Source organism: Shinella sp. NM-101 (assembly GCF_021401195.1).
Lineage (GTDB): Bacteria > Pseudomonadota > Alphaproteobacteria > Rhizobiales > Rhizobiaceae > Shinella.
In genome coordinates this window covers 1-57050 of the sequence record NZ_JACBFT010000018.1, presented here as the reverse complement: position 1 = coordinate 57050, position 57050 = coordinate 1, and the positions used below count along the sequence as shown (strand labels likewise).

The window sequence follows — 57050 nt, the reverse complement described above, 5'->3', positions numbered from 1 at the left end:
CATTGCCACGCGCGAGATCGAGCGAAGCGTCGCGCATCCATTGCTCACGCTGGCGATAGATGGTTTCGAGTTCCGCATAGCCAATGCGATCGGCAATGGCTCGGAAAGCTGCACCCGCCTCGATCGGCTGGAGCTGCTCGGGATCGCCGACAAGCACGAGCTTGGCGCCGGCTTTGGTGACAGCTTCGACGAACAACGCCATCTGCCGCGACGATACCATGCCGGCCTCGTCAAGAACGAACACCGTCTTGTCGTCGAGCTGGCCGCGTCCTTGATTCCAGCGGAGTTCCCAGGACGACAGCGTGCGCGAGACAATACCTGCTTCCTTCTCCAGACCTTCCGCCGCCTTGCCGGCGAGGGCACCACCGACGACACGATAGCCGGCCGCCTCCCATGCCTCGCGCGCAGCCTTCATCATCGTGGTTTTGCCGGCGCCGGCGCGGCCGATCACGGCGGCGACCCGCTCAACACCGGCGACATGTTCGATGGCAGCCTTCTGCTCGTCGGACAGCTTGTCGTGGCGCGCGAACGTCGCCTCAAGCACGGGCTGCCGCACGCCATGCGAAGACCGCTGCGAGAGCCAGATCGCCCGGTTCGCCATCTCGGCCTCGAGCCGGATCAGCTCACGTGTCGTGTATTTTGCGGGCGCGCGGATCCCGGTGGCAAAGTCCAAACGTTCGCGATCGAGCCGGAGGGTTTCGGGGTTCTGCAGGATGCGCGCCATCAGGCTTTGGAAGAGACCGGCATCATCGATATAGCGATGCAGGATCTTGGCGACGTCGCGTTCGTCGAAGACACTCTTCTCCCGCGAAATCATGTCGAGCACGATCTCCGGACTACGCTGGATCCGACGGGCATTCTCAGCTCGCCGCGCTTCCTGCAGCTCCAACCGTTCGAGGGTAGCCTTTTCCTCGATCCCCTCCGCTTTCCGCTCAATCGCCTTCGTGCCGACGCCAAGATGGATGGTCGGCGTCAGCTCGATGCCCTGCTTCTCGAAGGACCGCCCATCGATCCTGATATCGAGGCCCGCAAGCGCCAGATGCCGGTTCTGGCAGGCAAACCAGCCGTCGCGAAACGCGTTGAAGTCCTCAAGCCCACCGGCCCAAAGTTCGTAGACAATCCTGCCGCTATCGTTGCGAAGCACTTTGCCGTCTGGTCCCGTGACCGCAACTTTCTTCGACCCGAACCCGCCCTCGGTCAGCGGCCGCAGCGTCGTCATCAGATGGATGTGCGGATTGCCCGGCGCATCGTGGAAAACCCAGTCAGCCACCATGCCTTGGGCCGTGATGTGTCGTGCTACGAAGTCCCTGACGAGTTCGATGTTCTGCTCGGCGGAAAGCTCGATCGGCAGTGCGATCGTGATATCCTTGGCAAGCTGCGCGTCCGATCGCTTCTCGAAATCCTCGACCTTATTCCAGAAGGCTTCCGATGCTCCCGAGACAGAGCGATCGGCAATCAATGATTGCAGCCATTCCGGTGCGTCGGCCGGAATGACAAACTCCTCATGCAGGAGCCCCTGCTTGCGCGTGTAATCGATCGTCCTGGCTTCCCGCTCATAATCCATCTTGGCGCAGTGCCGGTACGCCGCCGACAGCACGGCGCTGCGGCCGGAGCCGCGCGCAACGATGCTGACTGAGAAATGCGGGACGGCCATGAACGAAAACGCTCCTTCGATCGAACAAAATCAATGCGTTCGTGAGGAGCGAAAGACCCCACCAGGGGTCAAAAGCAAAGCGTCGCATCAGCGACGTATAATTGCGCCCTTCGGATCCGTCCTCGCGAACGGTCGGGATGATGCTCAAAAGCGTAGGCTCCGCCTACTCGCATTTCTGTTAGTAGATCGGCACGCCGATCTGAACGACTCTGGCTGCGTGAACCACAACATGCAGGCAACAGGGACAATCCAGAGATGAAGAAACCATCCTCCAAGATCCGCGAAGAAATCGCCAAGCTTCAGGAACAGCTCAAGCACGCAGAGACGAGAGAAGCCGAGCGCATCGGTCGCGTCGCACTGCGGGCAGGTCTTGGCGAGATCGAGATCGAAGAGACGGAGTTGCAGGTGGCGTTCGAGGAACTGGCGAAACGCTTTCGCGGAGGCAAGCCCGGCACGAGCGGACGGAAAGGGGCAGGGGAAAGCAGCACGGGCAGCGGGCAGTCCGAAGCGCTCGCGTCTGGCGCGGCTTCGGGCGGCACTCCTGAGGCTTGAGCGCATGAGTAAGACCATATCGTCCGATGCCAGGAAGAAAGACACGCGTGACAAGATTGAGCTTGGCGGCCTGATCGTTAAAGCCGGCCTTCGCTTTGAGAAGCGAGCGCTTCTGCTCGGCGCTTTGATCGACCTGCGAAACCGGCTGAAGTCCAACGATAGCGAGCGATCCCGACTGACAGCGATCGGGGCGGAGGCGTTCGGCAATGAAGGTGAATAGGATCATTCTCGTCATTCTGCCCTCGGTCATGATGGTAGCCACCTTGTTCGCGATGACAGGGATGGAGACGTGGCTTTCCGGGTTCGGAAAGACCGAGGCGGCAAAGCTCACCTTGGGACGGGCAGGTGTCGCGGCGCCATTCGTGACGGCCGCAGCTCTGGGCCTAACGTTTCTGTTTGCAACGGCCAGGTCGGCAAGCATTCGCTCTGCAGGCGCCGGTGCTGCAATCGGAAACGCAGCCGTCATCCTGACGGCACTGTTGCGAGAAGGCATCCGGCTTGCAGAACTATCGCCCCAGGTGCCGGCGGGAAAATCCGCGCTTTCCTATCTCGATCCTTCGACCATGATTGGCGCGGCGGCTGCGTTAATGTCCGGCTGCTTCGCATTGCGTGTGGCGATGGTCGGCAACGCCGCCTTTGCCCGGGCAACGCCGAAACGGATCATCGGCAAGCGTGCCCTGCACGGCGAGGCCGATTGGATGAAACTTGCCGAAGCGCAGAAGCTGTTCCCGGACGCGGGCGGTATCGTGATCGGCGAGCGGTATCGTGTCGACCGCGACACCGTCGCCGCCGTTTCATTTCGTGCTGATAGCAGCGAGACCTGGGGCGCCGGCGGCAAGTCCCCGTTGCTCTGCTTCGACGGATCGTTCGGTTCCTCGCATGGCATCGTCTTTGCGGGATCGGGCGGCTACAAAACGACCTCGGTGACGATCCCGACGGCGTTAAAGTGGGGCGGATCGCTCATCGTGCTCGACCCCTCCAACGAGGTCGCGCCCATGGTATCGAAACATCGTGAAGGCGCGGGACGGCGGGTCAGGATTCTCGATCCGCGCAAACCCGCGACGGGCTTCAACGCACTCGACTGGGTCGGCCAGTATGGCGGTACGAAGGAGGAGGATATCGCTTCGGTCGCCTCATGGATCATGAGCGACAGCGGTCGCGCGAGTGGCGTCCGCGATGACTTCTTCCGCGCTTCCGGACTTCAGCTCCTGACGGCGATCATCGCCGATGTCTGCCTTTCTGGACATACGCCAAAGGAAAAGCAGACGCTCCGCCAGGTCCGCGAAAACCTGTCCGAACCCGAGCCGAAACTGCGACAGCGTCTGCAGGATATCTACGACAATTCGGGATCGGACTTCGTGAAAGAGAACGTCGCCGCATTCGTCAACATGACGCCTGAAACTTTCTCCGGCGTCTATGCCAATGCCATCAAGGAGACGCACTGGCTGTCATACCAGAACTATGCGGCTCTGGTCTCGGGTTCGACCTTCCGGACCGAGGATATCGCATCGGGTAGGACCGACGTGTTCATCAACATCGACCTGAAGACGCTGGAGACCCATAGTGGGTTGGCGCGCGTCGTGATCGGCTCATTTCTGAACGCGATCTACAATCGGGATGGCGCAATGGAAGGGCGCGCCCTCTTCCTCCTCGATGAGGTCGCAAGGCTCGGCTATATGCGGATTTTGGAGACAGCGCGTGACGCCGGCCGCAAGTACGGCATCACGCTGACGATGATCTATCAGTCGATCGGCCAGCTGCGCGAAACCTATGGTGGGCGCGACGCGTCCAGCAAGTGGTTCGAGAGCGCAAGCTGGATCAGTTTTGCCGCTATCAACGATCCGGAAACCGCTGACTACATTTCGCGTCACTGCGGCATGACGACGGTCGAAATCGATCAGGTCAGCCGAAGCTTCCAGTCGCGCGGATCGTCGCGGACCCGGTCAAAGCAGTTGGCCGCCCGGCCGCTCGTCCAGCCGCATGAAGTGCTGCGGATGAGGGCGGACGAGCAGATCGTCTTCACGGCTGGCAACCCGCCACTCAGGTGCGGGCGCGCCATCTGGTTTCGGCGCCAGGACATGAAATCTTGCGTTCAGCAAAATCGGTTCAACGAACCAAAGAAAACGCCAAGCTTTGAGAAAGAACCTTCGCAGGAATAACCTGGACTTACAACGCTCTCCGCTTGCAGCTCTACAGATTGATTCGCAATATAATTGCAATTGATTCTCTAGGGCTGCGGGGACATGGCAGAAATCACCAGTGCAGAGCTCGACGCGATTTTGTCGGGTGATCCGGACGAGTTGGGTGTGCACTTACACTTGGTCGAGCGCGACATCGTGATCGATGGGCACAAGGTTACGGTATACTGCCATTGCCTCACGACCGACGGAAACGGCAAGGTCAAAATAAAGCGGTTGACGGAATTCATGCGCCACGCTGCTGCAGACTATGCCATTCCCCGGACTCGCATCGAAGAGGCCAGGCAGCGGGATGCAAAATTCCGGTCCACATCTGCCGTCGCAGCTCTCCATGAAAAAGCAAGAGCTGTGTTCACCGATCTCGCCAAGACTGGCGAGGGCGGAGAAATGCTTCTATTTCTTCTAGCGGAGCGCTTCTTGGGCATCCCACATGTTCTTTGTAAAATGGACCTTAAGACCGACAGTCGTATGCACTATCACGGTGCAGACGGCGTCTACGCATCGGTCTCCGACGACGGTAAGCTGAAACTTTTCTGGGGCGAGTCCAAAGTTTACAAGGATCCGACTGATGCGATCCGGGACTGCCTCAGCTCGCTGGCACCATTTCTAATCGAAGAGGATCATCTCGATTCATCACGGGAGCGAGATCTAGTGCTTTTGAGCGACAAGGCAGATCTTGGCGATCCGGAATTGTCAGCAGCCTTCCGCCGCTTCTTCGACACGAGCTCGCCCATGTCGAACAGGGTGGAGTATTGCGGCGTAGCGTTGGTCGGCTTCGATGCCGAGTTCTACCCTGGTGATGAGGGACAGGGTGTGTTGGACGATATGGTAGCTGCCGCGAAGAAGGGACTTGAGGGATGGTCCGCATCGGTCGGTCGAAGGCTGACCGAGGAGAAGCTGCAGCATTTTGATATCCACTTCCTCTGCCTGCCGCTTCCATCCGTCGACAAATTCAGAGAAGCGTTCCTCGACGCGATGGGCCGTTGATGTCTGAGATAGAACTCCAGGATTGGCTTTACGACACATCATTGCGGGCCGAGTTGCAGCAGCTCGGCCTGGTCACCACACTTCTGGAACTAGACAACGTGACGAGAGAGCCCGCGTTGGCGGAGGTTCAGTTTGATTGGCCTCGGTTACTCTTTGGTGCGAGCATCCTTGCACGTTCAAGGAAGCGCCTGCATCGCGAGGCAAGTCTGCGGATCGCCACCGGCGCAATGCTGCTACCGACGTCAGACCCGGTCCGCGATGCAGCCGCGGTGCTATTCGACAAGCTTTCAAATCGCCGCTCGGTGGCTCTCGCCGAGAAGCGTGGGCGATTGAAGCCCGATATGGAAGCGCGGCTGGGCGTCGCGCTTCGGATCGAGGACCAGCGTAAGCAACTCGAGAATTCCATCCTCCTGGAAGCGACAGGGGAGCGCTTGCCGGTCAACGAGTTTCAGCTCGAATTTTGGCGCGCTGCTGGTCAGGAGCGGGCCTGGCTTTCCGCTTCTGCTCCCACCGCGTCCGGCAAGACCTTCCTCGTATTGAAGTGGCTTGTCGATTGCATCGCGACAGAGAAAATTCAGCGTGCAGTCTATCTCGCACCAACACGCGCACTCGTCTCGGAGATCGAGGCGTCGCTGGCGGAGGTTGCCGCGCAGTCCGGGCTCGACATCGAGATCTCGTCGCTTCCCTCCGCACAGAAATATGCCGCTGCGGAGAAATCCGGCAAGCGATGTGTGTTTGTCTTCACTCAAGAGCGATTACACCTTCTGGCCAACCTTTTGCACGAGCGTGTCGACATCGATCTCGTCGTCGTGGATGAGGCACACAAGATTGGTGATCCGCAGCGCGGTGTCATCCTTCAGGACGCTATCGAGCGGCTTCTCCGATCAAGCCCAAGTATGCGTGTGACGTTTGTAAGCCCGGCAACGCAGAATCCTGAAGTCCTCCTCGACGACGCGCCCGAGACGACGCCGACCATACCGATCGACAGTGATGTAGCGACAGTCTTGCAAAACATCGTGGTTGCGCATCAAGTCCCGGCAAAGCCTCTCAAATGGGCGCTGAAGTTCCGTCACAATGAGGAATATCTGCCTCTCGGAACGCTGACACTCGCGAGCAAGCCGGGTTCATTGTCGAAGAGGCTTGCCTTCATCGCAGCCGCGATCGGTGAGCGGGGCGGCACCCTGGTTTACACCAATGGAGCGGCGGAGGCCGAACATGTCGCCGAGCTCATCAGTCAGCTGCTGCCAAAAGCAAAGGAGATCGACCAGGAACTGGCCGACCTTTCCGACTTGGCCCGGAAATGTGTGCATAGAAGCTATAGCCTCGGGCCGTTGGTAGAGGCTGGGGTCGCGTTCCATTACGGAAACATGCCCTCGCTGATCCGCCTGGAAGTCGAGCGCCTGTTCAAGACCGGAAAGCTGAAATTCCTTGTCTGTACGTCCACGCTCATTGAGGGCGTCAACCTCTCTTGCAGGACGATTGTGGTTCGCGGACCCCGCAAGGGAAAGAAGACGCCGATGGAGCCGCAGGATTTCTGGAATCTTGCCGGCCGAGCGGGCAGATGGGGCGATGAATTTCAGGGCAATATCATCTGCATCGACGCGTCGGACGAAAAGGCATGGCCTTCCGGTGTTCCCCAACGTACCCGGTATCCGATCCGGAGGGAAACCGACACTGCGCTTTCGAAACTCGACGAATTGACTGCCTATATTGAACGGCGCCCACTGGGCGTGGACATCGATCCTGATCAGGTCCGGGCTTTTGAGCAGGTGAGCGCCTATCTTACGACAGCTTATATCCGCGACCAGTCTCTGACGGCCGCGCCATGGGCCAAGCGGCAGTCTCCCGCGAATTTGCAACGGCTCGAGCAGGTACTCGCCAAAGCAACCGATGGCCTCGACCTCGCTGCTGATGTTGGTGCTAGAAATCCAGGAGTCAGCCTGATCGGGCTGCAAAGCCTTTTGACCTATTTTCGGGCCTATGAGGGGTCGCCGGAAGATCTCTTGGCTGCGCCTTCGGAGAGCGACGACGCGTATCAGCGTTTCTCAAACATGATGGAACGGATCAACGAGAATGTCTTGACCGTTTTCGTGCCGAAGACCTTGATCCCGCTTCATTCCCTAACGGTGCTGCAGTGGCTCAAGGGCTTCTCCTTGCCGACGATTATCCGCAGGCGTCTGGAGTATCTCCAACGGCGCGACGGCGAGGTCGACACAGCCAGTGTCATCCGCAGCACGCTTGAGATGATCGAAGGCACGGCCCGCTTTCTGGCGCCTCGCTATTTTTCGGCCTATGTCGACGTTCTGAACCAACACTTGAGGGCCATAGGTCGGGATGACCTTATAGACCAAGACCTCGATATCGGCGTTGCACTGGAATTTGGCGTCAGCACCGTCACCCTTCGCTCCTTAATGGAACTGGGCATGTCCCGCATAGGCGCGGTGGCGCTGTATGAGATTGTCGCATTGGATCAGCTGGATGAGGCAGCCTGCATTCAATGGGTCGTAGATCGACGCGACCGGCTGGATGCCCTCGGTCTTCCATCCATCGTGGTCCGCGAAATCCGCGAAAAAGTGTTGAGTAGGGCAGTGTTGGGGGAGGAATAGATGGCAAAACCGGTTGAGCTCACCAACGGGCAGGTTTTCAAGAGCAAAAAGGCTGCAGAACAGCATTTCCGGGAAATGCTGGCACGCTATAACGATGGGGACCACATATCAGACTATCAGGACCACAGCGATCTCTCTGCCTTGCTTGAGCGCTTCGATTTGCTCGTTTCCGATGGCCCGTCGAAGATCGGAGCCGGCATCGAGCGATTTGAGCGGCGCCTGAATAGGGGGGATGGATGGTCGAGCCCCGGGTTCTGGGTCATTCGAGTCGACAATACTCCCACAGACTTCAGTTATGTGCAGGCAGTTGCAGGCCGTCCAAAGAGCGATGCGGAGGAGTTCTCGGTGGCATGCCACAATGCGGTGTCACGTGACTTGCTGGCTATGAAGCAGAGGCAGTTTGACCATTTCGCGGGGCCGGACGGCTTGATCGCGTGCGACATTACAGGGAACCTTGTCGGATACACCGAAGCACAGCTCAGTCACGCACATCCGCCCTTTGGTGTGATTGTGAAGGAGTTTCGGAAGCTGAAAGGATGGGATGGAGAAGTCCCACCGGGCATCCTCTCGGCATCCGCCGATGCTCAGATCTCAACGCATTTCGCAGATGATGCGGTGGCGCGAGAGTTTCTCGACTTCCATCATGGCCTGGCTGTTCTCAGGATCATTGGTAAAGACCGTCCACCAATCAGCACGTCATCGGTCCCGATCGTGAGACGACCGCTACGATTCCGATAGCTGTATTGCGGGAGGATCGTGACCCAGATGGGCGAAGACTGCGCGCGGGCTTCGTTCGCTTCGGCGAATAGAGCCGTACGCCGAAGGCGGACCGCCCAAACTCGCTAGCGCCTCCACATCACGGAAATGAATCGATTGCGTCCGAGCGATTCAAAACTCTCGTTGGACGGCGAGTCCTGAAAACACGATCATGTCGACATGATCACCCAGCCCTACCACCTCTATGTCGAGAGGACCGACGTCACGAAAAACATGGCCCGCTTCTACGCTATGTCCATCCAGCCCAATCTGTTCGGAGAGGCTTGCCTGATGCGGCGTTGGGGACGTATCGGAACGGCGGGCCAGACGATGAGCCACCATTTCGAAACCGAACGAGAAGCCGTAACCCTGTTCCTCGAACTCCTCCGACAGAAGAAGCGTCGCGGCTACGCAGCTGTCGTTCGGCAATCATGCGCCGATATCTGATAGATGGCACCAGAATTCTAGGGAACAGGCATGAACAGCAGATTGGGTGACGTTGATTATCGGCAAACGCGCGGCATCATCAAACAGATCCTAGTCACGATGATCGCTGTGTGTCCAGCTGTGCAAACTGCGATAAGCGAAAAGGCCTATGCGAGCGAAAGCGGATCAACGGTCAACGAGCATTTTCAAATGTGCTCCCGAGGCTCGCACAAGGCATGCGTCGTCGACGGAGACACAATCTGGTTGGACGGCCAGAAGATCCGCATCGCCGATATCGACACGCCGGAGGTGGGCGAACCGAAGTGCTCGTCGGAGCTGGCACTTGGTAACCGCGCCACGGACAGGATGCTTGAGCTGATCAACGAGGGTCCCTTCGAGATCAAAGCGTGGCCCGGCCGAGATGTCGACCGGTATGGCCGCAAGCTTCGCGTCCTGATCAGAGACGGCCGCAGTCTGGGCGATATTCTCGTGTCGGAAGGCCTCGCCAGGACATGGAGCGGCCGACGAGAGCCATGGTGCTGAGGTAGGAAAACTGGCCCGGCGAGCCGGGCCAATACGGCGGTTACCGCCGTCGGTTCCAGTCGGTCTCGAAATTGACCTCGACTTCGACGAAGAACGGGATCTTGATCGCGATCTTCATACCGAGCTTGCCCTTGCGGAAGAAGTGACAGATCACCTTGGCGAGGATACGGAGCCGGCGGCCGGTAGCTTTGAGGAACTTAGCGAGCTGTTGCATGTGATTTCTCCTGTCGATCGCGTTTCGTCGCGGGGATGAAATGCGGATCGGGAAGGAGTGCCGCACCGGGCACGGCCGGAGCGCAGCGGAGGACCTGAGGACGGCTGAATTTTGAAGCGCGAGGAGCCAAAGGCGGGGAAAATTATGCCGTCAGCAGGTTGCGGCGGGACGCACGATCCGCATCATTCCCAATGTCGATGAAATGGGATCGACAGGAAAATTGCAGCGGCTCTGATCCGAAGGCGACAAGCGCGGGAAACCACCTCAGAAAGGTGGCTCAGCTTCAGCAAGGCCGTCCAGCTCGGCAGCTGAGACGATCAACTCCGCCTGGGCGATTTCGAGTTCGGCCTCGATCTGGCGGCGCTCGGCGCCATCGACAGCATTGCGCAGCTCGGCCCGCAGTTCTTCGATCTGGATTTCGAGTTCGTAGGTCATCTTCGTCTCCTTGACGCTTGTGAAAGATGACCGGCGGGTCCGAGAAGGGGATGGCGGGGTCAAGGATCGCGCCAGCGACCGGCAGAGCCGGGGAGCGGGGGAGCCGATTTGCGGAAACTGACCGTGAGGGCAGGTGGAGCAAATTGGGGGAACCGCTCATCCTTGAGGCCGGTGTCGCCGCTTGGGACAATGATGCATTCTGAGCAGTTTCCCCCCTCACCGTATGCTACCAAAAAAGCCGGGCCTGGCTCGATGCCAGATCCGGCTTTGATCTCTTGGCAGGAGAGAAGGCTCCGCCGGTGGCGGAGCCTCGTGATTACAATCAGTCCCGGTTCGGGCGGGACCAGATGAGCTGGAGGCCTTCCTCGCCTTCGACCTCGGCGAGCGTTGCGTAGATCGGGGCAGGGAAGCTCGGATCGTCGAGCTTGACCGAGAGGTAGTCACGGCCCTGCTCGGAGGTCTTCTGCCAGGCGGCGCCGAGCTCAACGCTTCCGGCATAGACGCGGAACTGCGGGCCCTTGTCGGAGGGATTTTCCACCCGGGCAATGCGGGCTTTGACGTTCAGGGCGAGCGTGCGGATGGAGCCGGTGAAGCCGTTCTTTTCGGAAGTGAAGGTGCCGATGGTTGCCATTGCTGTAGTCCTTTTCTTGTGTATCGGGCCGCGCCCATCGCGGCCTCGATGGCAGTCGCAAAGACCGGTGGCGATCGGACCGCACCTGATAAGGCCGCAATGCAATGTAGGGCGGCAAGTCGCAGATTTGTTAGTGGGCGAGGAGGGGACCGCAGGTCGCCGGGGTAAGAAATCTGTGCCTTGCCGTTGCGGGAAGACGATCGAGGCGCAGCCGGTCTCCGGTCAGACATGCCTCATCGAGCCCGCAGATGGGTTGCCGGAGACTCTGTCGTGAAGGGATGTGGCAATGGCGCTCACCGCATTTCGCCGTGGGAAGAATGGCAACCTGGCTCATGCCCCGCCTGTCCCGTCGTCGGAGCCTGCTTCAATTGGGGAACTGGTCCCGTGCGAACGTCGTCCGGCTTGCCTGCCATGCCCGGTGCGATAGCGTCGCGCTCGCGACTCGCAGCCTGGAGGACCAATGCGTCAGCAGACCAAACCTTTCATCATCGAACGCAAGCCATCCCGCATACTGAAGCCTGACACCACTAAACCGTCGATCTGGGGAAGGCTGGATGCTGACATCGCACAAGGTCTTCAGGATCAGCGCGATATGGATGAGCCGGCCGCCACCGGTGGTGACGACCGCGCCTGACCTTCAGGCCGCAGCCTTGACAGTCGCTTCCGGCTGCAGGGAATGCAGAAAACTCACCGCACGCTGAGCGTGAGCCGCCGCCTGGAAGATCGCCCGCTTGTCGTTTACGAGAACCGATAGCCAGGACTGCAAGTAGGACGCGTGATCGGGCCGTGGCTCAAGCTCCGGCGCGATGCCGAGATCGGCGCAAAGGAAGCAACTGCCTAGCTCCGCGATGAGCTCTTCACGTGCGCGCTCCGTCCTGTCCTTTGCGTATCGCGACAGGTCACGGCCAACGCGATGTTCCGCCGCCGTCCAATGCGTGGCCTCATGGCTCAGGACAGCCGCGTACCCGGCCGCATCGCGAAACGCCTCGAAGGGCGGCATCTGGATATAGTCCATGACCGGCGAGTAGTAGGCCTGGTTACCGCCATGCCGGATGACTGCGCCCGTCGCTTTGAAGAAGCGATCGGCGCTCTCGATGCGCTCGACCGGATCCCGCACGTTGGCTGGCGGGGCATAATAGGTGTCAGGCAAACCATCGATCTGCTCGATATTGAACACCGAATAGGCCTTCAGGAACGGGATTTCCCGATCCACATCGTTGCCGCTGCCGTCGGCCACCGATTTGGTGAACCGGCTGGCGAAGACCACCGTCGAGCCCGTTTCGCCCTTTCGCACGGCTCCGCCCAGTTCAAGAGCCTGTTTGAATGTCATCCACATCGAGGAGGAGAAACCCCGCGACATCTGCTCCGACCATAGGAGCAGGACGTTCATCCCCGAATAGGGCAGCCCATTGTGGCGCACCGGTCGGGTAATCCGACCATCGGTGTTGGCGGCGCTCCACGGCTTCATCCAAGGGCGGACGCCCTGTCCGAGATCCTCGACGATCCGCTCGGTAATCCGCGTATAGATGTCGACGCGATCGGTTTCCGTTTTCCTAACCATAACTTCCTTCTTCGTTTCTGCAGACCGCGCCTGTCGCCGTCCGTCACGGAGGTCCAAAGTTAGGAGCCGATGGTGCGCCCATGCACCGGAACGGCCGCAACAGCGTGGAGGACGGCAAAGCCGTTGCATGGGCGCCCGGCTCCTGCAGGACCGCCGAACGGGACGGGCCGCGACGGGCATGTCTCCAGCTTTCCCATTCGACATGGGTAAACGCCGACGCTCATGAGCGCCGGCCTCTTATCAAGTGGGAAGGGCGGGGTTGCCCCGCCGATGGTACTTATCCTAGAGCCGCCATCTGTGCTTCGGCCGCCTTGCGGTCGAGCGATGCGCCCTGGTTCTCGACCGGCCGGTCGAATGGCTTCCAGGTCTCCCCGACGACCTGTTCGTAGGCGGTCACCGCACCCTCGGCTGCCATGCGCAATGCGTGGGACTGGACACCCATGTCGGCCGCAAACTCCCGCTTGCGCTGGGCGGCGCTGTCATAGCCGACCGGACCGTCGAGATCCTCGTCGCGGAGATCATTCGATGCCTTGGCGGTAGCGTCACGCGCCTCCGTAACGGCGCGGGAGTAAAACTGTCCGGCGCCATGCGCGGATCCGACGAACGCTCCGACGATGCGCTGGAGGTGAATTTGCATCGCTTTCTCGCCCAGTCCTTCGGAAAGGCTTTCGGCGGTCTCGACGATCAGCCGCTCATGCAGGCTGCGGATGCCATCGCTGTCGACGATAGCCGTGCCGAAGCTTTCAGCGATTTTGTGCGCCTGAATGGCGTCGGGGCAGGAGAGGCGGACCATTTCGAGGGTGGTGCCGCGGCGCGATTGCGCCGATCGGGTGGTGGAGCGATTGGGGGTGGCGGGCTTGGCCATGTCTGTTCCTTCCGTAACTGCCGAAGCGGTTCCGGCCCGTGCCGGTCTGCCCTTCGATGCGGACGACCGGAACCGGCAAGGGATGGGCGGCTTCACAGGTCCGATCCGGCTGAGCCAGCAGGGCAGGTTTGCGGGCCAGCAGGTTTTAACCTGAGCAGACCGCGGGCCTGCCCTCGCGCAGAGAGGCTGGATCGGCCGCTCCGCGGCGCGATAGCGGCCTTGAAACGACCGGCCGCCGGTTCAGACCGCAGCGAACAAGAAGGGCAGATCGGCACGGGTCCGACGTCAGATGAAAGCTGGAAGGGGACATGGCCAAGCCCGCCACCTCGGCGGTCACCGGGGTCGCATGATGTTTGGAGGCCATCCAGCATTCTACCCAGCCTCAGGTCCGCCTATCTTGCAACCGGCGAAACAGGCGCATCAGTGCAATGCTCAAGCGCGTCGATGATCTGCTCATGCATGACCAACCTGCGGGTGAGCGTATCGAGTTCGCCCCACCGCTCGAAGGCTAAGCGGTCGGCAAGCTCCTGATAATAGACCCGGGGTCCGGATCGGCGACGCGCCCGGCTCCGGACCTTCACCGTGATCGCCTGCCGTCCGGCGCGGGCTGCAATCTGCCGGTTCAGACAATCGAGATGCCGTTGGATTTCATGCCGGGCGCCGATCGCCTGCTTCAGCGGTTTTGGAGCGAGGACGTCAATCATGCCCCATCCTCACGACCTCGCCAGCCGATGAAGGATGACGGCCCATGATACTCAGCATGACGGTTGTGATCGATGACAAAGCCAAACCGGCTGCGCCTGGCATATTCGTCGCTCGGGATCAGGAAGCGACGCTCGTCGTTGCCTGCTCGCCGGTTCCCGCCGATAACCGCCACGACCTCGGTCATGCCGGGGTGCTGATTGGAGAAGATTGCAGATATGACAATGTGGTCCGCGGCATGACCTTGATCGAACGCCCTGCGATCCTTGAACCAGCTTTCGCCCTCGGCCAGCTTACAGCGGTGGATCGCCCCCCAGGCATCCGGCCAGGTATTGCGAATGGTCTTCTCGGCAGTGGACCGCTCGTAACCGGTGAACAGCTCTGGAAAGCTGAAGGCCACGATCGCCCATTCGCAATCTTCCTCGTACCATGGTGTGCCCTTCCGCAGCAGCGGATGGATTTTGGCATTTCGGTCGGCAGAAAGGTGAAAACCACCGTGGCCGGCCGTGCTATGGGCGATGACGCCCTCGGCATAGATGACCGCCATCTGCGAACCGCCCCAGGGCGTGCTCGCCGACATGCGGGTCTGCACGCGATTAAGCGCAGCCAGATCACGCTTGTGCCCGGCCGTCTCGACAACACGCATCCGAAACTCGGTCTCGTCGGCCACGCGGCCATCGTGCCCGATGAAATCGGCGCGCGTCAGCTCAGCGAGTGGCCGACGAACGAACGCCGCGCTCGCGAGAAAAGCAGAGCCGCTGTACGATGTGACCATGGCGAGGACCAGGTCACCGATGCGGGCGACGGTTAGACCGTCCGCGCTGGTGGCAAACTCCACCCCCGAAATATCGGGGGTGGGTGCAGCCATGTTCGACCGGACAGCGGCGGTCATGCTGCTGCCCTCTGGTCGAAGTCCTGGTCGTATTCTTCCTCGGGTGCGACGCCAGCATGCTCCGGATCGTCATGGCCGACATCCTCGTCGACCTGCCCTGCATGCTCCTCATTTACGCAGTCGGCATCATCCTCCTCGTTGCGTGAGCGAGCGCCGATGACGTTGGTGGCGGCACCCGCCCTTATCCATTCAAGCAGCTCATCGGCCGGCGGCGCGAAGCGGCCCGATGGGTGAACAAAATGCTCGTTGGCAAAATGCTCGACCAGTGCGGCGCGGGTTTCCCGAACCTTCTGCCGCGGCTGGACCGATGCTTCGGCGCAAGATGCTTCCAGCGCCTGGCGCGACAGGCATAAGAGGAAGTCTTCCGAACCCATGTTTGGCAGGAATTCGTCAGCGCCGATCGCGTCGCCGGCGATGCGCGCGATCATGCCGCTGTTCGACATGCCGCGGCGGCAAGAGAGAACGTCGATCAGCACGGAGCGAACCGCGACCCTCAGGGTGTCTTGATCGAAGGCGAGCTTGCCATGCTCGTCAAACAGTCCGACCGCATGGCGCGAGAAGCGCTTGCCGCCGTAAAAAGTCCCATCCGCGCCGGAGTCGATGCGGACATTCTGCCCGGCGAAGGCCAGCACCATCAGCGCCATCAGCATGTCGTCCTCGATCGGCGCGCGGCCGAGCGCATCGTGCAGGGCATCGGTGCGGAAATCGCCGATCATGTCATGGCCCTTCTGGGTCACATCGGGCCGAACCTTCGGCGTGGTGGTTGCATCCGTGTCATCGCCGCCAGTAGCCGGTCCGTCGCCAGCAATCCCCTTGGGCTTCGCGGCCTCCGGCATCCGGTAATGAACCGTCTGCACCTTGCCATCACGATCGAGATACATCGCCGCGTGGTCGGACTTGGACGGCTTGCCGTAGATCTGAGAAGCCTTCTTCGGCAGTTCAGGTTGGCCCCAGCTGTTGACCTCGACGATCCCGCCCTTCTTCGGCAGATTATTTGTCATCCACTCGTGCTGGGCACCGAGGAACCCTTCGACATTCGTGGTGTAGCGGCCATCCTGGTCGGCCGGCGCGAAGAGATCCTCGACCCATTCAATGCCGTAGGCTTGAGCCAGATCATCGCCAAAGCTCGCATCCTTGGCATACATACGCTTCTTGGTCAGCGCATTGGCAACCTGCCACCAGGGCGCGGTGTCACCCTTTTTAGGTTTGTGGGCTTTCCAGACCTCCTTCTGGTCGAGCTGTCCGGCAGCCGCGATGACGCGCAACTGCTGCTCGGACGGCATATCGCCCAACGCCATCTGTTCGAGCATGGCCGGCAGGACGTTGGCGAGCAGGCGTAGCTTGCGGATCTGGCGGACGGGAAGGGCGAGAGCCACGGCGATCGCTTCCTCGGTCCAGCCGAGGGCCACGAGCCGTTCGATGCCGCGCCACTGGTCGACCGGGTTGAGGGCTTCCCGGACGCTGTTCTCGACCATCGAGCGCATTGCGCCATTGTCGTTGGCAGCGTCTGCGACGAGGATCTCGATTTCTTCGAGACCGGCAGCAATGGCGAGCCGGACGCGGCGGTGGCCGGCGTCGATGATATAACCGTTTCCGCCATCCGTTTCCGGTGCGACAACAGGTGGCTGAACGATACCGACGGCTTTGATTGTCGCCAGCATCAACGCGTCCGCCTGCGGCGACGACTTCGACTGGCGCATCCGGTCGGGGTTTTCCTTCAGAGCGCGTGGGTCAACCTTCATGATCTGCATGGGATGAGTCCTTTCAGGAGAATTCCGGACCGGCGCCTTGCCAGCCCTTCCTGTCTTCATTTTTCTCGAAGACACCCCCCGGACCGCCGAGCGGCCGGACTGACGCAACTGCGACCGAGCATCCCTACCGCGAAGGACAAGCGGGGCTTACAGCCCTGCGAAGGACGAGTGGTCGGGATCGCGCAGGTTGCGGTTGAGCGACAGCGGCGGCAGGAGGATCGATCGGCGACCGGTTCCTTTCTCCTCCCTCTCTTCCGTTTCTCTCTTGCAAAACCGGCACACGCACGCTGCGGCCACAACGGCACGTCAGAACGTTGGCTGGAAACAGAAACGCAAAAAGGGCGCTCGACCCACGAGGGGAGCGCCCTTTTGCTGATCCCGGACGACATCGAAAGCCACCCCAACTGCGGCGGCAGGACATCATCTGGACGGAAAGTGATCCTCAGATATTATCGAGGTTGAGGGATTTCAAGTATCAGCCCCTGCCATCTGGCGAAGGCGATGGCGGGGGCAGGACCAAGCCGCAATACCGGCCTGGTATTACGTTTGTCATGCGGCGATCTGGTCTGCGTCAGCAATGGCCGAAGCAGCCAGTTCTTCCTCGATCTCGCGAAGTTGCGTCCTCTTCGCGCCGAGTTCCTCTGCGAACTGGAAGGCACCGCCGAGGCGAGATTGATAGGAATTCAGCCGGCGCCCGGCCTCGTCAAATCGGCGGCGATATTGCCGCTGCTCTTCGTCAAAGCCATCAAGAGCATGCTCCAGACGCGAGATCGCGCCGAGCGGCGTGACGGTGATGGAGAGATCGACCTCATATTCGGCGCCAGTGCGCTGGAGCAGCGTCTCGAAACGATAGCCATCGCCCTTGCCAAAACGCTCCCCTTCATAGACGAGATCGAAGCCGCCGATCGTTGCCAGACGCACCTCGCCCTCCCGCTGCAGCTGCAGAAGTGTGAGGATCTCCTTCATCAGCGCGCGACCGGCCTCCTTGCGCTCGGTGTGAACCTGCCCGAGTACCGTCATGGTGAAGGCATCGCCGCTAGTCGGCCGGAGGCGTGCGATGTCCTCGCCGATTTCACCGATCCGCCGGGTCGAGACCTCGATCTCGCGCTCGGCGTCGCGCATCTGCCGGCGGACTGCATATTGGTCGTCCTCGTGGGCGGCGCGCAGGCGTTCGAGCCGGGCGATATCGGCCTCGAGTCCAGCTTTCTGCATCAAGCGCTCGTCGCCAGACGCGATGGCCTTGGCCATGGCGAACTGGTTCACGGCCCCTTCGCCAACGTCCTCCAGCCGACGGATCGACGTGTCGCCGGAGAGCGCGGCGGCGATGAAGCGGGCTTTGCGCTCGTTGTTCTGCCACATGGAGGCGTCGAGCGAGCCTTCGGTCGCGTAGGCGAAGATATCGACCTCGTCGTGCTGATTGCCTTGCCTAACGATCCGGCCTTCCCGCTGTTCGATCTGCGACGGCAGCCATGGGACATCGAGATGGTGCAGCGCCTTCAGCCGAAGCTGGGCGTTAACGCCGGTGCCCATTGTTTCCGACGATCCGATCAGGAAGCGGACCTTGCCCGCCCTGACATCGCCAAACAACCGCTGCTTGGCCTCCGTCTTTTTATAGTCCTGCATAAACGCGATCTGCGCTGCGGGCACGCCAAGCTGGATCAGTTCGTCTCGGATGAAGCGATAGGCCGAGAAGCCGCGGGATTTCTCGACATTAATAGTGCCGAGATCCGAGAAGATCATCTGGGCGGCGCCTGGCAGATCAAACTCCTTGCCGTCAGGACGACGATAGATGGCCTCGCCGGTCTCCGTCCATATCCGGTGGGCATTGCGCACGAGGAGATTGAGCTTGTTATCTGCCTCGTTCTCGGCCGCCGGCATCACTAAGCGCAGGTCGATCGCGGCATGGCGACCATCGGTGATGACCGAAAGCAGAATGTCGTCACCTGGCTTTGCCGGCCCTTCACGCTTCTCGATCGCCTTGATCCGGCCATCGAGCATTTGCTGATAGGTCTTGAACAACGCCGTCGGCTTGGCCGTTAGGATCTGTCGGCGCCCGGTCGAGATGTTGGGCACCTTCACATATTGCCGGAGATCGTCAGGCATGACGACATCGGCGAAGGAGCGGAACATGGCGATCAGTTCGGGGACGTTGACGAAGCTAGCGAAGCGGCTGACCGGCTTGTATTTGCCAGATGGCTGGATTTCGAGCTCTGTCGTCGTATCGCCGAAGCAGGATGCCCAGGCATCGAACTCATGCAGCCCGCGCTCGGCGAGAGCGGCATGGCCTAAGAGGCGCTGAATGGAGAACATCTCGCCAAGCGTATTGGTGATCGGGGTGCCGGAGGCGAGGACCAGCGCGCGGCCCGGGTTCTTCGTTTCGATATAGCGGGATTTGACATAGAGATCCCAAGCGCGTTGCGACCCATTGGGATCGATTCCCTTCAGCGTCGACATGTTTGTGGCGAAGGACAGCTTACGGAATTCCTGCGCCTCATCGACGACGATCTGGTCGACACCGATCTCCGAGATCGTCAGCAGATCGTCCTTGCGGGTGGCAAGGCCTTCGAGCCGTTCCTGCAGTCCTTCCTTCAGCCGCTCGAGGCGCTTGCGCGAGACGCGGTCCTCGCTGTCGACCTTGGTCAGAAGATCCTCGTAAAGCTGAAGCTCTTTCGTGATCATTTCCTGTTCAAAGGCCGAGGGGACTGCGATGAAGCGAAAGGCCGAATGTGTGATGATGATCGCATCCCAAGTGGCGGTCGCAGCGCGCGACAGGAACCGCGCCCGCTTGTCCTTGGTGAAATTCGTTTCGTCGGCGACGAGAATGCGGGCATTCGGATAGAGGGCCAGAAATTCGCGGGCAGCCTGCGCCAGGCAATGACCGGGCACGACCAGCATCGCCTTGGCGATCAGGCCGAGCCGGCGCTGTTCCATGATGGCGGCGGCCATGGTCATCGTCTTGCCGGCGCCAACGGCATGGGCGAGATAGGTCGAGCCATCGGCGATGATCCGCCAGATGCCGCGCTTCTGATGTGCGTATAAAGTAAAGGCGCCAGAGGCGCCGGGAAGTCTTAGGTGAGAACCATCGAAAGCCCTTGGAGCGATGTTGTTGAAACGATCATTATAATCGCGGGCCAGCCGATCGGTGCGATCGGGATCGGCCCAGACCCAGTCCTGAAACGCCTGCTTGATCCTCTGCAGCTTGTCGCGCGCCGCCTCCGTATCAACGACATTGAGCACCCGGCGCTCGCCATCGGCATCCTTGAAGACGTCGAAAATCTGCGGAACCCGACTGTTCAGCGCGTCGACAAGGAGATCACCAGCATGGCGGCGGCTCGTTCCCCATTCGGATGTGCCAGCCGCTGTGTAGCCGAGCTGGCGGGCCTCGACCGTCCACGATCCGAGTTCCGGCATATGGTGGATCCGGATATCGGCTTGCATCTTTTCTTTGACGAAGGCCACCACATCGGAAGCCGGGATCCAGGGCGCACCGAGACGAGCCGTGATGTCGGAGGGCCGAAGGTCGGCCGGCTGGACGTCAGTTAAGGCGCGAACGTTGCGCTCATACGTCGGATCGAGTTCGGCCGCGGATTGCGCGGCCGCGAGCTTGGTGCGAACGGCGCCGGAAAGATACCCGTCGGCTGTCTGCCACGATCCATCTGCCGGGTCGCGGAAGATGGCTCCGCCCAACTCGTCGATCACATCAGCTGGATCGCTATGGAGCAGCTCGGCAATATGGTCTATATCGACATGGCCGCGTTCGTTCAGCACAACGGCGAGCGCATCTGCCGGCGATGCGATGGTCGGGGCCGCCGGCGGCGCAATCACGCGTTCGGAGAAGATCGGACCGGTCTTTGCCGTGTCGGTTTCCAGATCGTAATCCTCGATGGAGGCCACCAACCAGCAATCCGGATCGTCGCGGAAGGGTGCGAGATTCGGCTGGCGGTGGGTCTCCTTGACCTCGCCGGTCTCCGCGTCTTCATGGATCGAGACGGTGGTGTGGTTGACCGGCCCGAAATCACGCACGAAGCTCGACCAGGCGATCCGCAGCCGGACCTGAAGATCGCGCCAGGGGCGATCGGTTTCCTGGGCTTTCAAGATCTCGCGCACCGCATCGCGGATCGGGATGAGTTTGCTGATGATCCGGACGTGCTTTTCCGAGATTCCATGGCCGGAGCGACCCTTGCGGACAATGACCGGCGCGGCCGCTCCGTCGAGCATCTGCATCAGACCCTTAGAGCGGTCGAGGAAAAAGCTGCCCTCGCGAACAAGTCCGCCCTTCGGCTGCAGATCAACGATCTCTGCGAGCTCGTCCTCCAGATCGATGTCGATGGGCGTAGGCTCGCCGTCATAGATGTAGGCCGGCAAAAGCTCGATGGCGGCGGCGAGGGCGGTTTCAAGATCGTCACCGCGTGGCCGGCACGTATAGGTCTCACCGAACGGCCCGGAGGTTAACGCGTGGGTGCCGAGCACGAAATCCGGGTGCCGGGCGAACCACCTGTTCACGCGGATCGCACCTTCATCGTCGGTGGCCGGTCGGACCTTGTCGACATCGAGCCACATCTGATCGCCTTCGGGCTCGCCGGCCTTCCGCTTTCGAAAGAACAGGATGTCGACTACGACATCCGTACCGGCGTCGCGGCGAAAGCTCCCCTCTGGCATGCGGATTGCTGCGATCAGGTCAGCCGATTTGGCGATATGCTCGCGCGCCTTTGTATCTGCTTTGTCCATCGTGCCGTGTGAAGTGGCGAAGGCGGCCAGTGCGCCGGGCTTCAGGAGATCGATCGACCTTGCAATGAAATAGTCGTGCAGGCGAAGGCCAAGTGCCCGATAGGCACGGTCTGAGCGGACGATACGATCGGAGAAGGGCGGATTGCCGATGGCAAGATCGTAGATCGGCGCCAGATCAGTGCGCGCGAAGTCGCCATTGATGATCCGGGCCTTTGGCTGCAGCAGACCGACGATGCGAGCCGTGACCGGATCAAGCTCGATGCCGGTGACATAGGCGGCGTCGCGATAAATCTCCGGCATCAGGGCCGGGAACAGGCCCGTGCCGATGCCCGGTTCCAGGACACGGCCGCCGCGCCAGCCGAGCCTCGCGATCCCTGCCCAGATCGCACGGATGATGAACTCGGGCGTGAAGTGCGCATACTGGGTGCAACGCGCGAGCGACGAATACTCCGCTTTGGATACGGCAGTTTCGAGTGAGGAGCCGAGATCGTCCCAACCCTGCCGGAAATCGACCTCGCCCGGCCGACGGAACATGCCGTTGGCGAGCTCACTAGCTCCGAAGCCGGTGAACTGGATCAGCTGCGCCTGCTCCTTGGGCGTTGCCGGCCGGTCCTGTTTGGCAATGCTGTCGGCGACAAGGATTGCCGCGACATTGGCTCGGGCGCGATCCTTCCAGGTGGCGCCCAGTTCGCGGTCGCCGTCAAGATAGAAGTTTGCCCGAGAGCCTGCTCGCCGAACAGGGGTGGCAATGACGGGGAGGGCAGGGGCTGATGCAGGCGGAGTCGGATCCGGGTCGTCATCATTGGCAGCATCGGGAGAGAAACCGCCAAACGCGGTCACACCAAGCCCGAGCCCGGCGGACAGGGCAGAGCTGCCGAACATGTCGATGGTAAAGGGGTCATTGCTCATGAAAAGCTCCTTGGGAAAGCGGGCGTGCGAAATCATCCGGTCGAGGATTCGACCGGCTGCAGCGCTCGGATTGTTGGGCTTGAATCTGGCTTAGGCCGCCAGGACCGTGGGGAGATGGCGCAGATGCACCGGCAGCTTGGCGGCAATTTCGTCATCGCTGAGAGTTTCGAGCAGCTTCAGGAAACTGCCATCCTGGCCGCCATAGAGCATGATCGTGCGATGCCCCTGCATCGGCTTCGGCCAGCGGGGCCCGGCATAGCCGCGATAGTCATCCGCGGTGGTGCTCCAGATATGCTCAAGCCGTTCCTCGCGGCTCATTGCCCGAACAGGCCGGGTTTCGCGGTCAACGATTGCGGTCCGCATCGCTTCCACAGAGTTCGGGTCCGAGAGGTCGCAGTAGGTGTGAAAGTAACGGACGGTGTCATCGATCCGGATCGCGTAAAACACCGAGGTCACGGAACCGGTCATGAACTCCCGCATCGCAAAGATCGGTCCGCGCATCCAGAGCGGTGGCAGAATGTCGAGCATGTAGGAGTAGGAGGTCTCGTCGATCTCGAACCATTCGCCGGCGTAGACGCCGGACTGGTCACCATCAAAGCGGTCGGGGCGCATCGCGTGCCTGTCGAACATCCGGAACATGTCGGCGCGCTTGGCCACTCCTTGAAAGATTTTGCGGGGAAGGGCTATCGAGGTCATCAGCTTGATCCTTATCGGGGGTTTTGGACCGAAGGCAGCACAAGTCGTTTCAACCTTGCCAATCTCTTCAGTCCTTCATGACCCCTCCCGCGTTGCTGCGTCCGTGTCCGGCCGGGTCAAGGGCCGGCGCATGCCGGGCGGAGCCTCCCTTGATGCGGCCGGCGCGCATGCGGCAGGCCTCGGTTTTCCTTTCCCGTTTTCCCTTTCCCTGTTTTGAAGAACCTCGTTCCAATCCTCCGCCGGCGGACGTAGCCGCTGCCAGTCGCAGCCGGACGCCTCGGCGAGCGCACGCAATCGTTCTGCGTAGACGTCGCCTTGGGGATTGGCGTCCGTGGCCGCGACCAGTATCAGTCCGGGCCGCAGAGCAAGTTCGGCAAGCGCCGCATCTGTCGCCGGAGACCACCCACCGCCAGTGCTCAGATAAAGAGTTTGCTCGCGCGAACCCTCGAGCGCAGCAAGGCTCATCGCGTCGATCGCAGCTTCTGTGACGCAAAGACGAGAGGCATCACTCGATCCGAAGCGGAAAAGAACCTTCGAGCCACCGGTGGCAAAGCCACGCCAGTCGGGACCGCGCTCTTCCCAACCGACGACGCGACCTTCGGTATCGACATGGGCTGCCCACATGCTGCCGAAAGGTCCTTCCCGCAGGATGCCCTCTCGGATGGCCTGCCGGACGATGGCAGGCGGGATTGAGCGATCCCAACATAGATAGCGCCAAGCACCGGATCCGGGCGAAGGCGTGCGCCGGCCGCACCAGCGGTCGGCAATGTCTTTCAGCGGTACGCAAGACCGCGAGGACCTCCATTCCGACCGGGAAAGTTGATAACCGACAATTGACGCGACCGCTTCCGTTGCGGACGGGAATGGAATTCCCTCGAGGAACATGGCAAGGCCGAAGACATCGCCTTTCTCATCACTAAGTGGATCGAACCAGCCGCGTCCGTCATGCGTGACAATGACGATGTTGCCGCCGCGCCGGTATTTGACGGCGCGGCGCGTGCTCTCCTTTAGATCGATTTCGTAACCGGCCTGCTCAAGTAAGGCCTCGCAGCTGACTTTGGCGCGCAGCGCCTCCAACTCTTCTCGCTTCATCTTCTCTTCGGTCGCAGCGCGACCGTCCCTGTTTTCCTTCACGCAATGTGCGGGCCACTTTCCACCCGCCGCGAAGAGCGAAGGGGGCAAGGGCGCTGCACGCAACTGACAAAAGTAGCAGCAGATTGCTGCGGCGAAGCTTCCCTTGCGGCCGACAGGTCGCCAGCGGCAGGGACATGCGGGTCTCAATGAGACCCGCGCGGGAGGTATTCGTGCACGATCTCAAGATCGTCTTCGTCATCGATTTCGTCGGACGGAAGGACGCCGAATTCGCCGCTAGATTTGAACAGGGTGATCGGGACCATCAGATTGTTGCAGAGGTGGAAGGCGTGAGACTGGGCGAGAGAAAGATCGTGTGCCATGTTCGGGTGCTCCATCGGAAGCGGGCCAATTCCCGCTGATGGCTCCTCAAGGGAACAGGGACGGTCGCGATCACCGCGAAGACGAAGGCGGAGCGGCGGCAGCTTGCTAGCCGACCCCTTGCGGGTTGATCGACGGAGATCCGGACTTGGTCCAGGACGCCATCACCAAAAGCGGGATTGGACTGATTTCGATGTTGCGATGTCTTGGCGCGAGTCTCTCGTCTCTCCGTTGCGGTTGCCGTTCTCGATAAGAGGACCAGGTAGCATAGAGGCAGTTGTGGGAATTGCTATTTTAGGGAGTAAATTCCGAAAGTTAGTATGTGGCGTAAGACAGCTTATGTAACTTTAGCGCGTCAATCGGTGCATTGCTAATCGACCCGGGAGTTCCGATATCTAGGCAAGAACTAGCGTGTTTCGACTATGTTACCGTGGCGTCGACAATTACAGGCCGGGTCAAGCGCAACAGATCAGTTCAACTCTCCGATGAGCAAGGCTAACGCCCTACATGTGAAAGCCTGTTTTTGGTGCAAGATTTCTCGCGGTTGATCTGCTGCCTAAATGCGCAGCAGATCAACCAATGCTCATATCTGTTTACCGCCGCGTCCGGATGATAAGGGGTCCGCGCTGTCCGGCATGAACGCCGGAGGCGAAAACAAGGACCCACAGCACTGCGCCGAGCAAAAGGTAAGGCCACAGAGCCTTCACCTTCATCTTGCTGAAGATGAAAAGATTGCCCCACACGAGTGCCGCACCGGCGAGCGGCATGAGGTTCATATCAGCGGTATAGAACACAGCAATAACGATGACCGCCCCGAGATCGTCGATGATCGCCAACGCCGCCAGGAATATCTTTAGCGAGGCTGGGACACGCGAGCCGAACAGGGAAAGAACACGCAATGCGAACGCGATATCGGTCGCTGTTGGGATCGCCCATCCTTGCAAGGCTTCCAGGTTGTTCCTGTTCAGGAAGACGTAGAACAGTGCTGGAAACACCATGCCACCGGCAGCCGCTGCTCCAGGCAGCACGCGACGGCTCCAGGTGGAAAGTGGCCGTCAAGCATTTCGCGCTTGATCTCAAGGCCGACCATTAGGAAAAACACGGCCATCAGCGCGTCATTGATCCAGTGCTGGAGGCTCAAGGGACCGATGTAGACATGCAGCGCGTAGAAATAAGTGTCGGCCAGTGTGGAATTGGCCGTTACGATCGCCAAAAGCGCTACGGCCATAAGTACGAGCCCGCCGGAGGCTTCATTGTCAAGAAACTTGCGAAGTGTTGAGTTGATGCGACCTGAATTTGCTGTCGAAGACACAGGTTCACGCTCCCTTGGTTGGAAGTTGATCTCAGTCTCCGTCGATTTCGGGAACTCCCGCAGCGCACGCAGCACGCGCTATCGTTGATTTTACAGTGCCAGTGTCGGTCCATTTCCAGCAAAACCGGTTGTTTTCGTCTCAGAATCGGCTCCGCGCCTAACGGGCTATGTCGCTACCTCTGTGATCGTCTCGACCAGAGTATTTTCCTCCGGCCTCCTTGGTCGCCTCACAGGCTTTGGTAGCACATACGAGAAACCCTCGCACAGCTCGCCAAGTCGAGCCGTTTTATCTGCAAGTTTGCACGAGCCAGATTTCTCGTGCAGCAGGCATTGGTTCCTGAATTCGCCGATCTGTCACTTAAGTGATGCCACCAATTGCGGAATCATGTCTCTTGCGGCTCGGCCAGCGCCGAGCAGTGTCGCAGAGGCTGCGCCAGTCCAGTTGCCATAACCCGAGAGCCAAAGGCGAGGCTCCTTGACGGATTGACCACCATCGACATCCACCTTTCCCTCTTCGTTGATCACATCCAGATCGCGAAGGTGGTCCAGCGCAGGCCTGAAACCCGTGCACCAGACAATGGCATCAAGATCGTTTCTCGTTCCGTCGCGCCAGATAACACCACGCTCATCGAAGCGGGTAAACGGTCGCACCGACCCAAGTACGCCTCTGCTCCGCGCGTCCTTGACCGGCGGGACCATGACGATGTCGCCAAGACCCCCGCGTTGCGCATCATCAGCCGTGCCGAGAACACGCGCCGTCGCTCGCTGAAACAAAACGTGGCCATCGACATCATCGGGAAGAAACACAGGCGGCTCCGGTGTTACCCAAATCGTTTCCGCTACCGTCGAAATCTCGGACAGGATCTGCGCGCCCGAATTTCCACCGCCGACGATGGCGACACGCTTCCCAGAATAGGCTTCTGCCGAAACATAGTTCGCCGAGTGAATCTGATGTCCCATAAAATCTGCACGTCCGGGGTAGTCCGGAATCAACGGATGCCGCCATGTGCCTGTGGCGCTGAGGACGGCCCGGGCTCTCCATTCGCCATTGTCACTCAGGACGCGCAGACCTTCATCGCTGCGCGAGACCGCCGTGACAAAGACCGGCCGCTCAATGCGAAACTGATACCTTTTCTCATAGCGGGCCAGATAATCGATGACATCCTCTCGCGCGGGATAGGTCGTGTCGGTCTTTGTCGGCATCATCCAGCCGGGCAATGAGCTGAAAGACGCTGGAGAGAAAAGACGCAGAGAATCCCACGCATGCCGCCACGTACCGCCTGGCCCCTCTTCGTCATCGAGGAGGATGAAATCAACGCCGGCGCGACGCAGATAATAGGCAGACGCGAGGCCCGCCTGCCCTGCACCGATAACCACGACATCATAAGTTTCTGAAGACAAATTTGCTCCTATGGGGCTTTCGAGAGCACCAAAGTCAGAATCGGCCGAGCGATATTGTTGGGTCCGACTGACAAGAGCTGGAAGATTGGATCCCAGCTCGCGCAGAACCTCGTTGCTCGAAGGCATCCATTCTTCAGTCACGGTTCGTCAGGCGCAACATTTCGTACCGGTCGCCGGGCCGCAGCATGCGCTTTCCGTCATCGGCTTTTCCACGAGCCAGCGATCCCTTGGCTTGCAGCTCGACGGGCGAGCTTCCAGAGCCACCCTCCAAGCGCCCGCCTCCAAAAGAGGAGACGATGCGCAGTAGAGTGACATCGGCTGTTTTCCGTCGCTGACTTCGAACGTCAGCTTGGCGGTCGCCTCCAGGCGCACATGGTCGGATACCTTGCGAATGATGGCGGAGAACTTGCCCGCCGGCATGTGATTCCTTTCCTCCTCATCGATATCCCAGAGCTGAATGAACATTTCCGACCAGGCCTCTGGATTCGCGCCACAGTCGAGCGCGGAGAACTGCCCCGCCTTGACCTCTGTCACATGGTAGCCTGGCTTTACGGCTTGCCCACCGTAGAAAAACACCAGCGGCGCCTCGGGGGCGAGCGCGAGAGAGTCCAGTAGATGGCCAAGGGTGATGTCGGCAGAAACTGTCTTGTCGATCGCGTTCATTTGGGTTACTCCTCAATGCAATTATTCAAGGATTATTGAATTATGGATGACCGTCAAGCCCTAACTTCTTTTGCCGCGCTATCTCAGGAAACCCGGCTCGCCATCGTGCGTGCGCTCGTGGTTGCTGGCCACGATGGCCTTGCCGCCGGCGTCATTGCGGAACGCATGGGTGTTTCGCCCACGAATGTCTCGTTCCACCTCAAGGAACTGGAACGGTCAGGCCTGATTATGCAGAGGCGGGAGTCGCGGTCGATCATCTACAGTGCGAGCTACGAAGCCCTGGCAGACCTAGTCAATTTCCTGATGGACGATTGCTGCTCCGGACATCCGGCCATTCGAGAGAATGTCGAGCGGTCCGGAGCGTGCTGTTCTACTGACACAACATCCCCCGAGGGCTCCGTCGTTGCATAAGAACCGCGTACCTGCGGGGATCGTCTCCGCTCTCGGCCTCACACAGATCATCGGTTACGGAACTCTCTACTACAGCTTCAGCATCCTCGCGCCGGGCATGGCCGCGGATCTCGGTCTTACGCTGGCTGAGGTGTTCGGAGTGTTTTCCGCGTCCCTGTTCATAGGCGGCCTTTCCGCCACCTATGTCGGTCGGCAGATGGACAGGATCGGCGCCGCAACCGTCATGACGATCGGCTCCGTGCTTGCCGCTCTGACATTGGCGCTCTGCGCATGGTCGCCATCCATCGCCATCTTTGCCGTCGCCATCATCCTGCTCGAGATATCGTCCGGAATGGTGCAGTACCAAGCTGCGTTCGCGGCACTGGTCGAGAGCGATCCGCGATCTGCATCCCGCAGCATCACCTATTTGACCCTGATCGGCGGCTTCGCGTCGACGATCTTCTGGCCCATCTCGGCGGCACTGTCCGGATACCTGTCCTGGCGCGAGATCTACCTCGTCTTTGCAGGCTTGAACCTGTTCCTCTGCATGCCGCTTCACTACTGGATCATGCGCGTAGGGAAAACGGCGGTGAACGTCGATCCGGCCGTCCGCACGCGCGAAACGGTCGTCGGCGCTGTTGCACCGCATGCGAGACGTCGGGGCATGATCCTCGTCTCATCTGCCTTCGCGTTGCTGGGCTTCACGCTGGCGGCGATTCTCGCCCACATGGTGCCGATGCTCGGATCGATCGGGCTTGGCGCAGCGGCCGTGGTGATCGGGTCACTTTTTGGTCCCGCGCAGGTGTTGAGCCGCCTGATCAACATGATCTTTGGGAAAAGCCTGTCTCCACCGGCACTTGCAGTTCTTTCCGCAGTGTTGATCGTACTGGGCGTCTTGATCCTGCTGGCGACCGGCAACTGGCTTCCAGGCGCCGTCGCGTTCGCGATCTGCCTGGGCTTGGGCTCCGGCATCAACAGCATAGCACAGGGCAGCCTGCCGCTCTATCTGTTCGGGTCGAACGGCTATGGTGAAGTCACTGGCAAGATGGCGGCAGCCCGTCTGGCCGTCGGAGCAGGCGCTCCCTTCGTCTTTGCGGCAGCCATGGAGCACATCGGCCTGAACTTTGCGCTGATAGCAAACGCTTGCCTCGGAGCGATCAGTATCGCTGCATTTGTCGCAGTGGCGGCGTCATCGAGGATGGAGCCTAAAATTGCTGCTAATAACACCTGACGTTGTGCTTGTCCTGAAATCAACGGAACTATACTAAATTAGCAATTTCCTGGATTGCATGAAGGGCGCCACGTGTCAGACACAGTAGACAGTCTCGGACGAAGGAAACTCGCTTCTGCGTTCGCGGGCGGCGGAATCATCGGTGTTCTGGGCGGCCTTATCGGACTGGGCGGCGCAGAGTTTCGTCTTCCCCTTCTGATCGGATGGTTCAACTTCGCAGCGCTCGAGGCCGTGATCTTGAACAAAGCTATGAGCCTCGTCGTCGTCGCGACCGCGCTGCCCTTCCGGGCTGCGACAGTTCCATTCAGCGCAATCGCGGATCACTGGTATATCGTTGTCAACCTGCTTGCGGGAAGCCTTGCCGGCGCGTGGGTGGGAGCCGCGTGGGCAACCCGCCTCCGGTCCGAGACGTTGTACAAGGTGATGGCGATCCTCCTGGTCGCAATCGCGATCGTCATGATGCCGTGACCGATCAACCGCTTCTCCAGGGGTGGGCGCAGGTGGTAGCAGGGATTGTCGTCGGCTTCCTGATCGGAGTTGTCGCCTCTCTCCTGGGAGTCGCAGGAGGCGAGCTTCTCATTCCGACACTCGTTCTGCTATTCGGCGCTGACATCAAGCTCGCGGGCAGCTTGTCGCTTGCGGTGAGCCTGCCGACCATGATCGCCGGCTTCTCTCGTTATAGTCGCGACAGCAGCTTTTCGGTCCTTGGACAAAACAGGACCTTCCTTCTGGTGATGGCCGCCGGATCCACGATTGGAACCTTCGTCGGGGGCCTTCTACTTGGGCTGGTCGCAAGCGCGGTGCTCCTGCCCGCGCTCGCAGTGATCCTTCTAATTTCAGCCGTTAAGGTGTGGCGGCATACGTAATCAGATCGATTTCAGCGAAACCCGCTTTTCAAGCTCCGCCGCCTGTTCCTTCCGTTCGCTGTAGCGCTCTGTCAGATAGGGCGAAGCATCCCGGGTCAGCAGCGTGAACTTGACCAGTTCCTCGCACACATCGACCACGCGGTCGTAATAGGAGGATGGTTTCATCCGGCCATCGGCGTCGAATTCTTGGTAGGCCTTGGCAACCGAGGACTGGTTGGGAATGGTGATCATTCGCATCCACCGCCCCAGAATCCGCATCTGATTGACGGCGTTGAACGACTGGCTGCCACCGGACACTTCCATGACGGCCAGGGTCTTGCCCTGTGTCGGCCGCACGGACCCGATCGACAAGGGGATCCAGTCGATCTGCGACTTCATGATCCCGGTCATGGCGCCATGGCGCTCGGGACTGACCCACACCTGGCCTTCCGACCATTCCGATAGCTCACGCAGCTCCTGTACCTTCGGATGGCTGACGGGAGCCTCGTCGGGAAGCGGTAGTCCCTTCGGATCGAAAATCCGCACTTCGCACCCCAGCCTCTCCAGCAGCCGTTGAGCTTCCAACGCAAGCAGCCGACTGTACGACACCTCGCGGAGCGATCCGTAGAGGATCAATATCCGGGGTTTGTGCGTCGAGAAGGCCGGACGAAGGGCATCGAGATCTGTTTGATGCAGATGCCGCTCCTGCAATGCGGGAAATGTATTAGACAATGCGCTTTCCTTCCTCGTCGAGGATCTGCTCGCCGTCTTCCTTGCTGAACGGACCCTTGAACGCATCCGCTGGCAATATATCGAGCACGACCTCAGATGGGCGCGACAACCTTGTCCCCATCGGTGTGATAACGAAAGGCCGGTTGATCAGGATCGGCGTTTCGATCATCGCATCGAGAAGCTGGTCGTCGCTCAGCTCCGTATTATCAAGGCCGAGCTCAGCGTAGGGTGTGCCCTTCTCGCGGATGGCGCCGCGAACAGTGAGACCCGCATCCGAGATCATTTTTGCGAGCTGCTCGCGGCTGGGTGGGGTTTTCAGATATTCGATGACAGTGGGTTCGATACCAGCATGCTGAATGAGCTCAAGCGTGTTACGCGAGGTGCCGCAAGCAGGGTTGTGATAGATTGTGACGTCCATGATCTAAGTCCTTTGAGAAATCTCGTTGCGGGAAACGGCAGGGGCCGATTCGTACCAGCCCTTCGAACGGTTCACGATCCAGACGACCGAGAGCATGACCGGCACTTCGATCAGCACGCCAACGACGGTGGCGAGCGCTGCACCCGACTGGAAGCCGAAGAGGCTGATCGCGGCAGCGACGGCAAGTTCGAAGAAGTTGCTGGCGCCGATCAGTGCGGATGGTCCGGCGACGCAGTGCCGCTCGCCCGACATGCGATTGAGGATATAGGCAAGTCCGGAGTTGAAATAGACCTGGATCAGGATCGGGACTGCCAGTAGCGCGATGATCGTTGGCTGAGCAATGATCTGCTCACCCTGAAAGCCGAAGAGCAGGACGAGGGTTGCGAGAAGTGCCACGAGTGAAAGCGGCTGCAGGGTCTCCAGCATCCGGTCGAGGCGAGCGGATGTTCCGCCTGTGGTCAGACGGCTTCGCAGAACCTGCGCGATGATGACGGGCACGACGATGTAGAGCCCGACGGAAATCGCCAGCGTATCCCAGGGGACGGTGATGGCGGACAGACCGAGCAGAAGGCCGACGATCGGCGCGAACGCAATGATCATGATGGCGTCGTTGAGCGCCACCTGGGAGAGCGTGAACAATGGCTCGCCCCGCGTCAGGTTCGACCAGACGAACACCATGGCGGTACAGGGGGCCGCAGCGAGGATGATCAATCCGGCGATATAGGAATCGATCTGGTCGGCTGGCAGATAGGGCCTGAACAGCCAGCCGATGAACAGCCAGCCAAGAAGCGCCATCGAAAACGGCTTCACCGCCCAGTTGATGAAGAGAGTGACGCCGATACCGCGCCAGTAGCTGCCAACCTGCGCCATCGAGCGGAAGTCGATCTTGATGAGCATCGGAATGATCATCAGCCAGATAAGAATGGCGACAGGAATGTTCACCTTCGCAATTTCAGCTGCACCGATGACCTGAAAAACGCCGGGGATGAAATGGCCGAGCGCAATCCCGACCACGATGCACAGTGCGACCCAAACGGTCAGATATCTTTCGAACGTCGACATCAGGCGGACTTTCCTTGCGCATTGGTGGTTCCCTCCATCGTCCCGATCTGCCGCAGCCGTGTTTCGAGGGCCAGGCGATCGATCGATGCGAGAGGGAGACTGAGGAATGCCGTGATACGGTTCTTCAAGAACCGTGCGGCCTGGGCAAATGCGCGCTGGATTTCGACTTCGGATCCCGTAACGGCGGCCGGATCCTCGACACCCCAATGGGCTGTCATCGGGTGACCGATCCATACCGGGCAGGCTTCACCGGCGGCGCTATCACACACGGTGAAGATGAAATCCATTTGCGGCGCACCCGGTTCGGCGAACACGTCCCAGCTTTTGGAAGAAAAGCCCGTCGACGGGTAACCGAGCGCAGCGAGCTCTTTGAGTGCGTGCGGATTGACTTCGCCCTTTGGCTGACTGCCAGCAGAATAAGCATTGAAGCGGCCGCCACCTTCCTTGTTGAGGATGGCTTCGGCGAGAATAGAACGAGCGGAATTGCCCGTGCACAGGAAGAGCACGTTATAGGTCTTGTCGGTCATATCTGTGATCCGTGGTTAAGTCGGCGGTCGGATAAATTTCATGATGGTCGCCGATGATGGGCAAAGAGAGGAAAGCTGCCGGGTCGCGAGCACTGCTGCCGGCAGATTTTCCCGTTGAACCTGGATAAACCCGAGGCGGGCGAAAAAAGACGATGCGTTTGTGGTCGCAAGAAAAACATCACTGCCCGCCTCGACAGTCGCCAGAACCGCCGAGACGGCCGCACTGCCCAGACCTTCTCCTCTCAGACCAGGCAGAACAACAACCGACCTGAGAAGCTGGTCACCCTCACATGCCTGGAGACCCGCAAAACCGACTGCCTTGCCGTCATCGGAAACGATCCTGAAAAAGGCGCGTCCCTCGTCTTCGGTGTCATCCGTCGGCAAATCGGCACTTAGAAGCGCTTGTCTGAGATCGAGATCGCTCCCGTCCACGCGTTCGATACTGAGCGCACTCATGCCAGACTGTCCTGTGAGGCCGGAGTACAGCAAGGCGTAAGTTCGGCAATGAGTGGAGCACACAATTCGGCCGAACCGCCGCAGCAATCCTTCAAAAGGAACAGCGTCATGTCACGAAGCTGTTCGATTTCGGCGCGATACATGATGATCCTGCTATGCCTTTGCGAAGACACGAGCCCTGCCCGCGACAGAATGTTCAAATGCGCCGACATGGTATTTTGCGGCACCACAAGCGCACGCGCTATATCGCCGGCCGGCAGTCCTTCCGGCGCGTGTTGTACGAGCAATCGAAAAGTCTCAAGACGGGTTGGTTGCGCGAGCGCCGCAAGGGCGAGAATTGCCTGTTCCTGTTCCATATATCCAGATTACTGGAAATGTGGACGAAGTCAACAGTTTTGTCGGTCTAAAACCTACCTACCGTTTCATCAAGACGGGAGCGAAGCTATGCCACACCGATTGGACCGGTCGCGCGTCGCGCATGAAGTACCTTTATTCCAAGCTCACACAATCACCTTCCGTACCGCGGCAGAAATCCATTCGGACAGGACTACTGTAGCGAGAATCATGATGAAGATCGTCGTCACTTGGGGCCACGCCAACATGTTGAGGGAGGACTGAAGCTTGAGGCCGAGCCCGCCGGCGCCAACCAGGCCAAGGATAGCTGATTCCCGAATGTTGATATCCCAACGAAACACGGTAATCCCGAGGAACGATGGCAGGACTTGAGGCACAATCGCGTAGTCGATCACCTGCATGCGGCTTGCGCCGGTTGATGATACGGCTTCAACCTGCGTCTGGTCGATTTCCTCAATGGTTTCATAAAGAAGTTTGCCGACGAAGCCTATCGACCGCAAAGCGATCGCGATGATGCCTGCGAGCAGGCCAGGCCCGAGAATCGAGACAAGAAGCAATGCCCAGATCAGCGAGTTGATGGAGCGTGAGGCGACGATTAGAAAAAGCGCGATTGGCCGAAGCACGAGCAGGCTCGGCGTCGTGTTGCGTGCAGCGAGAAACGCGATCGGAACGGCCAGCAAAGTGCCGGCCAGCGTTCCGAGCGTTGCCATATTAAGCGTGTCCCAAAGAGGAGCAATAAGCTCGCTCAAATAGAACAGACGAGGCGGAAAGGCGCGGCTGAGAATGTCGCCGCCTTGGCGGGGAGCATCGTAGATGAAGGCCCAAATCGTGTCTTTTGTCATGATCTGCCAGCAGAACACGAAAAATGCTACGAGCATCAGCCAACCGATCCACTGGATTAGCTCGCGCCTTGGTGTGAGCTTACGCCATGTGTTGTTGCCGTCGAGAGAGTGTGAAACTGGCATTATTGAACCCGCTTGCGGATAAGGCTCGAGCCGAATTCGGCGAGCATGACGATGACGATGATGAGGATCAGCACGGCACCCGCGCTATCGTATTCGTATCGATCGATCGACGTGTTGAGCGTTGCACCAATACCACCTGCCCCAACTATACCGATGACAGCGGATTCACGAAAATTGATGTCAAACCGGTAAAGCGAAAGTCCGATAAGTCTCGGCATCACTTGCGGTTGGACTGCATAATTGACGAGTTGCAGCCACGATGCCCCGGTGGCACGGATGGCCTCGACCTGCCATTCATCGATTTCTTCGATAGCATCTGCAAGCAGCTTTGCGATGAAGCCGATCGTCGCGAATGTGAGTGTCAGGAAGCCGGCAAAGGGGCCGAAGCCGAACATCGCGACCAACAGGATCGCGATGATGATTTCCTGGAAAGCGCGCGAAGTAGCAATAATCGAGCGACACGCGTAGTAGACTGGCGCTGGCGCGAGATTACGTGCGCCTCCCATGCCAATCGGAATGGAAACAAGAATCCCGGCAATTGTGGAGGTCACAGTCATCGTCAGGCTCTCTTCAAGTCCCTGTGCGATGTCGCGCCAGCGCGTGGAGAAATCCGGGACCAGAAAACCTTGGAGGAAACGCCAGCCGCGCTCGAGACCTTCGTAGGCACGGGCCCAGTTTACGTCGATGGTTGCCACGGCAGCAACGACGTAAATCAGCAAACCACCATAGACCAACCAACGCATAGCCTTGGATTTGAGGAACATTGGAGGTCGCCGCCACCTTGCCGGATAGCGCGTCGAAACGACCTCGGCCATCAGAAGGCTCCCGCCATGCGCTCTTCCGCCCGTTCGCGTTCAACCAAGGCCAGACGCTCGTCTTCGGCGTCATCCTGAGCTTGCTTTTGCATGGCAACCCAGTCCTCTTCGCCGTAGATGCGGGTGAGTGCAGCTGTGTCGAGTTGATCAGGCGTGCCGTCGAAGACCACTTCACCGGCGCGCAGGCCGACGATCCGTTGCACGAACGCCTGGGCCAGCAGAACGTCGTGTATGTTGATGACGGCCGGCAAATTGCGCTCCCGGCAAATCTCGACGATCAGCCGCATGATCTGCCGTGAGGTCTTGGGGTCAAGCGAAGCTGTCGGCTCATCGACAAGAAGCAGCTCGGGGTCTTGCTCCAACGCTCGTGCAATCCCGACGCGCTGACGCTGACCGCCTGAAAGAGCATCGGCGCGCTTGTCGGCGTGAGCCGTCAAACCAACGCGATCCAGAAGCGCAAATGCGTTCTGTACGTAGTCGGCGGGGTAGCGACGTAAAAAGCTGCGCCAGAAGGGCACATAGCCGAGCCGACCGGAGAGCACGTTTTCCATCACGGTCAGCCGCTCAACCAGAGCATATTCCTGGAAGATCATGCCAATACGACGGCGAGCGACCCTGAGATCAGACCGCGACAACGCGGTAACATCGCGTTCGCCAAGAAAGATTTTGCCGGCCGTTGGTTCGATAAGACGGTTCACGCAGCGGATGAGGCTTGACTTACCGGCGCCTGAGGGACCGATCAGCCCCACGACCTGGCCGGCAGGAATCTGCAAGTTAATCCCGTTCAGCGCCTTGTCACCTGTTTTGTAGGTTTTCGTGAGCCCCGTAATCCTGAGCATGATCGTTCCCCGCCTTCACACATGAGTAAGCGCCGGGTCGCGAATACGACCCGGCGCCTATTGGTCAAACGTGCTTATTTGCACTCGTAGGTGACGCCGTTGGCTTCATCGATCTGACGAACGACAGACCAGTTTTCCTTGAAGGAGATCGGAATGAAGCTTTCCTGCGGCGGCTCCGAGGTCTGGAACTCCTTCAAGAGCGCCGAACCTTCCCAGTCATAGGAGAAGAAGGCATCCTTGATCTTTTCCTGCAGTTCCGGGGTCAGATTGTGGGCCACGCCATAACCCGTGGTCGGAAACGTCTGCGACTTGAAGATTGAGACAATATGGTCTGCCTTGACGACATCACGGGCGATCATGCGCTTCATGACGGAATTGGCGACAGCCGCAGCCGGGTAGTCCTTGTTGGCGACGCCGAGGACCGAATTGTCGTGCTTGCCGGAGAACACCGGCTCAAAATCCTTACCTGCCTCGAGCTTGTACTCGGACTTCAACAATGCCGAGGGTGCCTTGAAACCAGAATTGGACGTCTCAGCGGTGAAGGCCAGTTTCTTGCCCTTCACGTCTTCGATCTTCTCAACCCCAGAGCCTGGATAGGTGATGATCTCCATTTCATAGCCGAAGGCGCCGTCCTTCGAAGCCATCATCGCGAACGGCCGGAACCCGGCGCAGGCGACAGCGATCGGATTCGAGCCAGTATTGAAGCCGGAAACGTGCAGGCGACCGGCGCGCATGGCTTCGATCTGAGCCGCATTTTCCTGAACCGGGAAGAACTGAACCTTCTTGCCTGTCTTTTCCGCGAGGTGATCGAGGAAGCCTTTCCAGACATCGGCGTAAACGGCCGGGTCTTCGACCGGGGTGTAGGCGAATACCAGCGTATCCGGGTCCACAAGCTGGCTGGCATCGGTCGGAATGTCGGCGACCATATCGCCGTCGGCGTCCGCGTAACGAGCGTCGAGTTTGAAATCCGCCTGGGCAGGCATTGCAAATGCTACGGATATCGCCAGTGCGGCCACGAGCTTTTTCATCAGGTTCTCCATCGATCCAAAACAGACACCCGCTTATTCGGCACTTGCGCTACAGAAATATGACAGAACTGCACATTTCCAGAAATACGGATTTATTGGCGCCCGCCAAGGGAACGCAACTTGCTCAACTGAACGAAAATCTATATATCCAGACTTATGGAAAAATCAGCTATCGTAGAGGCGTTTGCAGCCATCGCGCAAACCACCCGACTTGATGCACTGCGTCTTCTTCTGGATCATTCGCCGGAGGGATTGCCCTCAGGCGACATCGGAAGACTGCTCGACATACCTCAAAATACGATGTCGTCTCATCTTAACGTGTTGAAGCGCGCCGGACTGGTCCAAACCCAACGCGTTGGCACCACGATAATTTATCGGCCGAATACCGAACTTGTCTGGAGGCTTGTCGAGTTTTTGGCGACTGACTTCACCCCGTTGGCTGGCAGAACCTCTTTGACGAGAATCGAGCCAGACCAACAGGTCCCAAGAATATTTAATGTGCTTTTCCTATGCCGCGCAAATTCTGCCAGATCGATCATGGCGGAGGCCATTCTACGCAAGATGGCGCCAATGCGGTTTGCGGCGTTCTCTGCGGGAAATCTTCCCGCAAATGCGGTGCATCCAATGACACTCGCAACACTCCGGAAGATGGACTGTCCGGTCGAGAACCTAAAACCCAAAAGCTGGGACGAGTTCAAGGGTCTTAACCGTGTCTCTATGGATTTCGTCTTCACCGTTTGCGACACACTGACGGGGGAGCAATGCCCCTCCTGGCCCGGTCAGCCTTTTACAGCGCACTGGGCTATCGACGATCCTGCGCTTGCTGAGGGAACTGAACTGCAAAGGCTTGCCGCCTTTCGCCGGGCAGCAGACGCTATCGCCAACAGGCTCTCAGTCTTCACGGCACTTCCGATTGAGTCGATCGACAGGATGTCCCTTCAGACGCAGTTGAAGGCAATCGGAAACAGTCCACGCTGATCGCTATTACTGCAGGCCGTAGCCGCAGCCGCGCACAGTACGGATTGCGTCTCCCTTGCTTCCGATGTTCAAGGACTTCCGCAATCTTTTGATGCTGACATCAACGATGCGTTCGTCCCGGCTCGTGTCGTTCCATACCATCTCGAGAATTTCGCGCCGCGAAAAGAGCCGAGACGGTTCTGTCAGCATCGTCTGCAGGAGACGATATTCCGTCGGACCAAGGTGAATCTCCCGTCCCTTACGCGAAACCCTGTGCGTTTCGAGGTTCAGGGATATCTCGCGATGGTTCAAGATCCTGGTCGTCTTCGAGCATGAACGCTCAAGGAGCGCATTGCTGCGAGCCAGAAGTTCCTGAACGGAAAAGGGGCGCGGCAAGTAATCGTCGGCTCCGGCATCAAAAAGGGGCTTGGGCAGCGCCTCTCCGCCCAAGACAATAATCGCCAACTGCCTTCTTCGCACATGGGCTCGCATTTTCATAAACGACTGACGGAGATTGGTCGCACGGCTTACCGAATCGACGACGACCAGATCTGGTTGTCTCTCCGCGACCATACGTTCACACTGCTCGGCCAGTCCACATACCCCGGCGATATAACCTTCCTCGCGGAAGCTTGCTTCCAGGATCGAGCCAACGCCAATATCTTCCTGTACGATAACGACGCTCGGCATGAAGCCTACTCCATCGCAACAACAGTTTCGGCGCGAGGGCGATCAATCGAAACATCATCGCCCGTCACGATGTACTCGACGGTCTCAGCGAGATTGGTAGCATGATCTCCGACCCGCTCGAGGTTCTTGGCGCAGAAAAGGAGGTGAGCGCACAATGTGATCGAGCGCTGGTCTTCCATCATGTATGTCAGGAGTTCTCGAAAGAGGCCGTTATAGAGTACATCGATGTGCTCGTCCTGGAGGCGGACTTGAGATGCCGTCTTCGCGTCGTTGTTCTGGAAAGCATCGAGCGCGCCAGCCAGCTGCATTTTGGCGGCTTCGGCTAGTGTGCTGAACCCGGCAGAGACAACGCCCCTGTTAAGTGAGGCATCCATGATTGCTGCGCGCTTGGCGATGTTCTTCGCGAGATCGCCTACACGCTCCAGGTTTGATACCATGCGCATCGCGCCGACGATCCGTCTCAGGTCGTTCGCGACGGGTTGGCGCCGAGCAATGATTTGCACAGCCGCCGTTTCGGCGGTTCTCTGCATCGCATCGAGTTGAAGGTCGGCTCTTACGACCTCATCTGCCAGTGTCTTGTCATTGCCGATGAGAGCATTGACGGACTTGTCGAGGAGCGCGGCAGCAATTCGCCCCATATCGGATACTTGTCCGGTCAGGTCCTGTAGTTCTTCGTCGAAAGCTCGAATAGTGTGATCCATCGTCATGTTTCCCCCTCAACCGAAGCGTCCGGTGATGTACTGCTGCGTTTTCTCATTCTGCGGATTTGTGAAGAACTCATTCGTCGCGTTGTACTCGGTCATCTCGCCGAGGTGCATGTAGGCGGTGTATGTCGATATCCGCGCTGCCTGCTGCATGTTGTGCGTGACGATGACGATCGTGTACTGGTCTCGCAATTCAGCGATAAGCTCCTCGATTTTTGCGGTGGCGATCGGGTCAAGGGCCGATGTCGGTTCGTCGAAGAGAATGATCTCTGGGTTGGGGGCAAGCGTACGAGCGATGCACAGACGCTGCTGCTGACCGCCGGACAGACCATAAGCCGATTGATGGAGGCGGTCCTTTACTTCATTCCAGAGAGCGGCACCCTGGAGAGCCTGCTCAACCCGCTCATCAAGCAGGGCTTTCTTTGCGATACCGCGAACCCGCAGACCCGCCGCCACGTTCTCGTAAATTGACTTTGGAAAGGGGTTCGGTTTCTGGAAAACCATCCCGATGCGCAACCGGATCAGGATCGGATCGATTCCGGTCGAGACCAGATTTTGTTTTTCTGGCAGCAGTTCGATCGCACCTTCATACCGGTTGCCCGGATAAAGATCGTGCATGCGATTGAACGATCGCAGCAATGTGCTCTTGCCGCAACCGGACGGCCCGATCAAGGCGGTCACCTGCTTGTCGGCGATCGGAAGGTTAACCTTCTTTAGAGCGTGAAAGTCCCCGTACCAGAAATCCAGATCCCTCACCTCAGCGCGCAGTCGTTCTGGATGGATCAATATGTTGCGCTTGGAGCTGGATTGCAGTCCCGCTTTCGCAGGCCTCACGGCAGTGGTTGTATCGTTCATTTTTTGTCCGATCTCAGTTAAAGGCCGAGCTTGCGTCGAAGCCGGAAGCGTATCCAGATGGCGATGGCATTCATGCCAAGCGTCATGAACATGAGCACCACGCCAGTGGCCGCCGCGTTGACGTGGAACGCTGCCTGCGGCCGCGATATCCAATTGAACATCTGGATGGGCATCACGGTGAATGGCGCATTGAGCCAGTCAAAGTTGATGAAGGGAAAGCTTGCGCCGACGGGAGAAGGCGGCAGGAAGGCGATAAATGTAAGGGCGCCGATCGTTATGATCGGTGCGGTTTCCCCGATAGCGCGAGACAATCCGACGATTGCACCAGTTAGAATCCCAGGTCTTGCAGCCGGTAGAATGTAGTGCCACATCGTCTGCCATTTGTCGGCCCCGAGGCCGAAGGCACCTTCGCGGATTGTCTGCGGTATCGCCCGGATGGCTTCTCTCGTTGCAACGATGACGATCGGGAGGATCAGCAATGCCAGCACCATACCGGCGACAAGCACCGTACGGCCGAGATCCGCGAGATAGACGAAGAAGCCAAGTGCGAGCAAACCGTAGATAATCGACGGCACGCCGGCGAGATTCGTGACGTTGATCTCGATGACGTCAGTCAGCCAGTTCTTCCTGGCGTACTCTTCCAGATAGAGGCCCGCACCCACACCGAGCGGAATTGCCAGTAGCGCCGTGACGAACATGACGAGGCATGTCCCGACCCAAGCCGAAAGAATGCCTGCGCTTGCCGGGCGCCGCGACGGAAACTCCGTCAGGAAGGCGTAGTCGATGCGTCCAAGGCCATCATAAAAGAGATCGGCGATGAGCGCGATCAAAAATGCCATCACCACGAACAGGATGACTAGGCCCATGCTGGCAAAGACAAGGTCGTTTCGCCTTGCGCGACTGACAAGTAGAGCCTGCGGATCCTTGTCCTGAAGTACGATAGGGCTGTCGGCGCTGATAGTCATCAGTAAGCCTCCCGGAAGCGACGGCGAAGAAAGAAGCCGATGATGTTGAAGAACAGCGTCAGGACGAAGAGTGCGAGGCCTGCTGCGAAAATGGTTTGGTAGGCTAGCGAGCCGTGAGGCAGGTCACCGAGACTCATCTGCACGATGTATGATGTAATTGTCGCTGCACCTTCACGAGGATCGGCCGTCAGATTCGGATTCTGACCTGCAGCGATAGCAAGAACCATTGTTTCGCCAACCGCCCGTGACATGCCCAGAAGATATGCGGCAGTTATGCCGGAGAAGGCTCCTGGAATGATCACCTTGAAAGAGGTCTGCAGCCTTGTCATGCCCAAGGCATAGGCCCCTTCCCTCAGCGAAGCAGGAACCGCTCGCATGGCATCTTCGCTGATCGAGACGATGTAGGGCATGATCATGATGCCGAGCACGATCCCCGGAGCAAGGAGATTGAAACCCGTCAGCCCGGGTATGAACGTCTGGAGGAGCGGCGTGATAAACAAAAGAGCAAAGTAACCGAAGACGACAGTCGGGACGCCACCAAGCAATTCCAGCACCGGCTTTACGGTTTCGCGGACGGCCGGGCGCGCATACTCACTGAGGTAGACGGCGAGGCTAGTTCCCAAGGGGATGGCAATCAGGATCGCGATCCCCGCGGCCCAGAGTGTCGCTGTAAGAAGTGGCAAAATGCCATATCGCGGCTGCGAAAAGACCGGCGTCCATTCCGTATCCGTGAGGAAGGTCCACAAGGACACTTCAGTGAAGAAATTCCAGGACTCACTTACGAGCACGTAAATGATTGCCGCGGTCACAAACACCGAGAGTGCGGCGGACAAGAAAAGCAAGACGCGCATCGTCAGGTCGATGAAACGTCGGCGTTTCAGAAATGCTTCGCTTGGATGATAGGCGTCGAGCGTCGTTGACATCTTGTTCTCCGGAATCAGCAGCCGCGATTGCGCGCGGCTGCTGGAACGATCGGGATTAGTTCGCTGCGTCTGCGACGAGATCGGTAACGGTGACGCCAACCTTGGACCCACCTTCGAAGTGGCTGCCGGTGACGCGCTTTTCGAACTTCTTCAGAGCAAGGCCAGCTGCTTCGGCAGGCAGGGCGACGTAGCCGACCTCGCTGACCAGTTCTTCCTGGTTCTTGGCGTCGAACAGGAACTCGGCGAATGCGCGCACATGTTCCTTCTCGTCGGCCGCCTTCTTGGAAGCGTAGTAGAACAGCGGACGGGTAAGCGGCTGGTAGGTGCCATCGGTTGCTGTCTCGATCGACGGCGCTACACACGAACCGTCGGCCTGCTTGATTTCGACAGCCTTCACCTTGCCAGCATTCTCGGTCAGATAGGCGAGACCCAGGAAGCCGATCGCATTCTTGTCGCCGCCGACGCCCTGGATCGTGATGTTGTCGTCCTCTGTCGCGGTATAATCACCGCGGCTGGCATGCTCTTTGCCGTTAATGGCGAACGTGTAGTAGTCGTAGGTTCCGGAATCCGTGCCGGCGCCGAAGAGGCCGAGCTTGGCGTCAGGGAATTCGCCGCGGACCTGGTTCCAGTTCGTGACCTTCCCCTGTGCTTCGGGTTCCCAAATCTTCTTCAGTTCCTCGACGGTCATGCACGTCGCCCAGTCGTTCGCCGGGTTTACGATCGTTGCGAGAGCATCGATTGCGACAGGCAGCTCGATGAATTCCACGCCGTTCTGCTTGCACAGCTCGATCTCGTCGGACTTGATCGGACGGGAAGCGCCGGTGATGTCGGTTTCGCCGCGGCAGAACTTCTTGAAGCCACCGCCCGTGCCAGAAGACCCGACGGTCACCAGCGTCTTGCCGGCTTGAGCCTTCTGGAACTCTTCAGCCATGGCTTCGGAAATGGGGAATACGGTGCTCGAGCCGTCGATCAGCACTGTCGGCGCCTGCTGCGCAAAAGACGGGGCAACGAGGAGGCTGAGAGTAACGATCGAAGCTGCGGAAGAGGCGAAGGCGGCGCGCGCCGGGCGAAAGGTTTTCGTGTTGTGTGTCATGACGACCCTCTGTGAATTCAGAAAAGCTGAACGCGACATCCGCGAACGCAGGGCGGTCATAGTATTGTTGGATGACAGTTTTATGTCAATCAAGTATAGTATGGTATATCCGGATAGATTGATATTTGAGCTGGAAGGTTTTTACTTGATTAACACATGATTTGACGAAAGATTATCCTGAATTTAACCGTAGAGATGCGTCGCTCATGATGCACCCATGATGGCGAGAGGTTTGCAGGATATCCCGAAATCCTCACGATGACAATCATATTTCCAGATTTCTAGATATTTTGCGTTTGTCACAAAACTGAAGCGTCACTGTAATAAATCGCCTGACAGCCGCGAAACTAAGGAGCGAAGCTGATGTCCCCAAAGGTCATGATCGTCGAAGACGAGGAAGCGCTGAGTGTTCTGCTCCGCTACAACCTCGAGGCCGAAGGATACCTTGTCGAGACAATCGGCCACGGCGAAGAGGCTGACATAGTTCTTCAGGAAAGCGTGCCGGATCTGCTAATTCTGGATTGGATGCTTCCCGGTGTATCCGGAATCGAACTTTGCCGCCGTCTACGCGCCAGACCAAACACGGAGCGGCTCCCCGTCATTATGCTGACGGCACGGGGGGAGGAGACAGAGCGTGTGCGGGGATTGGCGACAGGTGCGGATGACTATCTGGTGAAGCCATTCTCGACTCCGGAACTTATGGCCAGGGTGAGAGCTCTGCTGAGGCGTTCCAAACCAGCATTGATCTCGTCCATTTTGCGCTATGCTGACATCGAGCTTGACCGGGAAAGCCATCGTGTCCATCGCGAGCGCCGTGAAGTCAGGCTCGGTCCGACCGAGTTCCGTCTCCTCGATTTTCTCATGGCGTCGCCGGGGCGCGTCTTCTCCCGAGCACAGCTCCTTGACGGCGTTTGGGGTCACGATCTCTATGTAGACGAAAGAACGGTCGACGTTCATGTCGGCCGGCTCAGAAAAGCCCTTAACTTTGCCAACAAGCCAGACCTGATCCGGACCGTCAGAGGCGCCGGTTATTCAATGGATACAGGTTTGAATTAAAATTTCACCGCTCCCGGTCTGTGTCTGCACCCGTCCCGGATAGTTGCAAAAAGGTGGTAGCGAGCGAAATCCTGAGATCCATGCAACCAGCACCTCAATCCCGGAGGAGCGGTTGGACAATCTGTCTGATGACAGTACAATTGATTTAGGCTCTGGAGGAGAGCTGAGGGAGGTCGTCGGTGTCAAATCGAGACCACACGCGCGGTCGGTACGCCGACAAGTGTCGTATCTCGCGCCGTATGGCGATAGGCGGAGCTTTGTCCGCGATATGCTTCGCCGGATCGCCTGCGGGAAGCGAGTTGCTGTCCGTGCCGCCGCGACCTGGTGTGATCCGGTTTGGGTTGACACCCGTCTTTCTATCGAATGACCTGGAAGTGCTGGACGAACTACAGGCCTACCTAGTCCGCGCTGTCGGTCAAGAAGTACAACTTGTCACACAGCGTACCTACCAGGAAGTCACTGCCCTCCTGGTCTCGGGGAATCTTGAGGCCGCCTGGATTTGCGGCTACCCGTTCATGAAGTTCCGGGAGGAGCTGGAGCTGGTTGCCACGCCATTGTGGCGTGATAAGCCGCTTTACCAATCCTACCTCATCGTTGGTCGACATCGTGACATCCAGGCCTTTGATGACTGTCGTGGGGATATTCATGCGTTCTCCGACCCCGATTCCAATTCCGGCTACCTCGTCACGAAAACCTATCTGGCCGAACGCGGCGTCTCCGAGGAAGGCTTCTTTCGCAAGTCATTTTTTACCTACGGCCACCGCAATGTGATCCGGGCAGTGGCTTCCGGCCTTGCCGATTCCGGGAGCGTTGATGGGTACGTCTGGGAAGTCATGGAACAGACCGAACCGGAACTGCTCTCGAAAACGAGGGTGCTGGTGAAGTCTGACTGGCACGGCTTCCCGCCCATCGCAGCCGCCGCACGACAGCGGGAAAGCCAGCCGGTTGCCAGAATAAGAAACGCGCTCCTGCAAATGCACAGCGACGAGCTGGGCCGAACGGTGCTTGAGCGCCTCCAGCTTGACGGGTTCACTCAGGTTCCACCCGAAAGCTACGAAAGTATCGCGGTCAACATGGAACGAGTTCGGAGGCTGGGGTGAGCCTCATCGAGCGCGTTCGCGGCATTCCCTTGACGGTTCGGGTCCCGGTAATGGTGGCATCCCTGATGATCGTCGTCAGCCTCATCATCTCTGAACGCGTATTGGCTCGCCTTCATGACATGCAGGAACAGCATCTGAACGGCGTCGTGGGAACCTATTTCGATGGCTTGTCTACCGCTCTTATCCCGGCTGTTTTGCGGCAGGACGTATGGGAAACCTATGACCTGCTCGACCGCACCCGTACGATGTTTGCGGCCGTGTCTCCGATCGAGACGGTCGTGACTGGACGTGATGGCATGGTACTGGCTTCCAGCGATCCGCACGCTATTCCGGTACTTTCCGAAGTTCCCCCGGCCTTCGCTGACCGAGGCAATGACGATGAAATCCGCATCGAATGGCAGTCGAACACCGGGTTCGGGATCAGGCAGCTCCTTTATCAGGGAAAGTCGATCGGGACCGTACACGCCTCTTTCGACATCACCCATCTTGTCGCGGAAAGGCGCCAGGTTCTCCAGACGCTTCTTGCGACGAATGCTGTGTTGGCATTCGTGTTTGCCGCAGTTGGATACGTCTTGACCAGACGTATGGTCAGGCCGGTGGCGACATTGGCACAACACATGCGCTCTGGTGCGGCCGGACAGCCCTATACCATTCCAGCTGAAGAATTTCCGTATCGCGCGGGTGAACTCGCCGATCTGTTTCATGGCTTCAACGCTTTGGTACAAGCCGAGCAGCAGCGCAGCGCACTCACGCGTCGATTGGCCGAGGAGGAGAAGCTTGCCAGTTTAGGACGGCTCGCATCCAGCATGGCCCACGAGATCAATAATCCGCTCGGAGGACTGTTCAACTCCATCGACACGTTGAAGCGACATGGGGCAAACGAAGGCGTACGGAGCACCAGTGTGTCCCTTCTGGAACGTGGTCTCGGCGGTATTCGCGATGTTGTACAGGCAGCACTGGCAACATACCGGCCGGACCGCTCCGGAAAGCCTCTCGTCCTACAGGATCTGGAAGATGTGCGCCTACTGGCTGGCCCCGTCATTTTGAGCCGTAGACAAACGATGCACTGGGTGAGCAGCCCATCCAATCTCACCCTATCTGCCCTGCCCGGCTCGACTGTGCGGCAAGCACTTTTGAACCTCGTGCTAAATGCAAGCGCCGCCGCGGGCGATGACGGCACGATTTTTGTGGAGACATGCCTCAAGGAAGACGGCTCGACGTTGATCCTCTCCGTTGCCGATACGGGGCCGGGCCTGCCGAAGGCCGCAACCAATGTCCTTACATCGCCAGATCCATGGCCCGCCGCTCAGTCAGCTGGAGGGCTTGGCCTGTGGATGGTCCGGAAGCTGGTGGATGAAGCCGGCGGACATATCCGTTTGTCGAGGACCGAAGCCGGCCTGACCGTCATTGAATTACACTTGCCGATATTGATTCCTGGGGAGGAAACTAGCCATGCAGCGTGAAACAGGGCGCATCGCCATACTCGAGGACGATCCCATCATGGGAGAGTCGCTCATCCAGCGACTTTCGCTTGAGGGCCACAAGGTGAAATGGTGGACGAAGGGAGAGCAGGCTATGCGCGAGCTCGCCAGCGGATCTGAATCGTTCGACCTCGTCGTTTGCGACATCCGCCTTCCAGACATGAATGGTGAAGAGGTTTTCCGCCAGGCCAGCCGCGATACCGCAACACCCTTTTTATTCATGTCTGGCTACGCCGATATAGATCAGGCGGTGCGTCTGATGCGCAGTGGTGCGGTCGACTTCATCACCAAACCGTTCGACATGACGGCTTTCCTCGATCGCGTCTCATCAAGCTTAAGGAGCAAGCGGCAGGATGAGCCCAATAGCTCCCTCGGCATCTCCCGCGCCATGCGCGAGGCCGAACAGATGTTGCGGCGTTATGCCTCTCATCCCCTCCCCGTTCTCATTCAGGGAGAGACCGGCACTGGCAAGGAAGTCAGCGCCAGGTTTCTGCATCAGTTATCAAAGCGTGCGCTCGCCCCTTTCATCGCCGTAAACTGCGCAGCCATTCCAGCCGAACTGCTGGAAAGCGAGCTTTTCGGCCACGAGAAAGGAGCATTTACGGGTGCTCACCAACTTCATCGCGGCTACGCGGAACGTGCCGGCGAAGGTATTCTCTTCCTCGACGAGATCGGTGATATGCCGCCTGTTCTGCAGGCGAAACTTCTTCGTCTCATCGAGGATGGTTGGTTTCATCGGGTCGGCAGCGAAACATCCATCCCGTTCAAGGCACGCATTGTCTGTGCCACCCATCAGGAGATTGGCAGCGACGGCAGTTCCTTTCGAAAGGACTTGTTCTTTCGTCTTTCCGCCCTTCCAGTCATGCTTGCACCACTGCGTGAGCGACAGGAAGACATCCTGTGGCTCGCTCAGCGCTTTCTCGAGGAGATCATGCAGATCAGGGAGACCTGCGTTCGGGGCATCAGTACGCTTGCCGAGGACGCAATGCTTGAACACTGTTGGCCCGGGAATGCCCGCGAGCTCCGCAATCGGCTGGAACGCGCCGCTGCTCTGTCGGAAAATCTGCTCGTGATGCCGGCGGATCTATTCCCCGAAGTTGCCAAAGTATCTGATACGCCGCGGATCGGAACACTCTCCGATGCGCGGGACGCCGCAGAGCGCCGACAGATCCTGCGGGCGCTAAGCGCAACCGGCGGACAGATTTCTCAGGCCGCAGGACATCTCGGCATTTCTCGTACAACTCTCTGGGAGAAAATGACGCGTTTCGGAATAGAAGCTAGTGAACGTTCGGCCAACTGAACAGCCGTGGTTACTGGCCGTTTGGAAAACCGAACCCCCACGTGGAAGATACGCGAAAAAGGCGCGCTAAATCAGCCCTCTACTTGTTGGCACAGCTATTGCAACGCTCCCTTCGACATTCAATGGAGGAGGATCGCATGTCACGCTGTCGAAACATGGTCGATATCGGTCGACGCCAGTTCCTGCGCGGAGGGGCATTGGCCGCCGCGGGCGCTAGTGTGGTCGTCACGGGCGTCGGCGCGCCACAGGCAAGAGCCGCTACCGCTGCGGCCGGCGTGGACTATCCCGCCAATCGTCTCGCCAACATCTCGGACCTCAAGCTGAACGAACCTTTCGACGTTGCCTATCCCGATGAAGATGCCTCGGGCGTTCTTCTCAAACTCGGGACGCGCGTTGAAGGCGGGGTCGGTCCCGATGGCGACATCGTCGGCTTTTCTACCATCTGTCCCCACAAGGGCTTTCCGCTGAGCTATTCCGCCGACAACAAGACATTCAACTGTCCCGGCCATTTCTCGGTGTTCGATCCTGAAAAGGGGGGCCAGCAGGTCTGGGGCCAAGCGACGCAGAACCTGCCGCAATACGTGCTCCGCATCGCCGACAATGGCGACATCTTTGCCGAAGGCGTCGATGAGCTCATCTACGGCCGTCTGTCCAACGTTCTATAAGGGAAGAAGATCATGGCCTTCAAACGTCACATTGACCGTCTGCCGATCATTCCCGCGGACGCCAAGAAGCACAATGTCACCTGCCACTTCTGCATAGTCGGCTGCGGCTATCACGCCTATACCTGGCCGATCAACAAACAGGGCGGCACGGATCCGCAGAACAACGTCTTCGGCGTCGATCTGTCCGAGCAACAGCAGGCGGAAACCGATGCCTGGTATTCGCCGTCCATGTACAATGTCGTAAAGCAGGATGGCCGCGACGTTCATGTCGTCATCAAGCCGGACCACGAATGCGTGGTGAACTCCGGCCTCGGTTCCGTTCGCGGAGCCAGAATGGCCGAAACGAGCTTTTCCGAAGCTCGCAACACCCAGCAACAGCGCCTGACGGATCCCCTCGTCTGGCGCTACGGACAAATGCAGCCGACGAGCTGGGACGATGCGCTCGATCTTGTTGCCCGCGTGACGGCGAAGATCATCAAGGAGAAGGGTGAGGACGCTCTGATCGTTTCGGCCTTCGATCATGGCGGCGCCGGAGGCGGCTACGAAAACACCTGGGGCACGGGCAAGCTCTATTTCGAGGCCATGAAGGTCAAGAACATCCGTATCCACAACCGCCCGGCCTATAACTCGGAAGTCCACGGTACCCGCGATATGGGCGTCGGCGAGTTGAACAACTGCTACGAGGATGCCGAACTGGCCGACACGATCGTCGCGGTCGGCACCAATGCACTGGAGACCCAGACAAACTATTTCCTCAATCACTGGATCCCGAACCTGCGCGGCGAAAGTCTCGAGAAGAAAAAGCAGATCATGCCGGACGAGCCGCATGAAGCGGGCCGGATTATCATTGTCGATCCGCGCCGCACGGTGACCGTCAATGCGAGCGAGGAAACGGCTGGCAAGGACAACGTCCTGCATCTCGCGATCAAATCCGGCAGCGACCTGGCTCTATTCAATGCCCTGTTTACATACATCGCCGACAAAGGCTGGGTTGACCGCGAATTCATCGACAAATCGACCTTGCGGGAAAGTGTAGCACGGCCGCCGCTTTATCCCGCGCGAGGCGGATCGGACAGCAAGCCTGGACATTTGTCCAACTTCGAGGATGCCGTCGAAGGATGCCGCATATCCATGGAGGAAGCCGCAAAAATCACGGGGCTGGACCAAGCCCAGATCATCAAAGCCGCCGAATGGATTGCCATGCCGAAGGAAGGCGGCAAGCGTCGACGCGTCATGTTCGGCTACGAGAAAGGCCTGATCTGGGGCAACGACAATTACCGCACCAACGGCGCGCTGGTGAACCTGGCACTCGCCACCGGTAATATCGGCCGTCCCGGCGGCGGCGTCGTTCGCCTCGGCGGGCACCAGGAAGGTTACGTGCGCCCCTCCGACGCCCATGTCGGTCGGCCGGCGGCCTATGTCGATCAGCTGCTGATCGGCGGTCAGGGCGGCGTCCATCACATCTGGGGCTGCGACCACTACAAGACCACGCTGAACGCGCATGAGTTCAAGCGGGTCTACAAGAAGCGCACGGACATGGTGAAGGACGCCATGAGCGCTGCGCCCTATGGCGACCGCGAGGCCATGGTGGATGCCATCGTCGGCGCCATCAACCAGGGTGGTCTGTTCGCCGTCAACGTGGATATCATTCCGACCAAGATCGGCGAAGCCTGTCATGTCATCCTGCCGGCGGCCACGTCAGGCGAGATGAACCTCACCTCGATGAACGGTGAGCGGCGTATGCGGCTGACCGAGCGCTACATGGACCCGCCCGGTCAATCCATGCCGGACTGCCTGATTGCCGCGCGGCTTGCCAACACCATGGAACGCGTACTGACCGAGATGGGTGACACCACCTATGCCGGCCAGTTCAAGGGCTTCGACTGGCGGACAGAAGAAGACGCCTTCATGGACGGCTACAACAGACACGCCCATGGCGGCGAGTTCGTCACCTATGAGCGCTTGAGCGCCATGGGCACCAACGGCTTCCAGGAGCCGGCCACCCGTTTTGCAGACGCCAAGATCGAGGGCACGCAGCGGCTCTATACCGATGGCGTGTTCTCGACCGATGACGGGAAGGCGCGCTTTATGGATGCGCCGTGGCGCGGACTGCAGGCACCGGGCAAGCAGCAGCAGAAGGACAATTACAAGTACCTGATCAACAACGGACGCGCCAATGTCGTCTGGCAATCCGCCTATCTCGACCAGGAAAACGACTTCGTCATGGATCGTTTCCCCTATCCGTTCATCGAGATGAACCCGGCCGACATGGCGGAAGCGGGGCTCAAGGAGGGCGATCTCGTCGAAATTTACAATGATGCCGGCGCGACCCAGGCCATGGCCTATCCGACACCGACAGCCCGTCGCGGAGAAACCTTTATGCTGTTCGGTTTCCCGACCGGCGTACAGGGCAATGTGACCAGTGCCGGGACGAACGAGCTGGTCATCCCGAACTACAAGCAGACCTGGGGCGATATCCGCAAGATTTCGGATGCTCCGCGGAACGTGGCTCACCTGACCTTCAAGTCGAAGGAATACCAGTCGGCTTGAGGACACCAGCGAGTGGCCCCTGCCACTCTTCCCTCCAGACGTGGGCGGCCACTAGCGCCGCCCACTCCTTCAAAACATATGGACAATTCAAATGCGGAAACTGTTTTCGATAGTCTCATTGTGTCTGATTGCAACATCCCCGGCCATGGCCGAGGGCGAAGCGGAAAAAGGCGCGGTCGTTTTCAAGAAGTGCACCGCCTGCCATGCTGTCGGCGAGGGTGCGGCCAACAAGGTCGGTCCTGAACTGAATGGCATCATCGGCCGCAAGGTCGCAGGCGTCGAGGGCTTCAACTATTCGCCCGCCTTCAAGGCGAAGGCCGAAGAAGGCTGGACCTGGGACGAGGCTCACCTAACCGAATATCTCGCCAATCCCAAGGCCTATATCAAGGGAACCAAGATGGCCTTCGCCGGCCTGAAGAAGCCTGAGGATGTGGCCGACCTCATCGCCTATCTGAAGACATTCAGCACCCAGTGAAGCTCTGGTGTCGCGACCTCGGAAAAAGAGGTCGCGATCTCCACAGCTGTGCCCGTGATCTTTGCTGGGAGGCCTCAATGAATTTTATTCTAACGGACCGCGCCGCGTTGTTCGACCGCGCTGCGCTCGACTGCGGGCAAGCCTACGCTGCTCGCCCCATGCTGTCGGTTGCCGATGCGGTGAGCCGCGCCATCAGCCTCTGTCGGCCCGTGACCGCCAGCGAAAATCTAGAACTGTTCTCTGCTGCGGGAAGAGTTGTGGCCGCCGACATCCGCTCGCCCTGTGCCTTGCCGCGCTTTGATCATTCGGCGATGGATGGGTTTGCGGTCCGCTCGGCAGATTTTTCCGGCAGTGGTCCCTGGACCTTTCTGGTCGCAGACAGAGTGGCAGCCGGAGATCAGGCCAGCAGCCGCAGTTTCGAAAGTGCTGAGGCCGTGGAAATCTTCACCGTCGCGATGATCCCGGCCGGTTTCGACGCCGTGATCATCCGTGAAAAATGCTCGCGGCACGATCGCGAGTTCACCACCGCCTACCGGCCCCGCCCAGGCGAGAACATCCGCAGGGCGGGCGAAGACGTCGACCAAAACTCTCTGCTGTTCAAGGCCGGGACGGTTCTGACAGCACACCGGATTGCGCTGCTCGCGGCCGCAGGCTTGTCTCGGATTTCCATCGTTCGAAAGATCCGACTCGGGTTCATCACAACAGGCTCTGAACTGAAAGAGCCGGGTGAGCACCTGGCAGCTGGCCAGATCTACAATTCCAACCGCTACCTTCTCGCCTCCATGCTGTCGCATCCCTGGCTTGAAGTCCGCGATCTCGGGGCGACGCCGGACACGATTGAGGCGACCACCGATATCATTCACAGCGCTGCTACGGAGCACGATATCGTCGTGACGTCAGGCGGGATGTCCAAGGGTGGCGAGGATCATGTGCGGGACGCGCTAACACGCAGCGGCGGGTCGCTCGGCGTGCTTGATGTCGCCATGCGGCCGGGTAAGCCGGTTTCCTTCGGCACGCTGGGGTCGGCGCTCTTTATCGGGCTTCCTGGGAATCCCATGGCCGCCGCCGTGACACTTGACAAGATTGCGCTGCCGGCGATCAGGGCTGTGGCCGGGATCGAGCGTTTGGATCCCGTCTGGATGCCGGCGATCTCCGACTTTGGGTTGCGCAAGAAGGAGGGCCGAACGGAATTCGTCGCCGTCCGCCTTCAGAGTCGCGACGCTTCTGGCACTCCCCTGCTTGCAATGCTGGGCCGCGGATCGTCGGGAAGCCTGTTGCCCATGGCCCATGCCGACGGTCTGGCAATCCTGCCACCGGAGCTCGTAACCCTAGAACGGGGCATGCCCTTGCGTTTCGAGCCATTTGCCATCGGGTAATCTCTTAAAAAATCTCATCACGCCACTCGAAGCGTCAGATTCGCTGCTCTTGAAGGGATCCGAACCGACGACACCTTTTTGATCGCTCGAAGACAAGGGCTTATCTAGCACGCGCGCAGGAGTTCCTCCCGTCGTGAAAACATCACTCGTTTAGACGGTCAGCCAACGCCTCATGAGATCCATTCGTTCGTGAAGAATCGCTACGATGAGAGCGGGCGCATGTTCTCGAGGCAGACAGAAGAAGTAGTGGTGCTGGCATCGCGCCATCCGCAGCGCCGGATAGAGTGCGCTCAGATCCTTGAAGGGAACTTTGCCCGCGGCAATGTCCTCCATTCCTCGCTCCAAAGCCGAGACGTAGTGACGTACCTGGGCGGCACTCCATTGTGTCCGTGTGTAACGGATTACCGAGCGAAGATCGGATTCTGCCTCTGCGGTCAGGATGTAAGCCGTCAAGCGCGACCTTCGGCGATCTCCTCGTCGAGGATCTCACCTACGGTTTTGGTCGACAGTTTTCCGGCGAGCCCCTCACTGATGCGCGTATTCATCAACGTCTTTAACTCTTCCCAGGCCAGTTCTCCCTCGACGTCGCCAGGAAACAGGCGCTCAAGTGCGTACTGCTTGATTGTCTTGCCCTGCAGAGCGGCTAGCGCTTTGAGGCTTTGATGTTGTTTGTCCGTTATGTCGATCGTCAAGCGGCTCATTTCACATACTCCCGAAGTGACGGACCCACATTAGCACATATGTGGTTTAGTTGCCACCATTGCAGCGTTATCGTAAGACCTGGGCGCAAACGTCCAACATGGGCTTGCCGGAAGCCGCTCTCATGGACTCGGCGGCCACGCAAACCCCGGTAAAGCCGACGGTCGGCCCAGATTACAATCCGGTCGTCACCCTCAACGGTTGGACCTTGCCGTTCCGAATGAACAACGGGGTGAAGGAATTCCACCTCGTTGCCGAGCCGGTGGAGCGGGAGATGGCCGAAGGCATGACCGCATATCTTTGGGGGTACAACGGCCAGTCACCGGGTCCGACCATCGAAGCAGTCGAAGGCGACCGGGTTCGCATTTTCGTGACCAACAAGCTGCCGGAGCACACGACCATTCATTGGCACGGTATGATCCTGCCGTCGGGGATGGATGGTGTTGGCGGGCTGTCGCAGCCTCACATCCCCTCTGGCAAGACCTTCGTTTACGAGTTCGATCTCGTGAAATCCGGCACCTTCATGTACCACCCGCACTCGGACGAGATGGTACAGATGGCGATGGGGATGATGGGCTTCTTCGTCATCCATCCCCGGGACCCGAAGTTCATGCCGGTGGATCGGGATTTCGTCTTCCTGCTCAGCGCCTATGACATCGATCCGGGAACATACGTGCCCCGGATCATGGAAATGACCGACTTCAACCTCTGGACGTTCAACACGCGCGTCTTTCCAGGGATCGATCCGCTCGTCGTTTCCAAGAACGACAGGGTTCGTGTTCGCGTCGGTAACCTGACGATGACGAACCATCCAATCCACATGCACGGCTACGATTTCGAGGTGACCTGCACCGATGGCGGCTGGGTCAGGCCGGAGGCGCGCTGGCCCGAGGTCAGCATCGACATCCCTGTCGGTGCGATGCGCGCCTACGAGTTCGACGCGAAGTACGTCGGCGACTGGGCGATCCATTGCCACAAGTCGCATCACACCATGAATGCCATGGGTCACGAGATCCCGACATTCATCGGGGTCGACAAGAAGGAGGTTGCAAAAAAGATCAGGCAGATCCGTCCCGAATACATGCCCATGGGGACGGCCGGCATGGCGGATATGGGCGAAATGTCGATGGAAATACCGGAGAACACCGTCCCCATGATGACCGGGTGGGGTCCCCACGGCCCGATCGAAATGGGCGGCATGTTCTCCGTGGTGAAGGTCCGCGAGGGTATCTCAGCGGACGACTACAGCGATCCGGGTTGGTACGAGAACCCTCCCGGCACGCAGGCGTGGGAATGGACCGGGAGCTTGCCCGAGCCTGTCAAAGCGAAAGATGCCAAGACACAACTTCCGTCTGGCCATTCCAATCACGGTTAACTTCCTCCCAGAAACGACAAAGGAAACGATTATGAAACGCATTCTAGTTGGTCTGCTACTCTCAACGTTTGCCACCGCTGCTTTTGCATCCGGTTCGCATGAGGGCGGTCATGGCGAAATGGCCGTTGGCGAACCCGGTGAAAAGGCCAAGGCGTCCCAGACCATCCGTGTCACGATGAAGGAAACGGATGACGGCAAGATGATCTTCACACCAAGCACCTTCAAGGTCCGCCAGGGCCAGACCGTTCGCTTCGCGATCAAGAATGCGGGCGAGGTCGATCATGAATTCGTGCTCGACCAGGAAGACAAGATCATGGAGCACAAAGCCGTGATGGAGAAATTCCCGGAAATGGAACACGAGGATCCGAACGCCATTCGCCTCGCGCCCGGAAAATCCGGCGAGATCGTCTGGAAGTTCACCAACGACGGCGTGTTCAAGATCGCCTGCCTCGTTCCCGGTCACTACGATCCGGCATGCACGGCGACGTCACGGTCGCGAAGAAATAAGGAGCAACAGAAATGACGATGAAAGCTATCACAAGAATCACACTCGCCGGCGCCGTCGCCTTCGCCTTCGGCACCGCCGCCTTCGCGCAGGAATTCACCAGCGGCACGGTCAAGAAGCTGGACGATAAGGCGAAGAAGGTCACGCTCATCCATGAAGAGCTGAAGAACCTCGAGATGCCGGCCATGACGATGGTATTCCAGGTCGCTGATGACGCGATGCTGGAAAAGCTCAAGGTCGGCGCAAAGGTCCAGTTCGTTGCCGAGCGCGTCAACGGAAAGCTGACTGTCACCCAGGTCAAGTGAAGCACAGGGCCGCGCTGGATGCAGCGCGGCCCCGTTCCTCATGAGACCGGCAGGAGGCAGAAGGTGCGCCAGAGATCCTGCTTCCAATCCCCCGGCTCGGGCGAATCCGACAGCATAAACTCTGATTGGCCGATCATGACGGCCTTCGGCGCGGCGCATCGTACCTTTGCAAGGTGGGCGCTGTGGTCGATGAATCTGATCTGACCCTCGGGTCCGCGCTCCGTGAGCGCGACTTGCACATCGAAATTATATTCCGGGTCAAGAGAGGTTGCCGCGACGGTCACGGACAGGCTGATGGTCGTTTCATCCGCGAAATAAGACGTATGAAACGGCTGATCCTCTTGGGCATTTGACGCCGACACCAGCAAAGCCAGAACGAC

55 protein-coding genes and 4 pseudogenes (1 of these 59 running past the window's edge) are annotated in these 57050 nt (G+C 59.1%); 24 read left to right on the top strand and 35 right to left on the bottom strand.

Annotation, left to right across the window (positions count from 1 at the left end; translation table 11 throughout):
• Positions 1-1654: the 5' portion of a Ti-type conjugative transfer relaxase TraA gene (gene traA / locus L0976_RS24105; protein ID WP_111793729.1), read on the bottom strand. Its footprint begins 1655 nt before the window's first position; the window shows 1654 of its 3309 coding nt (coding positions 1-1654); its start codon is at positions 1652-1654; its stop codon lies beyond the left edge, outside the window.
• Between the two features lie 255 nt (positions 1655-1909).
• Here traA and traC point away from each other — a divergent pair, with 255 nt between their 5' ends.
• From traC to L0976_RS24065, 8 genes are all read left to right on the top strand, one after another.
• Positions 1910-2206, top strand: a complete 297-nt coding sequence (gene traC / locus L0976_RS24100) for a conjugal transfer protein TraC (RefSeq protein WP_234189513.1) — start codon at positions 1910-1912, stop codon at positions 2204-2206.
• Positions 2207-2210: 4 nt separating this feature from the next.
• Positions 2211-2426: a type IV conjugative transfer system coupling protein TraD gene (gene traD, locus L0976_RS24095; protein WP_234189512.1), complete on the top strand. Its 216-nt coding sequence runs from the start codon at positions 2211-2213 to the stop codon at positions 2424-2426.
• The gene (traG, locus tag L0976_RS24090) at positions 2413-4365 is read left to right on the top strand and encodes a Ti-type conjugative transfer system protein TraG (protein ID WP_234189511.1); all 1953 of its coding nucleotides are present in this window, start codon (positions 2413-2415) and stop codon (positions 4363-4365) included. Before traD ends, traG begins: the two co-directional genes overlap by 14 nt.
• An 84-nt stretch (positions 4366-4449) precedes the next feature.
• On the top strand, positions 4450-5391 hold the full coding sequence (locus tag L0976_RS24085) for a DUF1837 domain-containing protein (protein ID WP_234189510.1): 942 nt from the start codon (positions 4450-4452) through the stop codon (positions 5389-5391).
• A complete protein-coding gene (locus L0976_RS24080; protein WP_234189508.1) occupies positions 5391-7997 on the top strand; it encodes a DEAD/DEAH box helicase in 2607 nt (868 codons plus the stop codon). The genes L0976_RS24085 and L0976_RS24080 overlap by 1 nt, the downstream gene beginning before the upstream one ends.
• Entirely contained in the window at positions 7998-8735 is a 738-nt protein-coding gene (locus L0976_RS24075) for a DCL family protein (protein WP_234189506.1), read from the top strand.
• A gap of 198 nt (positions 8736-8933) precedes the next feature.
• Positions 8934-9200, top strand: a complete 267-nt coding sequence (locus L0976_RS24070; protein WP_234189505.1) for a WGR domain-containing protein — start codon at positions 8934-8936, stop codon at positions 9198-9200.
• A 30-nt stretch (positions 9201-9230) separates the two neighbouring features.
• Positions 9231-9722: a thermonuclease family protein gene (locus tag L0976_RS24065; RefSeq protein ID WP_234189503.1), complete on the top strand. Its 492-nt coding sequence runs from the start codon at positions 9231-9233 to the stop codon at positions 9720-9722.
• Positions 9723-9762: 40 nt separating this feature from the next.
• Here the strand turns inward: L0976_RS24065 and L0976_RS24060 are convergent, their stop codons facing one another.
• From L0976_RS24060 to L0976_RS24050, 3 genes are all read right to left on the bottom strand, one after another.
• Positions 9763-9936, bottom strand: coding sequence for a hypothetical protein (locus tag L0976_RS24060; protein ID WP_234189502.1), 174 nt, complete (start codon positions 9934-9936; stop codon positions 9763-9765).
• A 264-nt stretch (positions 9937-10200) separates the two neighbouring features.
• Complete coding sequence (locus L0976_RS24055) at positions 10201-10371, bottom strand: hypothetical protein (RefSeq protein WP_234189500.1); 171 nt, start codon at positions 10369-10371, stop codon at positions 10201-10203.
• 322 nt (positions 10372-10693) lie between these two features.
• A complete protein-coding gene (locus tag L0976_RS24050) occupies positions 10694-11002 on the bottom strand; it encodes a DUF736 domain-containing protein (protein WP_056320183.1) in 309 nt (102 codons plus the stop codon).
• Positions 11003-11462: 460 nt separating this feature from the next.
• Here L0976_RS24050 and L0976_RS24045 point away from each other — a divergent pair, with 460 nt between their 5' ends.
• Positions 11463-11636 carry a hypothetical protein gene (locus tag L0976_RS24045; protein ID WP_234189498.1) on the top strand — a complete coding sequence of 58 codons (174 nt, stop codon included), beginning with the start codon at positions 11463-11465 and terminating at the stop codon, positions 11634-11636.
• Positions 11637-11639: 3 nt separating this feature from the next.
• Here the strand turns inward: L0976_RS24045 and L0976_RS24040 are convergent, their stop codons facing one another.
• The 12 genes and pseudogenes from L0976_RS24040 to L0976_RS23985 form a co-directional block, all read right to left on the bottom strand.
• Entirely contained in the window at positions 11640-12563 is a 924-nt protein-coding gene (locus L0976_RS24040) for an ArdC family protein (RefSeq protein WP_234189497.1), read from the bottom strand.
• 277 nt (positions 12564-12840) lie between these two features.
• The gene (locus tag L0976_RS24035) at positions 12841-13428 is read right to left on the bottom strand and encodes a hypothetical protein (RefSeq protein ID WP_234189496.1); all 588 of its coding nucleotides are present in this window, start codon (positions 13426-13428) and stop codon (positions 12841-12843) included.
• A gap of 392 nt (positions 13429-13820) precedes the next feature.
• Positions 13821-14132: a hypothetical protein gene (locus L0976_RS24030; protein WP_234189495.1), complete on the bottom strand. Its 312-nt coding sequence runs from the start codon at positions 14130-14132 to the stop codon at positions 13821-13823.
• Positions 14129-15022, bottom strand: a complete 894-nt coding sequence (locus L0976_RS24025; protein WP_234189494.1) for a hypothetical protein — start codon at positions 15020-15022, stop codon at positions 14129-14131. Before L0976_RS24025 ends, L0976_RS24030 begins: the two co-directional genes overlap by 4 nt.
• Entirely contained in the window at positions 15019-16773 is a 1755-nt protein-coding gene (locus L0976_RS24020) for a ParB N-terminal domain-containing protein (protein WP_234189493.1), read from the bottom strand. The genes L0976_RS24025 and L0976_RS24020 overlap by 4 nt, the downstream gene beginning before the upstream one ends.
• A 549-nt stretch (positions 16774-17322) precedes the next feature.
• Positions 17323-22410: a DEAD/DEAH box helicase family protein gene (locus tag L0976_RS24015; RefSeq protein ID WP_234189492.1), complete on the bottom strand. Its 5088-nt coding sequence runs from the start codon at positions 22408-22410 to the stop codon at positions 17323-17325.
• A gap of 90 nt (positions 22411-22500) precedes the next feature.
• Positions 22501-23106: a DUF1419 domain-containing protein gene (locus L0976_RS24010; protein ID WP_234189491.1), complete on the bottom strand. Its 606-nt coding sequence runs from the start codon at positions 23104-23106 to the stop codon at positions 22501-22503.
• A gap of 75 nt (positions 23107-23181) precedes the next feature.
• Positions 23182-24240: a DUF3991 and toprim domain-containing protein gene (locus tag L0976_RS24005; RefSeq protein ID WP_370643791.1), complete on the bottom strand. Its 1059-nt coding sequence runs from the start codon at positions 24238-24240 to the stop codon at positions 23182-23184.
• Between the two features lie 143 nt (positions 24241-24383).
• Positions 24384-24560 (bottom strand): hypothetical protein, encoded by a 177-nt coding sequence (locus L0976_RS24000; RefSeq protein WP_234189488.1) that lies wholly within the window; start codon positions 24558-24560, stop codon positions 24384-24386.
• Between the two features lie 600 nt (positions 24561-25160).
• Positions 25161-25870: pseudogene (locus L0976_RS23995) on the bottom strand (Na+/H+ antiporter NhaA); the annotation flags it as partial.
• Between the two features lie 354 nt (positions 25871-26224).
• Positions 26225-27271 carry an ArsO family NAD(P)H-dependent flavin-containing monooxygenase gene (locus tag L0976_RS23990; protein WP_370643796.1) on the bottom strand — a complete coding sequence of 349 codons (1047 nt, stop codon included), beginning with the start codon at positions 27269-27271 and terminating at the stop codon, positions 26225-26227.
• Positions 27272-27418: 147 nt separating this feature from the next.
• On the bottom strand, positions 27419-27934 hold the full coding sequence (locus L0976_RS23985; protein WP_234189484.1) for a DUF6428 family protein: 516 nt from the start codon (positions 27932-27934) through the stop codon (positions 27419-27421).
• Positions 27935-27976: 42 nt separating this feature from the next.
• Between L0976_RS23985 and L0976_RS23980 the strand changes: the two genes are divergently transcribed.
• The 3 genes and pseudogenes from L0976_RS23980 (at position 27977) to L0976_RS23970 (ending at position 30421) form a co-directional block, all read left to right on the top strand.
• Complete coding sequence (locus L0976_RS23980; protein WP_234189483.1) at positions 27977-28345, top strand: helix-turn-helix transcriptional regulator; 369 nt, start codon at positions 27977-27979, stop codon at positions 28343-28345.
• Positions 28338-29555: an arsenite efflux MFS transporter ArsK gene (arsK, locus tag L0976_RS23975; RefSeq protein WP_234189482.1), complete on the top strand. Its 1218-nt coding sequence runs from the start codon at positions 28338-28340 to the stop codon at positions 29553-29555. The genes L0976_RS23980 and arsK overlap by 8 nt, the downstream gene beginning before the upstream one ends.
• Positions 29556-29627: 72 nt before the next feature.
• Positions 29628-30421: pseudogene (locus L0976_RS23970) on the top strand (TSUP family transporter).
• On the opposite strand, the gene arsH reads toward L0976_RS23970, so the two are convergent.
• From arsH to phnD, 10 genes are all read right to left on the bottom strand, one after another.
• Complete coding sequence (gene arsH / locus L0976_RS23965) at positions 30422-31198, bottom strand: arsenical resistance protein ArsH (RefSeq protein WP_234189481.1); 777 nt, start codon at positions 31196-31198, stop codon at positions 30422-30424.
• A complete protein-coding gene (arsC, locus tag L0976_RS23960) occupies positions 31125-31550 on the bottom strand; it encodes an arsenate reductase (glutaredoxin) (protein WP_234189480.1) in 426 nt (141 codons plus the stop codon). The genes arsH and arsC overlap by 74 nt, the downstream gene beginning before the upstream one ends.
• 3 nt (positions 31551-31553) lie before the next feature.
• Positions 31554-32612: an ACR3 family arsenite efflux transporter gene (arsB, locus tag L0976_RS23955; RefSeq protein WP_234189479.1), complete on the bottom strand. Its 1059-nt coding sequence runs from the start codon at positions 32610-32612 to the stop codon at positions 31554-31556.
• The gene (locus tag L0976_RS23950; protein WP_234189478.1) at positions 32612-33139 is read right to left on the bottom strand and encodes an arsenate reductase ArsC; all 528 of its coding nucleotides are present in this window, start codon (positions 33137-33139) and stop codon (positions 32612-32614) included. Before L0976_RS23950 ends, arsB begins: the two co-directional genes overlap by 1 nt.
• Before the next feature lie 15 nt (positions 33140-33154).
• Complete coding sequence (gene arsN2 / locus L0976_RS23945; protein ID WP_234189477.1) at positions 33155-33595, bottom strand: arsenic resistance N-acetyltransferase ArsN2; 441 nt, start codon at positions 33593-33595, stop codon at positions 33155-33157.
• Positions 33592-33951, bottom strand: coding sequence for a helix-turn-helix transcriptional regulator (locus tag L0976_RS23940; RefSeq protein ID WP_003518832.1), 360 nt, complete (start codon positions 33949-33951; stop codon positions 33592-33594). The genes arsN2 and L0976_RS23940 overlap by 4 nt, the downstream gene beginning before the upstream one ends.
• Positions 33952-34095: 144 nt before the next feature.
• On the bottom strand, positions 34096-34914 hold the full coding sequence (gene phnE / locus L0976_RS23935; protein WP_234189476.1) for a phosphonate ABC transporter, permease protein PhnE: 819 nt from the start codon (positions 34912-34914) through the stop codon (positions 34096-34098).
• A complete protein-coding gene (gene phnE, locus L0976_RS23930; protein ID WP_234189474.1) occupies positions 34914-35729 on the bottom strand; it encodes a phosphonate ABC transporter, permease protein PhnE in 816 nt (271 codons plus the stop codon). Before phnE (L0976_RS23930) ends, phnE (L0976_RS23935) begins: the two co-directional genes overlap by 1 nt.
• A complete protein-coding gene (gene phnC, locus L0976_RS23925; RefSeq protein ID WP_234189473.1) occupies positions 35729-36568 on the bottom strand; it encodes a phosphonate ABC transporter ATP-binding protein in 840 nt (279 codons plus the stop codon). The genes phnE (L0976_RS23930) and phnC overlap by 1 nt, the downstream gene beginning before the upstream one ends.
• Before the next feature lie 74 nt (positions 36569-36642).
• A complete protein-coding gene (phnD, locus tag L0976_RS23920; RefSeq protein WP_046802475.1) occupies positions 36643-37596 on the bottom strand; it encodes a phosphate/phosphite/phosphonate ABC transporter substrate-binding protein in 954 nt (317 codons plus the stop codon).
• Positions 37597-37752: 156 nt separating this feature from the next.
• Here phnD and L0976_RS23915 point away from each other — a divergent pair, with 156 nt between their 5' ends.
• A complete protein-coding gene (locus L0976_RS23915; protein WP_052760298.1) occupies positions 37753-38574 on the top strand; it encodes a metalloregulator ArsR/SmtB family transcription factor in 822 nt (273 codons plus the stop codon).
• A gap of 6 nt (positions 38575-38580) precedes the next feature.
• Here the strand turns inward: L0976_RS23915 and L0976_RS23910 are convergent, their stop codons facing one another.
• From L0976_RS23910 to L0976_RS23885, 6 genes are read right to left on the bottom strand one after another with little or no spacing between them, the layout of a single operon-like run.
• Entirely contained in the window at positions 38581-39243 is a 663-nt protein-coding gene (locus L0976_RS23910) for a winged helix-turn-helix domain-containing protein (RefSeq protein ID WP_046802477.1), read from the bottom strand.
• A 5-nt stretch (positions 39244-39248) separates the two neighbouring features.
• On the bottom strand, positions 39249-39950 hold the full coding sequence (gene phoU / locus L0976_RS23905) for a phosphate signaling complex protein PhoU (RefSeq protein ID WP_046802478.1): 702 nt from the start codon (positions 39948-39950) through the stop codon (positions 39249-39251).
• Positions 39951-39959: 9 nt separating this feature from the next.
• Complete coding sequence (pstB, locus tag L0976_RS23900) at positions 39960-40802, bottom strand: phosphate ABC transporter ATP-binding protein PstB (protein WP_082129097.1); 843 nt, start codon at positions 40800-40802, stop codon at positions 39960-39962.
• Positions 40803-40819: 17 nt separating this feature from the next.
• Complete coding sequence (gene pstA, locus L0976_RS23895) at positions 40820-41767, bottom strand: phosphate ABC transporter permease PstA (protein WP_046802479.1); 948 nt, start codon at positions 41765-41767, stop codon at positions 40820-40822.
• The gene (pstC, locus tag L0976_RS23890) at positions 41767-42690 is read right to left on the bottom strand and encodes a phosphate ABC transporter permease subunit PstC (RefSeq protein WP_046802480.1); all 924 of its coding nucleotides are present in this window, start codon (positions 42688-42690) and stop codon (positions 41767-41769) included. Before pstC ends, pstA begins: the two co-directional genes overlap by 1 nt.
• 55 nt (positions 42691-42745) lie before the next feature.
• Positions 42746-43783 (bottom strand): PstS family phosphate ABC transporter substrate-binding protein, encoded by a 1038-nt coding sequence (locus L0976_RS23885; RefSeq protein ID WP_094542225.1) that lies wholly within the window; start codon positions 43781-43783, stop codon positions 42746-42748.
• Positions 43784-44146: 363 nt separating this feature from the next.
• Here L0976_RS23885 and phoB point away from each other — a divergent pair, with 363 nt between their 5' ends.
• The 8 genes from phoB (at position 44147) to glp (ending at position 53786) form a co-directional block, all read left to right on the top strand.
• Entirely contained in the window at positions 44147-44839 is a 693-nt protein-coding gene (gene phoB / locus L0976_RS23880) for a phosphate regulon transcriptional regulator PhoB (protein ID WP_046802482.1), read from the top strand.
• Positions 44840-45078: 239 nt separating this feature from the next.
• Positions 45079-45939 (top strand): periplasmic arsenite-binding protein AioX, encoded by an 861-nt coding sequence (aioX, locus tag L0976_RS23875; RefSeq protein ID WP_046802483.1) that lies wholly within the window; start codon positions 45079-45081, stop codon positions 45937-45939.
• Positions 45936-47402, top strand: a complete 1467-nt coding sequence (gene aioS, locus L0976_RS23870) for an arsenic sensor histidine kinase AioS (RefSeq protein ID WP_094542224.1) — start codon at positions 45936-45938, stop codon at positions 47400-47402. Before aioX ends, aioS begins: the two co-directional genes overlap by 4 nt.
• Positions 47392-48720, top strand: a complete 1329-nt coding sequence (gene aioR, locus L0976_RS23865; RefSeq protein WP_234189472.1) for an arsenic response regulator transcription factor AioR — start codon at positions 47392-47394, stop codon at positions 48718-48720. The genes aioS and aioR overlap by 11 nt, the downstream gene beginning before the upstream one ends.
• A gap of 155 nt (positions 48721-48875) precedes the next feature.
• Positions 48876-49385 carry an arsenate reductase (azurin) small subunit gene (locus tag L0976_RS23860; protein WP_094542222.1) on the top strand — a complete coding sequence of 170 codons (510 nt, stop codon included), beginning with the start codon at positions 48876-48878 and terminating at the stop codon, positions 49383-49385.
• A 12-nt stretch (positions 49386-49397) separates the two neighbouring features.
• A complete protein-coding gene (locus tag L0976_RS23855; protein ID WP_094542221.1) occupies positions 49398-51935 on the top strand; it encodes an arsenate reductase (azurin) large subunit in 2538 nt (845 codons plus the stop codon).
• A 91-nt stretch (positions 51936-52026) separates the two neighbouring features.
• Positions 52027-52410, top strand: coding sequence for a cytochrome c family protein (locus L0976_RS23850; protein ID WP_094542220.1), 384 nt, complete (start codon positions 52027-52029; stop codon positions 52408-52410).
• Positions 52411-52487: 77 nt separating this feature from the next.
• The gene (gene glp, locus L0976_RS23845; protein WP_234189470.1) at positions 52488-53786 is read left to right on the top strand and encodes a gephyrin-like molybdotransferase Glp; all 1299 of its coding nucleotides are present in this window, start codon (positions 52488-52490) and stop codon (positions 53784-53786) included.
• Between the two features lie 142 nt (positions 53787-53928).
• On the opposite strand, the pseudogene L0976_RS23840 reads toward glp, so the two are convergent.
• Together L0976_RS23840 and L0976_RS23835 are read right to left on the bottom strand one after the other, a co-directional pair.
• Positions 53929-54239, bottom strand: a pseudogene (locus L0976_RS23840) (type II toxin-antitoxin system RelE/ParE family toxin).
• Positions 54236-54487 carry an antitoxin gene (locus L0976_RS23835; RefSeq protein WP_094542217.1) on the bottom strand — a complete coding sequence of 84 codons (252 nt, stop codon included), beginning with the start codon at positions 54485-54487 and terminating at the stop codon, positions 54236-54238. The pseudogene L0976_RS23840 and the gene L0976_RS23835 overlap by 4 nt, the downstream one beginning before the upstream one ends.
• Positions 54488-54537: 50 nt before the next feature.
• On the opposite strand from L0976_RS23835, the gene L0976_RS23830 reads away from it, so the two are divergent.
• From L0976_RS23830 to L0976_RS23820, 3 genes and pseudogenes are all read left to right on the top strand, one after another.
• Entirely contained in the window at positions 54538-55860 is a 1323-nt protein-coding gene (locus L0976_RS23830) for a multicopper oxidase family protein (RefSeq protein ID WP_234189469.1), read from the top strand.
• A gap of 31 nt (positions 55861-55891) precedes the next feature.
• Positions 55892-56367 (top strand): annotated as a pseudogene (locus L0976_RS23825) (plastocyanin/azurin family copper-binding protein).
• 18 nt (positions 56368-56385) lie between these two features.
• Positions 56386-56670: a copper-binding protein gene (locus L0976_RS23820; protein WP_234189535.1), complete on the top strand. Its 285-nt coding sequence runs from the start codon at positions 56386-56388 to the stop codon at positions 56668-56670.
• Between the two features lie 38 nt (positions 56671-56708).
• Here L0976_RS23820 and L0976_RS23815 read toward each other — a convergent pair.
• A partial coding sequence (locus L0976_RS23815) for a hypothetical protein (protein WP_234189468.1) occupies positions 56709-57050 on the bottom strand: 342 nt, incomplete at its 5' end.

Coding starts and splice junctions, on each gene's coding strand:
- traC (WP_234189513.1), top strand. CDS start 1,910: ATGAAGAAACCATCCTCCAAGATCCGCGAAGAAATCGCCAAGCTTCAG.
- traD (WP_234189512.1), top strand. CDS start 2,211: ATGAGTAAGACCATATCGTCCGATGCCAGGAAGAAAGACACGCGTGAC.
- traG (WP_234189511.1), top strand. CDS start 2,413: ATGAAGGTGAATAGGATCATTCTCGTCATTCTGCCCTCGGTCATGATG.
- L0976_RS24085 (WP_234189510.1), top strand. CDS start 4,450: ATGGCAGAAATCACCAGTGCAGAGCTCGACGCGATTTTGTCGGGTGAT.
- L0976_RS24080 (WP_234189508.1), top strand. CDS start 5,391: ATGTCTGAGATAGAACTCCAGGATTGGCTTTACGACACATCATTGCGG.
- L0976_RS24075 (WP_234189506.1), top strand. CDS start 7,998: ATGGCAAAACCGGTTGAGCTCACCAACGGGCAGGTTTTCAAGAGCAAA.
- L0976_RS24070 (WP_234189505.1), top strand. CDS start 8,934: ATGATCACCCAGCCCTACCACCTCTATGTCGAGAGGACCGACGTCACG.
- L0976_RS24065 (WP_234189503.1), top strand. CDS start 9,231: ATGAACAGCAGATTGGGTGACGTTGATTATCGGCAAACGCGCGGCATC.
- L0976_RS24060 (WP_234189502.1), bottom strand. CDS start 9,936: ATGCAACAGCTCGCTAAGTTCCTCAAAGCTACCGGCCGCCGGCTCCGT.
- L0976_RS24055 (WP_234189500.1), bottom strand. CDS start 10,371: ATGACCTACGAACTCGAAATCCAGATCGAAGAACTGCGGGCCGAGCTG.
- L0976_RS24050 (WP_056320183.1), bottom strand. CDS start 11,002: ATGGCAACCATCGGCACCTTCACTTCCGAAAAGAACGGCTTCACCGGC.
- L0976_RS24045 (WP_234189498.1), top strand. CDS start 11,463: ATGCGTCAGCAGACCAAACCTTTCATCATCGAACGCAAGCCATCCCGC.
- L0976_RS24040 (WP_234189497.1), bottom strand. CDS start 12,563: ATGGTTAGGAAAACGGAAACCGATCGCGTCGACATCTATACGCGGATT.
- L0976_RS24035 (WP_234189496.1), bottom strand. CDS start 13,428: ATGGCCAAGCCCGCCACCCCCAATCGCTCCACCACCCGATCGGCGCAA.
- L0976_RS24030 (WP_234189495.1), bottom strand. CDS start 14,132: ATGATTGACGTCCTCGCTCCAAAACCGCTGAAGCAGGCGATCGGCGCC.
- L0976_RS24025 (WP_234189494.1), bottom strand. CDS start 15,022: ATGACCGCCGCTGTCCGGTCGAACATGGCTGCACCCACCCCCGATATT.
- L0976_RS24020 (WP_234189493.1), bottom strand. CDS start 16,773: ATGCAGATCATGAAGGTTGACCCACGCGCTCTGAAGGAAAACCCCGAC.
- L0976_RS24015 (WP_234189492.1), bottom strand. CDS start 22,410: ATGAGCAATGACCCCTTTACCATCGACATGTTCGGCAGCTCTGCCCTG.
- L0976_RS24010 (WP_234189491.1), bottom strand. CDS start 23,106: ATGACCTCGATAGCCCTTCCCCGCAAAATCTTTCAAGGAGTGGCCAAG.
- L0976_RS24000 (WP_234189488.1), bottom strand. CDS start 24,560: ATGGCACACGATCTTTCTCTCGCCCAGTCTCACGCCTTCCACCTCTGC.
- L0976_RS23985 (WP_234189484.1), bottom strand. CDS start 27,934: ATGAACGCGATCGACAAGACAGTTTCTGCCGACATCACCCTTGGCCAT.
- L0976_RS23980 (WP_234189483.1), top strand. CDS start 27,977: ATGGATGACCGTCAAGCCCTAACTTCTTTTGCCGCGCTATCTCAGGAA.
- arsH (WP_234189481.1), bottom strand. CDS start 31,198: ATGCGTTCAAGGGTCCGTTCAGCAAGGAAGACGGCGAGCAGATCCTCG.
- arsC (WP_234189480.1), bottom strand. CDS start 31,550: ATGGACGTCACAATCTATCACAACCCTGCTTGCGGCACCTCGCGTAAC.
- arsB (WP_234189479.1), bottom strand. CDS start 32,612: ATGTCGACGTTCGAAAGATATCTGACCGTTTGGGTCGCACTGTGCATC.
- L0976_RS23950 (WP_234189478.1), bottom strand. CDS start 33,139: ATGACCGACAAGACCTATAACGTGCTCTTCCTGTGCACGGGCAATTCC.
- arsN2 (WP_234189477.1), bottom strand. CDS start 33,595: ATGAGTGCGCTCAGTATCGAACGCGTGGACGGGAGCGATCTCGATCTC.
- L0976_RS23940 (WP_003518832.1), bottom strand. CDS start 33,951: ATGGAACAGGAACAGGCAATTCTCGCCCTTGCGGCGCTCGCGCAACCA.
- phnE (WP_234189476.1), bottom strand. CDS start 34,914: ATGCCAGTTTCACACTCTCTCGACGGCAACAACACATGGCGTAAGCTC.
- phnE (WP_234189474.1), bottom strand. CDS start 35,729: ATGGCCGAGGTCGTTTCGACGCGCTATCCGGCAAGGTGGCGGCGACCT.
- phnC (WP_234189473.1), bottom strand. CDS start 36,568: ATGCTCAGGATTACGGGGCTCACGAAAACCTACAAAACAGGTGACAAG.
- phnD (WP_046802475.1), bottom strand. CDS start 37,596: ATGAAAAAGCTCGTGGCCGCACTGGCGATATCCGTAGCATTTGCAATG.
- L0976_RS23915 (WP_052760298.1), top strand. CDS start 37,753: ATGGAAAAATCAGCTATCGTAGAGGCGTTTGCAGCCATCGCGCAAACC.
- L0976_RS23910 (WP_046802477.1), bottom strand. CDS start 39,243: ATGCCGAGCGTCGTTATCGTACAGGAAGATATTGGCGTTGGCTCGATC.
- phoU (WP_046802478.1), bottom strand. CDS start 39,950: ATGACGATGGATCACACTATTCGAGCTTTCGACGAAGAACTACAGGAC.
- pstB (WP_082129097.1), bottom strand. CDS start 40,802: ATGAACGATACAACCACTGCCGTGAGGCCTGCGAAAGCGGGACTGCAA.
- pstA (WP_046802479.1), bottom strand. CDS start 41,767: ATGACTATCAGCGCCGACAGCCCTATCGTACTTCAGGACAAGGATCCG.
- pstC (WP_046802480.1), bottom strand. CDS start 42,690: ATGTCAACGACGCTCGACGCCTATCATCCAAGCGAAGCATTTCTGAAA.
- L0976_RS23885 (WP_094542225.1), bottom strand. CDS start 43,783: ATGACACACAACACGAAAACCTTTCGCCCGGCGCGCGCCGCCTTCGCC.
- phoB (WP_046802482.1), top strand. CDS start 44,147: ATGTCCCCAAAGGTCATGATCGTCGAAGACGAGGAAGCGCTGAGTGTT.
- aioX (WP_046802483.1), top strand. CDS start 45,079: ATGGCGATAGGCGGAGCTTTGTCCGCGATATGCTTCGCCGGATCGCCT.
- aioR (WP_234189472.1), top strand. CDS start 47,392: ATGCAGCGTGAAACAGGGCGCATCGCCATACTCGAGGACGATCCCATC.
- L0976_RS23860 (WP_094542222.1), top strand. CDS start 48,876: ATGGTCGATATCGGTCGACGCCAGTTCCTGCGCGGAGGGGCATTGGCC.
- L0976_RS23855 (WP_094542221.1), top strand. CDS start 49,398: ATGGCCTTCAAACGTCACATTGACCGTCTGCCGATCATTCCCGCGGAC.
- L0976_RS23850 (WP_094542220.1), top strand. CDS start 52,027: ATGCGGAAACTGTTTTCGATAGTCTCATTGTGTCTGATTGCAACATCC.
- glp (WP_234189470.1), top strand. CDS start 52,488: ATGAATTTTATTCTAACGGACCGCGCCGCGTTGTTCGACCGCGCTGCG.
- L0976_RS23835 (WP_094542217.1), bottom strand. CDS start 54,487: ATGAGCCGCTTGACGATCGACATAACGGACAAACAACATCAAAGCCTC.
- L0976_RS23820 (WP_234189535.1), top strand. CDS start 56,386: ATGAAAGCTATCACAAGAATCACACTCGCCGGCGCCGTCGCCTTCGCC.